The sequence below is a fragment of the Nocardia sp. CC227C genome (genome assembly GCF_030767025.1).
In the GTDB taxonomy this organism is placed as follows: domain Bacteria; phylum Actinomycetota; class Actinomycetes; order Mycobacteriales; family Mycobacteriaceae; genus Nocardia.
On the sequence record NZ_JASITE010000014.1, the window covers coordinates 111845 to 166914 of the forward strand.

Annotated in this window: 61 protein-coding genes (2 of these 61 running past the window's edge); 41 read left to right on the plus strand and 20 right to left on the minus strand. The window is 69.7% G+C overall.

From position 1 onward, the window contains the following. Both QMO76_RS26335 and QMO76_RS26340 read left to right on the plus strand, forming a co-directional pair. Positions 1-463 carry the 3' portion of an ABC transporter ATP-binding protein gene (locus tag QMO76_RS26335; protein ID WP_306364008.1) on the plus strand. Its footprint begins 584 nt before the window's first position, so the window shows 463 of its 1047 coding nt (coding positions 585-1047); the start codon falls outside the window, past its left edge; it ends in the stop codon at positions 461-463. Further along, positions 460-1167, plus strand: coding sequence for an HAD family phosphatase (locus tag QMO76_RS26340; protein ID WP_306364111.1), 708 nt, complete (start codon positions 460-462; stop codon positions 1165-1167). Before QMO76_RS26335 ends, QMO76_RS26340 begins: the two co-directional genes overlap by 4 nt. A 107-nt stretch (positions 1168-1274) precedes the next feature. On the opposite strand, the gene QMO76_RS26345 is transcribed toward QMO76_RS26340, so the two are convergent. Together QMO76_RS26345 and QMO76_RS26350 are read right to left on the minus strand one after the other, a co-directional pair. Next, entirely contained in the window at positions 1275-2516 is a 1242-nt protein-coding gene (locus tag QMO76_RS26345) for an acyl-CoA desaturase (RefSeq protein ID WP_306364009.1), read from the minus strand. Positions 2517-2596: 80 nt separating this feature from the next. Further along, entirely contained in the window at positions 2597-2770 is a 174-nt protein-coding gene (locus QMO76_RS26350) for a hypothetical protein (protein ID WP_306364010.1), read from the minus strand. A gap of 381 nt (positions 2771-3151) precedes the next feature. Between QMO76_RS26350 and QMO76_RS26355 the strand changes: the two genes are divergently transcribed. Beyond that, positions 3152-3604, plus strand: a complete 453-nt coding sequence (locus QMO76_RS26355) for a DUF5994 family protein (protein WP_306364011.1) — start codon at positions 3152-3154, stop codon at positions 3602-3604. Positions 3605-3731: 127 nt separating this feature from the next. Next, complete coding sequence (locus QMO76_RS26360; protein ID WP_306364012.1) at positions 3732-4469, plus strand: TetR/AcrR family transcriptional regulator C-terminal domain-containing protein; 738 nt, start codon at positions 3732-3734, stop codon at positions 4467-4469. Here the strand turns inward: QMO76_RS26360 and QMO76_RS26365 are convergent. The 3 genes from QMO76_RS26365 to QMO76_RS26375 all read right to left on the minus strand — a co-directional run bounded on the left by QMO76_RS26365 (position 4429) and on the right by QMO76_RS26375 (position 6026). Next, a complete protein-coding gene (locus tag QMO76_RS26365) occupies positions 4429-4908 on the minus strand; it encodes a DUF5994 family protein (RefSeq protein ID WP_306364013.1) in 480 nt (159 codons plus the stop codon). The two genes, QMO76_RS26360 and QMO76_RS26365, sit on opposite strands and share 41 nt — an antisense overlap. Before the next feature lie 168 nt (positions 4909-5076). Next, positions 5077-5772: a TetR/AcrR family transcriptional regulator C-terminal domain-containing protein gene (locus tag QMO76_RS26370; RefSeq protein ID WP_306364014.1), complete on the minus strand. Its 696-nt coding sequence runs from the start codon at positions 5770-5772 to the stop codon at positions 5077-5079. Positions 5773-5870: 98 nt separating this feature from the next. Next, entirely contained in the window at positions 5871-6026 is a 156-nt protein-coding gene (locus QMO76_RS26375; RefSeq protein WP_306364015.1) for a DUF6131 family protein, read from the minus strand. Between the two features lie 236 nt (positions 6027-6262). On the opposite strand from QMO76_RS26375, the gene QMO76_RS26380 reads away from it, so the two are divergent. Continuing rightward, on the plus strand, positions 6263-6808 hold the full coding sequence (locus QMO76_RS26380; protein WP_306364016.1) for a sigma factor: 546 nt from the start codon (positions 6263-6265) through the stop codon (positions 6806-6808). A 45-nt stretch (positions 6809-6853) separates the two neighbouring features. Here the strand turns inward: QMO76_RS26380 and QMO76_RS26385 are convergent, their stop codons facing one another. Together QMO76_RS26385 and QMO76_RS26390 are read right to left on the minus strand one after the other, a co-directional pair. Then, complete coding sequence (locus QMO76_RS26385) at positions 6854-7303, minus strand: DUF5994 family protein (protein WP_306364017.1); 450 nt, start codon at positions 7301-7303, stop codon at positions 6854-6856. After that, positions 7300-7710, minus strand: coding sequence for a DUF5994 family protein (locus QMO76_RS26390; RefSeq protein WP_306364018.1), 411 nt, complete (start codon positions 7708-7710; stop codon positions 7300-7302). The genes QMO76_RS26385 and QMO76_RS26390 overlap by 4 nt, the downstream gene beginning before the upstream one ends. A gap of 509 nt (positions 7711-8219) precedes the next feature. Between QMO76_RS26390 and QMO76_RS26395 the strand changes: the two genes are divergently transcribed. The 3 genes from QMO76_RS26395 to QMO76_RS26405 all read left to right on the plus strand — a co-directional run bounded on the left by QMO76_RS26395 (position 8220) and on the right by QMO76_RS26405 (position 10204). Next, a complete protein-coding gene (locus QMO76_RS26395; RefSeq protein WP_306364019.1) occupies positions 8220-8441 on the plus strand; it encodes a hypothetical protein in 222 nt (73 codons plus the stop codon). Between the two features lie 195 nt (positions 8442-8636). Continuing rightward, positions 8637-9416 (plus strand): ANTAR domain-containing protein, encoded by a 780-nt coding sequence (locus QMO76_RS26400; protein WP_306364020.1) that lies wholly within the window; start codon positions 8637-8639, stop codon positions 9414-9416. Positions 9417-9466: 50 nt separating this feature from the next. Further along, positions 9467-10204, plus strand: coding sequence for a GAF and ANTAR domain-containing protein (locus QMO76_RS26405; RefSeq protein WP_306364021.1), 738 nt, complete (start codon positions 9467-9469; stop codon positions 10202-10204). A gap of 66 nt (positions 10205-10270) precedes the next feature. On the opposite strand, the gene QMO76_RS26410 is transcribed toward QMO76_RS26405, so the two are convergent. The 5 genes from QMO76_RS26410 to QMO76_RS26425 all read right to left on the minus strand — a co-directional run bounded on the left by QMO76_RS26410 (position 10271) and on the right by QMO76_RS26425 (position 14962). Further along, on the minus strand, positions 10271-10597 hold the full coding sequence (locus QMO76_RS26410) for a hypothetical protein (RefSeq protein WP_306364022.1): 327 nt from the start codon (positions 10595-10597) through the stop codon (positions 10271-10273). Then, on the minus strand, positions 10594-11175 hold the full coding sequence (locus tag QMO76_RS35425; protein WP_372342087.1) for a DUF5994 family protein: 582 nt from the start codon (positions 11173-11175) through the stop codon (positions 10594-10596). Before QMO76_RS35425 ends, QMO76_RS26410 begins: the two co-directional genes overlap by 4 nt. Before the next feature lie 6 nt (positions 11176-11181). Next, positions 11182-12099, minus strand: coding sequence for a phosphatidylinositol mannoside acyltransferase (locus QMO76_RS26415; RefSeq protein WP_306364023.1), 918 nt, complete (start codon positions 12097-12099; stop codon positions 11182-11184). Between the two features lie 200 nt (positions 12100-12299). Beyond that, positions 12300-13364, minus strand: a complete 1065-nt coding sequence (locus QMO76_RS26420) for a terpene synthase family protein (protein ID WP_306364024.1) — start codon at positions 13362-13364, stop codon at positions 12300-12302. Then, entirely contained in the window at positions 13361-14962 is a 1602-nt protein-coding gene (locus tag QMO76_RS26425) for a cytochrome P450 (protein WP_306364025.1), read from the minus strand. The genes QMO76_RS26420 and QMO76_RS26425 overlap by 4 nt, the downstream gene beginning before the upstream one ends. 147 nt (positions 14963-15109) lie before the next feature. Here QMO76_RS26425 and QMO76_RS26430 point away from each other — a divergent pair, with 147 nt between their 5' ends. Continuing rightward, positions 15110-16264 carry a DUF6236 family protein gene (locus tag QMO76_RS26430; RefSeq protein WP_306364026.1) on the plus strand — a complete coding sequence of 385 codons (1155 nt, stop codon included), beginning with the start codon at positions 15110-15112 and terminating at the stop codon, positions 16262-16264. 13 nt (positions 16265-16277) lie between these two features. Here QMO76_RS26430 and QMO76_RS26435 read toward each other — a convergent pair whose 3' ends face one another. Together QMO76_RS26435 and QMO76_RS26440 are read right to left on the minus strand one after the other, a co-directional pair. After that, the gene (locus tag QMO76_RS26435) at positions 16278-16562 is read right to left on the minus strand and encodes a YciI family protein (RefSeq protein ID WP_306364027.1); all 285 of its coding nucleotides are present in this window, start codon (positions 16560-16562) and stop codon (positions 16278-16280) included. Between the two features lie 73 nt (positions 16563-16635). After that, complete coding sequence (locus tag QMO76_RS26440; protein ID WP_306364028.1) at positions 16636-17178, minus strand: amino-acid N-acetyltransferase; 543 nt, start codon at positions 17176-17178, stop codon at positions 16636-16638. A 119-nt stretch (positions 17179-17297) separates the two neighbouring features. On the opposite strand from QMO76_RS26440, the gene pgsA reads away from it, so the two are divergent. The 14 genes from pgsA (at position 17298) to QMO76_RS26510 (ending at position 30850) form a co-directional block, all read left to right on the plus strand. Beyond that, positions 17298-17963: a CDP-diacylglycerol--glycerol-3-phosphate 3-phosphatidyltransferase gene (gene pgsA / locus QMO76_RS26445; RefSeq protein WP_306364029.1), complete on the plus strand. Its 666-nt coding sequence runs from the start codon at positions 17298-17300 to the stop codon at positions 17961-17963. A gap of 11 nt (positions 17964-17974) precedes the next feature. Next, positions 17975-18484 carry a CinA family protein gene (locus tag QMO76_RS26450; protein WP_372342088.1) on the plus strand — a complete coding sequence of 170 codons (510 nt, stop codon included), beginning with the start codon at positions 17975-17977 and terminating at the stop codon, positions 18482-18484. A 93-nt stretch (positions 18485-18577) separates the two neighbouring features. Continuing rightward, positions 18578-18991: a helix-turn-helix domain-containing protein gene (locus QMO76_RS26455; RefSeq protein WP_306364030.1), complete on the plus strand. Its 414-nt coding sequence runs from the start codon at positions 18578-18580 to the stop codon at positions 18989-18991. Positions 18992-19194: 203 nt separating this feature from the next. Continuing rightward, complete coding sequence (gene pspA / locus QMO76_RS26460) at positions 19195-20025, plus strand: phage shock protein PspA (RefSeq protein ID WP_306364031.1); 831 nt, start codon at positions 19195-19197, stop codon at positions 20023-20025. 217 nt (positions 20026-20242) lie between these two features. Continuing rightward, positions 20243-21877: a hypothetical protein gene (locus QMO76_RS26465; protein ID WP_306364032.1), complete on the plus strand. Its 1635-nt coding sequence runs from the start codon at positions 20243-20245 to the stop codon at positions 21875-21877. A 159-nt stretch (positions 21878-22036) separates the two neighbouring features. Continuing rightward, complete coding sequence (locus tag QMO76_RS26470; protein ID WP_306364033.1) at positions 22037-22213, plus strand: hypothetical protein; 177 nt, start codon at positions 22037-22039, stop codon at positions 22211-22213. 188 nt (positions 22214-22401) lie between these two features. Continuing rightward, positions 22402-23346 (plus strand): NADP-dependent oxidoreductase, encoded by a 945-nt coding sequence (locus tag QMO76_RS26475; protein WP_306364034.1) that lies wholly within the window; start codon positions 22402-22404, stop codon positions 23344-23346. Between the two features lie 107 nt (positions 23347-23453). After that, entirely contained in the window at positions 23454-24611 is a 1158-nt protein-coding gene (locus QMO76_RS26480; RefSeq protein WP_306364035.1) for a sugar ABC transporter substrate-binding protein, read from the plus strand. Positions 24612-24617: 6 nt separating this feature from the next. Next, positions 24618-25391 carry an ATP-binding cassette domain-containing protein gene (locus QMO76_RS26485; protein WP_306364036.1) on the plus strand — a complete coding sequence of 258 codons (774 nt, stop codon included), beginning with the start codon at positions 24618-24620 and terminating at the stop codon, positions 25389-25391. Beyond that, positions 25388-26818 (plus strand): sugar ABC transporter permease, encoded by a 1431-nt coding sequence (locus QMO76_RS26490; RefSeq protein WP_306364037.1) that lies wholly within the window; start codon positions 25388-25390, stop codon positions 26816-26818. The genes QMO76_RS26485 and QMO76_RS26490 overlap by 4 nt, the downstream gene beginning before the upstream one ends. A gap of 25 nt (positions 26819-26843) precedes the next feature. After that, complete coding sequence (locus QMO76_RS26495) at positions 26844-28016, plus strand: ROK family transcriptional regulator (RefSeq protein WP_306364038.1); 1173 nt, start codon at positions 26844-26846, stop codon at positions 28014-28016. 104 nt (positions 28017-28120) lie between these two features. Further along, positions 28121-28831, plus strand: a complete 711-nt coding sequence (locus QMO76_RS26500) for a PIG-L deacetylase family protein (RefSeq protein ID WP_306364039.1) — start codon at positions 28121-28123, stop codon at positions 28829-28831. A gap of 415 nt (positions 28832-29246) precedes the next feature. After that, the gene (locus tag QMO76_RS26505) at positions 29247-30413 is read left to right on the plus strand and encodes a glycosyltransferase (protein WP_306364040.1); all 1167 of its coding nucleotides are present in this window, start codon (positions 29247-29249) and stop codon (positions 30411-30413) included. A 245-nt stretch (positions 30414-30658) separates the two neighbouring features. Continuing rightward, a complete protein-coding gene (locus QMO76_RS26510; protein WP_143981886.1) occupies positions 30659-30850 on the plus strand; it encodes a DUF3046 domain-containing protein in 192 nt (63 codons plus the stop codon). A 102-nt stretch (positions 30851-30952) separates the two neighbouring features. On the opposite strand, the gene QMO76_RS26515 is transcribed toward QMO76_RS26510, so the two are convergent. Next, positions 30953-31468, minus strand: coding sequence for a CGNR zinc finger domain-containing protein (locus QMO76_RS26515; protein WP_306364041.1), 516 nt, complete (start codon positions 31466-31468; stop codon positions 30953-30955). Positions 31469-31621: 153 nt separating this feature from the next. On the opposite strand from QMO76_RS26515, the gene QMO76_RS26520 reads away from it, so the two are divergent. From QMO76_RS26520 to QMO76_RS26570, 11 genes are all read left to right on the plus strand, one after another. After that, positions 31622-32083: a VOC family protein gene (locus QMO76_RS26520; protein WP_306364042.1), complete on the plus strand. Its 462-nt coding sequence runs from the start codon at positions 31622-31624 to the stop codon at positions 32081-32083. A gap of 68 nt (positions 32084-32151) precedes the next feature. Further along, a complete protein-coding gene (locus QMO76_RS26525; protein WP_306364043.1) occupies positions 32152-33039 on the plus strand; it encodes a pyridoxamine 5'-phosphate oxidase family protein in 888 nt (295 codons plus the stop codon). Positions 33040-33061: 22 nt separating this feature from the next. Continuing rightward, entirely contained in the window at positions 33062-33514 is a 453-nt protein-coding gene (locus QMO76_RS26530; RefSeq protein ID WP_306364044.1) for a nuclear transport factor 2 family protein, read from the plus strand. Positions 33515-33665: 151 nt separating this feature from the next. Continuing rightward, positions 33666-34460 carry a tryptophan 2,3-dioxygenase gene (locus QMO76_RS26535; RefSeq protein WP_306364045.1) on the plus strand — a complete coding sequence of 265 codons (795 nt, stop codon included), beginning with the start codon at positions 33666-33668 and terminating at the stop codon, positions 34458-34460. Beyond that, a complete protein-coding gene (locus tag QMO76_RS26540; RefSeq protein ID WP_306364046.1) occupies positions 34457-35701 on the plus strand; it encodes a kynureninase in 1245 nt (414 codons plus the stop codon). The genes QMO76_RS26535 and QMO76_RS26540 overlap by 4 nt, the downstream gene beginning before the upstream one ends. Beyond that, complete coding sequence (locus QMO76_RS26545) at positions 35694-36632, plus strand: PaaX family transcriptional regulator C-terminal domain-containing protein (RefSeq protein WP_306364047.1); 939 nt, start codon at positions 35694-35696, stop codon at positions 36630-36632. The genes QMO76_RS26540 and QMO76_RS26545 overlap by 8 nt, the downstream gene beginning before the upstream one ends. Before the next feature lie 166 nt (positions 36633-36798). Beyond that, on the plus strand, positions 36799-37836 hold the full coding sequence (recA, locus tag QMO76_RS26550; RefSeq protein WP_306364048.1) for a recombinase RecA: 1038 nt from the start codon (positions 36799-36801) through the stop codon (positions 37834-37836). Positions 37837-38467: 631 nt separating this feature from the next. Beyond that, the gene (recX, locus tag QMO76_RS26555) at positions 38468-39172 is read left to right on the plus strand and encodes a recombination regulator RecX (RefSeq protein WP_306364113.1); all 705 of its coding nucleotides are present in this window, start codon (positions 38468-38470) and stop codon (positions 39170-39172) included. Positions 39173-39347: 175 nt separating this feature from the next. Continuing rightward, positions 39348-39560: a hypothetical protein gene (locus QMO76_RS26560; RefSeq protein ID WP_306364049.1), complete on the plus strand. Its 213-nt coding sequence runs from the start codon at positions 39348-39350 to the stop codon at positions 39558-39560. 293 nt (positions 39561-39853) lie between these two features. Then, on the plus strand, positions 39854-41644 hold the full coding sequence (locus QMO76_RS26565; protein WP_306364050.1) for a PP2C family serine/threonine-protein phosphatase: 1791 nt from the start codon (positions 39854-39856) through the stop codon (positions 41642-41644). Between the two features lie 129 nt (positions 41645-41773). Then, entirely contained in the window at positions 41774-43003 is a 1230-nt protein-coding gene (locus tag QMO76_RS26570) for a cytochrome P450 (RefSeq protein WP_306364051.1), read from the plus strand. Between the two features lie 84 nt (positions 43004-43087). On the opposite strand, the gene QMO76_RS26575 is transcribed toward QMO76_RS26570, so the two are convergent. The 4 genes from QMO76_RS26575 to QMO76_RS26590 form a co-directional block, all read right to left on the minus strand. Further along, positions 43088-43987 carry an amino acid ABC transporter permease gene (locus QMO76_RS26575; protein ID WP_306364052.1) on the minus strand — a complete coding sequence of 300 codons (900 nt, stop codon included), beginning with the start codon at positions 43985-43987 and terminating at the stop codon, positions 43088-43090. Continuing rightward, on the minus strand, positions 43984-44664 hold the full coding sequence (locus QMO76_RS26580) for an amino acid ABC transporter permease (protein ID WP_306364053.1): 681 nt from the start codon (positions 44662-44664) through the stop codon (positions 43984-43986). The genes QMO76_RS26575 and QMO76_RS26580 overlap by 4 nt, the downstream gene beginning before the upstream one ends. A 74-nt stretch (positions 44665-44738) precedes the next feature. Beyond that, positions 44739-45572 (minus strand): glutamate ABC transporter substrate-binding protein, encoded by an 834-nt coding sequence (locus QMO76_RS26585; RefSeq protein ID WP_306364054.1) that lies wholly within the window; start codon positions 45570-45572, stop codon positions 44739-44741. Positions 45573-45607: 35 nt separating this feature from the next. Continuing rightward, on the minus strand, positions 45608-46336 hold the full coding sequence (locus QMO76_RS26590; protein ID WP_306364114.1) for an amino acid ABC transporter ATP-binding protein: 729 nt from the start codon (positions 46334-46336) through the stop codon (positions 45608-45610). A 257-nt stretch (positions 46337-46593) separates the two neighbouring features. Between QMO76_RS26590 and miaB the strand changes: the two genes are divergently transcribed. Beyond that, the gene (gene miaB / locus QMO76_RS26595; protein WP_306364115.1) at positions 46594-48123 is read left to right on the plus strand and encodes a tRNA (N6-isopentenyl adenosine(37)-C2)-methylthiotransferase MiaB; all 1530 of its coding nucleotides are present in this window, start codon (positions 46594-46596) and stop codon (positions 48121-48123) included. A gap of 85 nt (positions 48124-48208) precedes the next feature. Continuing rightward, on the plus strand, positions 48209-48796 hold the full coding sequence (locus QMO76_RS26600; protein WP_306364116.1) for a hypothetical protein: 588 nt from the start codon (positions 48209-48211) through the stop codon (positions 48794-48796). Positions 48797-48889: 93 nt separating this feature from the next. On the opposite strand, the gene QMO76_RS26605 is transcribed toward QMO76_RS26600, so the two are convergent. Next, on the minus strand, positions 48890-50329 hold the full coding sequence (locus QMO76_RS26605) for a DUF349 domain-containing protein (protein WP_306364055.1): 1440 nt from the start codon (positions 50327-50329) through the stop codon (positions 48890-48892). Between the two features lie 176 nt (positions 50330-50505). Between QMO76_RS26605 and QMO76_RS26610 the strand changes: the two genes are divergently transcribed. From QMO76_RS26610 to hflX, 5 genes are all read left to right on the plus strand, one after another. Further along, entirely contained in the window at positions 50506-51261 is a 756-nt protein-coding gene (locus tag QMO76_RS26610; protein WP_306364056.1) for a hypothetical protein, read from the plus strand. Continuing rightward, positions 51258-52175 carry a tRNA (adenosine(37)-N6)-dimethylallyltransferase MiaA gene (miaA, locus tag QMO76_RS26615; RefSeq protein ID WP_306364057.1) on the plus strand — a complete coding sequence of 306 codons (918 nt, stop codon included), beginning with the start codon at positions 51258-51260 and terminating at the stop codon, positions 52173-52175. The genes QMO76_RS26610 and miaA overlap by 4 nt, the downstream gene beginning before the upstream one ends. Further along, the gene (locus QMO76_RS26620) at positions 52175-53005 is read left to right on the plus strand and encodes an RNA methyltransferase (protein ID WP_306364058.1); all 831 of its coding nucleotides are present in this window, start codon (positions 52175-52177) and stop codon (positions 53003-53005) included. Before miaA ends, QMO76_RS26620 begins: the two co-directional genes overlap by 1 nt. Positions 53006-53056: 51 nt before the next feature. Beyond that, on the plus strand, positions 53057-53935 hold the full coding sequence (gene dapF, locus QMO76_RS26625; RefSeq protein WP_306364117.1) for a diaminopimelate epimerase: 879 nt from the start codon (positions 53057-53059) through the stop codon (positions 53933-53935). A 236-nt stretch (positions 53936-54171) separates the two neighbouring features. Continuing rightward, positions 54172-55070: the 5' portion of a GTPase HflX gene (gene hflX, locus QMO76_RS26630; protein ID WP_306364118.1), read on the plus strand. The gene runs 559 nt beyond the window's last position; the window shows 899 of its 1458 coding nt (coding positions 1-899); its start codon is at positions 54172-54174; its stop codon lies beyond the right edge, outside the window.

Here is a 55070-nt window from a genome sequence, read left to right on the forward strand (position 1 = left end):
CGTGACGCACGATCAAGAAGAGGCGCTGTCGATGTCGGACCGGGTGGCCGTCATGAAGGACGGTCGCATCGAACAGTGCGCGACACCGGCCGAGCTGTACGACTCGCCCGCCACCTCCTTCGTGGCCGAGTTCGTCGGCACCATGAGCCGCATCCCGGGTCGGCTGGTCGGCGAGAAGGTCGAAGTGCTCGGGCAGCGTCTGCATCTGCGCGGTGACTCACCCGCCGGCCCGGCGGTGGACGTTCTGGTGCGGCCGGAGGAGGTCCTGGTGACCGCCACCGGTGACGCCAAGGTCGTGTCGACCTCGTTCCTGGGCGCGATCACCCGGGTCAATCTGGCGCTTCCGGACGGGACGCTGGTCAAGGCCGACGTCGCCACCCGGGAGGCCGCCGAGCTGGCGGCAGGCGGTGCGGCGTCGGTGCGGCTGCGGGATCGCCCGGTGCTGGTGACCGCGTGCGCATGAACCTGGAGGCCGTGCTGTTCGATATGGACGGCACCCTCGTCGACACCGAAATCCTCTGGTGGGAGACGGTGGAACGGGTCGCCGCGGAGCTGGGCTACCGCCTCGCCCCGGGCGACGCCGGTGACATCACGGGCGCGTCCGTGTGGGACGCCGCCGAATTTCTGGCGTCGAGGACGTCGTCGTCCGCGGTGGTGCTGGCCGATCGCCTGGACGACGCCTTCTGTGCGGCGGTCGCCTCCGGAGTCGTGGTCCGCCCCGGTGTGCTGCGCCTGCTCGATCTGCTCGCGGCGGTCGAGATCCCGGTCGGGTTGGTCAGCGCCTCGCCGCGCCGGGTGGTCTCCCACGTGCTGCCCGCCGTCGGTGCCGACCGGTTCGCCATCACCGTCGCCGCCGAGGACTCGCCCCGCAACAAACCCCACCCCGATCCGTACCTGACCGCCCTGGCCGCTCTCCGGGCGCGAGCTGAATTCTGTGTGGCCGTGGAGGATTCGCCTACCGGCGTGGCGTCGGCGGAAACAGCGGGCTGTCGCGTCCTGGCCGTTCCGTCCGTGCTGCCGATTCCGTCGGGTCCGCGCCGGCTGGTCAGATCGAGCCTGGAGGAGATCGACGTGACCGTTCTCGGCGAGATGATCGGAGGCGAGATGATCGGAGGGGCCGGCACAGTGCCGCTCCGGCAGTCTGCCGCGGAGCGATCCCCGCGGTGATCCGGGAGACCGGTACCGGGAACAGCGGCGGACCCGCACCGCGATGTCGGCGTAGTGGTTGCCGGGCAGGTCGGGAATGTCACATGGGTGCCGTCGCGTCTCTCGCGTCATCCGCGGGCCCACGCGTCGACGACGCGGACGAGTGGCTGTCGAGAGTGCCGAGCCGCAGACTGCGCGGTCCGCAATCCGTGCCGATCCGCGGGGGTGGCGCTTCGCACCGCGGGCACGTCGAACTTGCGTTCCGACGCCGTTTCGGGTGCGTCGTCGGAGGTGGCGCTGAGCATCCGGTCCGGGAGTGCCAGTTTGTGGATGGTGCGCAGGGTCAACAGATATTGCCGCACCAGCGGTCCGGTGGTGTAGGGCAGGTCGTACTTGTCGCACAGGGCGCGGACCCGCGCCGCGATCTCGGCGTAGTGGTTGCTGGGCAGGTCGGGGAACAGGTGGTGTTCGATCTGGTGGGACAGATGCCCGCTCAGGAATGCCAGCACCGGACCGGCCTCGAAGTTCGCGGTGCCCAGCATCTGCCGCAGATACCATTCCGATGTGGTTTCGTGGTCGAGCACGGCGGGGGTGAACTTCTCCGCGCCGTCCGGGAAATGGCCGCAGAAGATCACCAGGTAGGCCCACAGATTGCGGAGGGTGTTGGCGGCGGCGTTCGCTGCGAGGGTCCGCCGCCAGCGCCGACCGCTCAGCGCCGGGAAGAGTACGTAGTCCTTGCCGATCTGCCGCTCGATCTTGCGGATCAGCGCTCGTGTCTGAGCGGCCTTCTGCGATTCGGTCGCCGCGCGATCGTGGTCGGAATACAGGTCGTGCAGGGCGATTCCCCACTCGAAGGTGGCCGCCAGCAACAGGTTTTGCAACGGCTGCAACAGGAGTCGCACGCGCCACGGCTGATCGCGGGTCACCCGCATCACACCGAAGCCCAGGTCGTCGTCGGCACCGAGCACATTGGTGAACACGTGGTGGCGGTAGTTGTGCGAGTATCGCCACTGGGAGGAAACTCCCGCCATATCCCATTCCCAAGTGCTGGAATGGATTTCGGGATCGTTCATCCAATCCCACTGGCCGTGGCTCACATTGTGGCCGATCTCCATGTTCTCGATGCTCTTCGCCGTCGCCAGCGCCGTGGTTCCGAGCAGCCAGCCGAACTTTCCTCTGCTGCAGGCGATTATCAGCCGGGCCGCCACGTCGAGTACGCGCTGCGCCGCGATCGTCCGGCGGATGTACGCGGCGTCCCGCGTGCCGCGCCTGTCCTGGATGTCCTCGCGGATCGCGTCGAGTTCTCGCCCGAGCGCTTCGACGTCCTCGGGGCTCAGGTGTGCGTACGCGGCGACCTTCGTGATTGCCATATGTCGTGTCCTCGAATCTCTTGACTCGCGCCGTGGAGCGGCGGTCGATCCGGGCGACGGTGCCTGGCGTGCGACGCCGGTCAGCGCTGGAGCATCGCTCTCACCTTGTTCACGGTTCGCTGAACGGCGTGACCGGCGGGCCTGCCGCCGTGATCCGCGCGTCGGCGACCGGCGTCGTCGGTTCCGGCGAGCAGCTTGCGCAGCCGCGCTCGCGCCGCCTGTAGCCGGTACGCGGTCCTGTTCTCGTCATTCATCGGGATATCCCGTCTCCGGCCATCAAATCGCGCCCGGGGCCGCCGTAGTGGTGGCCGATCAACCGATGCGAATGCCGGTTCGAACGCCAGCGTAGGCGCGCGAACGTTGTATGTCTACAGCGTAGGCATCCAATGTGGACACCGGGCGGATCCGCGGACGGGTCGCCGACGTGCGACCGGTGCCCGCCGGGGTACTCTCGGGGGTATCGGTGGCACATCGCATCCGGTCTACTCCTGACCGCTTCGTCACGCGATTCTCCAGCAAGCCCGGCCGTTCGCGGTCGAGACAGGAGCGTCTCCATGACGCCGAAGCCGCCCCGTGCCGAGCGACCGGTCCCGCCTGGCGATTTCCCACGCCGGCGTGGAGCGCCCACGCCACGAGTGCTGCTGAAGCCCGTGGCACCTAGGACCGGCTATGTCGACGGAGTGTGGTGGCCCTATACCGACAAGCTCGCGGAGGAGTTGCCGGGCCTGCTCACCCGCCTGTCGGCGCGCCTGCACCCCGTCCTCCGGGTGGGCTATCACCTCGTGGAATGGGCGACCTCGCCGGGTGAAATGGTGGTATCCGGACAGGCGGTCCGGCTCGACTGGCATCACGACATCGCCCATACCGTGATGGTGGCCGGGCCGGGAAATCGGCGACTCGTCCTGTTGGTCGTGCCACCCGACACCGACCCCGGCGACGCGTACACCGCCATGACGGCGGCGGCCGCCGCGAACAATGCCGCGCGACCGGACGATCTGCTGCAGATCGGCATCCGGAAACGGCGAGAGCGCAAACGGCGGGCAGCCGCCGTGCGGCGGTGGGCCGCACGCACGACGTCGATCAACTGACCAGCGTTCCGGCGGTCCGTCACCCGGCGCGCAGCACCGCGCCGCCGTAGGTCATCGTGGGAATGTCAACGCTGTATGTCTACGATTGCCCAATCGGAGATTCCGATGGGAACGGAGGACATCTCGGATGACCGAACGCCCTGCCGATCGGAAGAACTCCCGATCCGTGCGCCGACGGTCCGGCGCGGCCGGTACCGCCGCTCGCGGCGACAGGCCGGTCACCCGCGCCGTGGTGCTGGACGCGGCGCTCGAACTCGTCGACCGCGACGGAGTCGAGGCGTTGTCGATGCGGCGACTGGCGGAGGCGGTCGGACGGGACCCGATGGTGATCTATCGGCATGTGCCCAACAAGGCGGCCGTGCTCGACGGGGTCGCCGAGATCGTGTTCGCGCGGTTGACCGTCGACCCCACCGACACCGACTGGGCCGGTCAGTTGCGGGGGATCGCACGAGATTTCCGCGGCCTCGCACTGGCGCATCCGCGGGTGGTTCCGTTGTTGGTGACCCGGCCGCTGGCCACTCCGTTGGGAATGCGCCCGCCCGCGGTGGTCCGGCCGCTCGAGAACATCCTCGAATTGCTCACCCGCGCCGGGTTTTCCGGTGCGGACGCGTTGCATGTCTACCGAGCGTTGTTCGGGTTCCTCTACGGGCATGTGCTCAACGAGTTGCAGGAGGTCGTGGAACGACCCGAGGAGACCGACGAGGTGCTGCGTCTGGGGCTGTACCGGCTGCCGATCGAGGAGTTTCCCCGGGTGCGCGGGCTCGCGTCGGCACTTGCCGCCTACGACGGCGGCGCGGAACTGGAACGCGGCCTCGACATCCTGCTCACCGGTCTCGCCGCGACCCTGCCGGGTCTCGGGCGCTGACCGTCGCCTCCCGGTCCGCGCCCGCGCCGCCTTCGGAGTCCCAGCGCTGCTGTGCGGCCGTCATATCGGTCGAGTCCACCGTGGAGATGACCCGAAGGACGAGCTTCGCGTCGATGGCCACCCCGAGAATCTCGACGGCGTGCGCGGGCGAATGCCGGTAGCCGTCGAGCCGGACCCGTCGTTCGCCGAAGTCCAGCTTTCTCGGCGCGGATTCCCACTCGTCGAGGTGATAGACGACGCGGTGAATCGGCCCCAGCCGAGGCGTGAGTGCTGCGAGCAGTTCCGGAAGCTCGGCGGTGAGGTCGCGGCTGTAGGGCCGCCAGTTGGCGGCTATGGTCCCGTCGCCGGGCGGGACTGACTCGAGTCGCGGTGGGCGACCGGCGGATGGCGGTCGACGTGCGGTGCTTTCGGTCGGTTGTGGCGTTGGTTGTGACGTCATGGTCAACGCCCCTCTCTTGCCCCCTACTGCGTTCATTCTACGCTGGGGATACGTTTCTCGTCGCTGTGCTCGAACTCGTTGCCTTCGCATCACGGGCGCGAATCACCTTGCGGCTATTGCGGATTCGTCATCGGTGGAGCTTCCGGGTTGCTTTCCGTCAGCGGGCGGTCACGATTCGGCGCACGGTGGCGACAGGGTGGTGGTGAGGCCGGTGAGCAGGATGTCGAGGCCGTGTTCGAGCTCTGCCGCGCCGTCGTAGGTGGTCAGGTCGGAGGCGAGGCCGCGCAGCAGTGGGAACTCGCCGATCGGCAGGCGGTGCAGGCCCAGGCGCAGCAGATCGGTCGACTCCTCCGGGCGTTCCACGAGCTCCTGCAGCTCGGTGAGGACGTGGCCGTAGAGGAAGCCGAACAGGGCGCGGTAGATGTGCAGAGCGTCGGCGCCGGAGAACTCCGCGTCGATGAGCAGGCGCAGGATGTGCTCCACCGGCCGCAGGGTGCCGATCGGGCGCAGCCCCAGCGGGGTGGCCAATGGGCGGGTCACCAGTAGCGGAACCGCCTTGGGATGGGCGAGGGCGGTATGGCGGAAATCCCGTGCGATCAGTCGCAACTGATGACACCAGTCCGGATCCGAGGTGTCGACGGTCAAGTGCTCGAGTACGACCTCGACGACACCATCGAGCACCGCGGCCTTGTTCGAGGTGTGCCGGTAGATGGCCATCGGATCGCGGCCAAGCGCTTCGCCCAAGCGGCGCATGGACAGTTGGTCGACGCCCCGGTCGTCGATGATCTCGAGCGCTGCCGCGAGCACGGCGGCGCGGGTGAGTGGGATGTCGTGAGTGCGCGGGCCGTCGCGCTTTCCGTTCATTGCCAACCTCGCTTCCCGAGTTCTGGGCATCGCTAGGCTTGCGCAGCCCAATCGGAGCCCCGCGTTCAACGCGCGGTGCGCGATGGCCGGGTGTCCGCTCAGTAGTAGTGGCGTCGACCGCCGACGGTATGCCCACGGCGACCCGCGAGCAGGAGTCCGGCTCCGAGAGCGAGGATCAGCACGCCGACGACATCGAAAACGATGTTGTCGACGACGAATCCGACTCCGAGGAGGAGTGCGCCGAGAACGATCATGCGTGGATACCTGATTTCGGGCATATGGTGCCGGACTCGGCCGGCACCCCTCCAGTAGACTCCGCCCCGCCCCCGGTGTCAACGTTGTAGGTCTACGTGATTGAGCTCCATCGGTCGCGAAGACTGTAGCTCTACATCGTTGACTATTCGGTCGGCGCGGCGTTCACTGAAGTGGCCGGTTCCTCCGTAACGGGAACATCCGTCCCGTCGACTTCGGCTGAATTCGAGGCAAACCGATGAACGACCAGTCGGCCCCGATCTTCACAGCATCACATCCACTCGGTGGGAGCGACGATTTCGGTCCACCGTTCGTCCGACCCGCTGGATGGACTTCCCACGACGAGGGCCGACGAGCCGTTCGCGATGAGCTGATCGAGCGATACCAGCCGTTGGCCGAACATATCGCCGGCAGGTTCGCCGTCGGCGGCGCGAACACGGACGCCCTGTTGCCTCACGCCCGGGCGGCGGTCGTGCTGGCTGTCGATCGATTCGATCCCGGCGGCGGATCGTCGTTCCTGTCCTTCGCGGTGCCCACGATCACGGGCGAGGTCCGCCGGAATTCCCGGGACTACGAGGGGGCGGTGTGGATACCGCGGTGGCTCGCGCGGATCCGCCCGCCGATCGGCCCCGCCATCGATGCGCTGTGCCGTCGGCTGGGGCGGATGCCCACCGCCGGAGAGATCGCTGCCGAAGTCGGTGGAGACCGGGTCGAGGTGACCCGGGCCCTGGTCGTTCACAACGCCCGACGTGGATGCTCCGGCAACGGCTCCGCTTCCGAATGATGTCGAGCTCCAACGGAAACCGCACCGTGTTATGCCAGTATTCGGTTATGCCAGTACTTGCCGCATCCGCTCGCCGGCGCGGTGCGGCTCGGTGTCGGAGGGGATGATCAACAGGGTCATCTGGGTGCCGTCGGTTGCGACAGCCTCCATGATGTCGGGCGGCTGATCGGGTTCTGGGCCGTGGGTGTGCACGTCATCGTCGCGATCGATGTGTCGCTGCGCGAGGCTGATCGTGTTCCAGGCGAATCCGATCCGGGCGAGGGGGCCCAGGCGCGGAGTGAGGGCGCTGATGAGGTCGTGCAGTTCCGTGGTGAGGTTCGGCGTCCACGGCCACCAGGCCCCATCGATCGGTGCCGGGGCGGCGTCCCGGTCACGCAGGCGCAGCCGGGGGGTTCGAGTCGGGGCCGGGAAGGGCTGCCGCTCGCGCGAGGACGTCGTCGCGTCGGACATCTCGGAGTGATTGGTGATGGGTCGTTCCCAGGAGAGGTGGTTCATGACAAGGGCTCCGAATTCGGGTCCGATCCGAACGCGTGGCCGGTCGTCGCGAGCATGGCTCGTGCGATGGGCGCGTCGGCATCAGCGGGAATGGTCTGCACGACGATCACCGTGCCGTCGACTCCGCACAGGTAGATCGTGCCGAACAGCTCGAAGGGGTAGGGGTCCAGCCGTATGGTGCGGTTGTCCAGCAGGAGATTCCGTTCGGCTGGAGCCCAGGCGCGCGGGTCGAAGACCGTGCGCCACACCGATCCGGTTCGTGGCCGGAGTGCGGTGATCAGATGCGGGAGTTCGGTGGTGATATCACTCGACCGCGGCCACCAGACCGCGTCGAGGTATCCGCTCGACGCGGAGTCGGGTCGTAGGCTCAACCGTTCCGGATGGGTACTGCTCGATCGTGGCGTCATCAGACGCTCCTGTCATGGCCGGTGAACGGCCAGATTGTCGAATTCGCGGACGGCGCGGCCGCTGTCGGCCGACGCGCGTCGTGTCTCCGGATACTGTCGAGCCTACTCGCATGGTGGCCGCATGCCCGGCTTCCCGGAGGGTGACAGGGCTCATGTGGTTGTCCGTCATTTGTCCGTCAAGTGACGCCGCGACCGGTCGGCTTGAAATTGGTTGTGGTTCAGCGTTTTCCCACGGTATCGGCGATCGGGACTACACTGAGGCCATCCACGAACCGGTGGTCCCGTCGCCCGGTGTGCGATGGCGACCGATCCGGTGTGGTCCGCTCCAGACCCCGGCGGCTTCCAGATCGTCACTCGTGCGTAAGGGGTCACCCATGAATTACGTCGGCAGGTCGGATCCCGGCGGATCGGCGATAGCCGGCCGTGGTTTCGGACCCGGGCCCGGTTGGGCGGTCCAGGCGGTGCCGGTGAACGGCGGGCGCCGCGGTCGGGAGTCGGCGGGAGTAGTGGTGGCCGCTGATCTGGATCTGGCCGCCACCGGTCTGTGCGGCCGGCTCGCCGCACCCGAACATGTCGCTGAGGGCTGGTATCTGGTCGCGGATTATCTTGCGGGCACCGAGTTCAGGCGCGACCGTGCACAGGGCGCCCGTCTGCGTTGGGCCAACCGGCTGCGCTGGGATGGGCACGATTGGACGATGGGCGAGTGGGTCCCCGCCAACGGGCACCCATGATGGTGGCCCCGCCCGCGCCCTCTCGATTCCGAACCGTCTCGGGGCCTGCCCTCGGAAACGGTGTTCCTGGCACTAGGCTGGGCGGTGAGGCAACCCGCCTGGCACCCACGACGGCCGGGTCGTCGTGAGGCGATCGCCGGTCAGACGGGAGCACAGCATGGAACGGGTACCGGACCACGGTTTCGGTGAGTTCGCGTGAGACCCGCGGATTCGGTCGCCGCACGGTTCCTGGCCGAGTTGCGAGGTAGTGCCGACGGACGGCTCGTCGCGCGACCATCGGGAGATCGGCTGTGCCTGGCGTGTACCCGGATCCTGCCGATCTCCGGTGCCGCGGTCACCGCGATCACCGATTCCGGCCGGGGAGAGATCCTCGGTACCGCCGGCACCGATGCGGCCTGGCTGGCCGATGCGCAGGCGGCCACGGGGGAGGGGCCCGGCCAGGACGCCCATCGCAACGGTGCGCCGGTGCGGGTGCCTGACATGTCGGCCATGCTGGGTAGCGGCCGCTGGCCGCTGTTGGCCCAATGGGACGGTACCCCCACCATCGCGGCGGTGTGTTCGATCCCCTTGCAGCTGGGTGCGATTCGCCTCGGCTACCTGGATCTGCTCGATGCCGCGACCGTTGTCGCCGAGCCCGCGGCCTATCGCGACGCGCTGAGCGTGGCCGGCATCGTCACCGCCGTGTTGCTCGCCGCGCTGACCCCACCGCAGGACGGCATCGCATCGGGTGTCGGGTGGGAGCTGTCGACCGCCGCACGTGAGATCCACCAGGCGACCGGGATGGTCGCGGTGCAACTGAACGCCCCGGCTGGGGTCGCCTACGCACGCCTGGTCGGGCATGCCTTCGCCGTTGGGCGTCGCGTGGACGAGGTCGCCGCCGATGTCGTGGCGCGAAACCTCCGGTTCTTCCCGGACGGCGGACCGGATTCCGGCCACGGCTCTCCTGAGGGTCCGATCCCGGCGCCCGAGCATTGAGATACGGCCATGAGTTCCATAGGATTTCTCAGAGAAGAGGTGAGCCGACGATGGCACAGAGGGACCGAGCGCTCACAACGGTGCTCGTGCGGCTGGTCGACACCTTGGTCGCAGACTACGACCCGTTGGAGCTGACGCAGCAGCTGGTCGAAACCAGCGTCGAACTCTTGGCCGCCGACGCGGCGGGCGTCATGCTCGCCGATGCCGACGGGCACCTGCAAGTCTTCGCCTCCACCTCCGAGGAACTGCGACTGCTCGAACTGCTGCAGATCCAGTCCGCAGCGGGACCTTGCCTGCAAGCGTTCCATACCGGCACACCGGTCCGCGTCGGCGACATCACCGAAACCACCGGGTGGCCGGTCTTCGGACAGCGCATGCTCGCGGAAGGATTCCGCGGGGTCTGCGCGTTGCCGTTGCGCCTGCGTGAGGATCGTATCGGCGCGTTGAACCTGTTCACCGCCGAACCGGGCGTACTGGCGGAGGAAGACCTGCGGATCGGACAGGCCCTGGCCGACTTCGCCACGATCGGCATCGTGCATGCCCGTGTCCTCGCCGACTCCCTGATGGTCAACGATCAGCTCGCGCATGCGCTCAACAGCCGCGTCATCATCGAACAGGCCAAAGGCATGCTCGCCGAGCGAGCGGGTGTCGATATGGACACCGCCTTCCACGCCCTGCGCCGTTACGCCCGCGACACGAACCGCCGTCTCGCCGATCTCGCCCACGCCGTTGTCGACCGCGGCGTCGAGTTGGACGCTGTTCTCAGCGGCCACAGACCTCAGCCCTGACAGCCCATAGGTCGCAGATTGTCCGGTCTGGTGTCGGTCGGGCGGCCGCGAGCGAACGGCGCCGGGTCAGCGTCCAGGTTCGGTGGTCGGCCAGGTACTGGTGATGTCGAGCATCGCCGAATTGCTGACGCGGATATGGTTCTCCAGCTCCGCGACCAAGGCGCTGAGGTCGTTGCGGGCGGCGGCTACCTGCGCGCTGGTTGAATCCGACTCGTCGAGCACGCCGCGAATCGTATCGAGGCGCAGCAGCACATCCAGCAGTCGGCGCACGACTCCGTCGCCGAGGGTGAGGAAGTGATCTGATCCGTGGTATCGGCGGGCATTCGCGGATCCGGGGGATGGTATGGGGCGCAGGGCCGACAGGGGGCGTTCCGGGCCGGGCGGGGGTGTCATGATGCGCGCATTCGATAGTTCCGGTTCGAGGCGGGACTGGCGTTCTGCCAATCGAATCCGACGCGCAGCATGCGCCCGAGGGGGCCGCTGACGGCGTCGATCGGTTCGTGCGGTTCGGCGGCGGGGTCACCGGTCCGGGGCCACCGGGCGCCGTCGACCGGAGCGGCGTGACCACCGTGGTCACGCGGTATGAGGAGTAGTGGTCGCGCGTGCGTTGGGTGAGGCAGCGTCATGGTGACGCTCCTGTCTGACCGGAAACCGGCCGCCGGCGGTGCTGATGCCACCTCTATCGGGAGCACTCTCTGATGGTTACCGCAACCACACAGCCTACACGCACCCGGCCGCCGCGGTTCATCGATCGAATCGGCGGAACGAGCTGCTGGGCACCACGGGATTCCGGGGCCGGGCGGGCATCGCTCGCTGGATTGCGGGTCTCCCGCATGCGGGACAACGGAATTGGACGCCGCACCGGAACGTCCGCGCGCCGACGGATGAGTTCGCGGGTTCATCCCCCCGCCTGGCCGGGGCGTTCGTCTCGGTCTCCCGACCGGTTTCGGAATCACGGCGAGGCGGTACATCACGGGTCATCCGACCGACCGCGGCGATCCCGTCCCCGGGGCGGGCCGGGCGGCGGCGAAATCGGCGGTCCACACCGGTTGCAGCATGTGCCAGTCGGCCGGATGCGCGGCGATACCGGCGGCGAAGCGGTCGGCCAGGGCTTGGGTGGCGTGCCGGACGCCGCGCGCGGTATCGATCGGCGCGTCGACGTGGAAACCCCAGCCGTCGGGGGTGAACCAGCAGTGCACCGGGAGCAGAGGCGCGCCGGTGTCGATCGCCAGCCGGGCGGGTCCGGCGGGCATGCGAGCCGGTTCGCCGAAGAAGTCGACCGGTACGCCCGAGCCGGTCAGGTCGCGCTCGCCGAGCAGCCCGACCATGCGACCCTGCCGCAGGCGCGCGGCCAGTTGTTCGAACGGTGGCGTCGCGCCGCCGGTGAGCGGGACGATCTCGAATCCGAGCCCCTCCCGGAACCGGACGAAGCGTTGGTACAGCGCCTCGGGGCGCAGCCGCTCGGCGACCACGGTCGGTGATCCGACCCGCTGCACCAGCCAGACTCCCGCCAGATCCCAATTGCCGCTGTGCGGCAGTGCCAGCACCGCGCCCCGCCCGCCCGCGACGGCATCATGGATGTGGTCGAGCCCGGTTGCCACCGATTCGATGTGGTCGGCCAGACCTACCGGATCCATCGACGGCAGCCGGAACGACTCGCACCAGTACCGGGCGTAGGAGCGCACGCTCGCGCGCACGAGTTCGTCGGGCACCCGCTCCGGAGTCGTGGACAGCACCCGGGCCAGGTTGCGCCGCAACTGAATCGGCCCGCCGTCGCGCGCGGCGCGATCGGCCGCGCGCTCGAACAGACCGAGCGCCCACGGCTGCGGCAGGGCGCGCACCAGCCGCCAGCCCGCCGCGTAGCCCAGATCCGCGGCGCGGGCCCGCGGGTTCACCGCTCGGCCGCCGCGCGGGCGACGTCGCTGCCGCGGCGACCGAACCCGCTCGGCAGCGGCCGATATCGACAGGTCATTCCCGAAGTCTCCTCCGTCCGCGCGGCCGCGCACCGGAAACGGAGCAGGAACATCTCGAGGCAGCCCACCGGATCACGGCCGCGGGCGCCGGGGAGAGCGCTCGGCGGCCGCCGGATGGGCGGTCAATCGCCGAACAGCCGCTCTGCGGTCCAGTCGGGGGCCTCGTCTCGACCGTGCCGCGCGGCCGCCAGATAGTCGGACGCGTTCCGGTATCGCTGTGTACGACCCTCGATGTCGAAACAGGCTCGACAGACCTGCCGGTAGGAATCGAAACACCGGGCGGCATCCGCACGAGCTCGTGGTGACGGCGCCACGGCATCGAATGCCGACAGGCAGTCGCGCTCGCATTCCAGGTACCGCGTCATACAGTGATCCGCCATCTCGGCAACGGCGACGAGCGATTGTTCGAGCGACCGCCGACCTGTCCGGTGGACGATGCACACGGCATTGTGCGCCGGGTCGATCTCGAGGTCCTTGCGCGCCATGTAGATGTCGTTGTGCAATCCGATCCATTCCGCGAGCCACAGCCGAGCCCGCGAATACTCCGGCAGTGCGCGCAGCCGCGGATCCATATCCACTCCGAGGGAGAGTTCCGCGAGATCGAAGAACATCGGCATGCCGGACCCGTAGCGTCGACGCTGTCGGTACTCCGCGATCGTGGGGCGGTGATCATGCCACCGGTCCTCGGCATCGTGGCGCAGCGAGTACAGCCATTGCTCGATGCTGGTTCCGAACTGTTCGATCCAACCCCGAGAACGCTCCGCGACGGCACGCGTCCAGATATCGTGCAGAGCCCGGGCGGGGCGGCTGCCCGCCGGTGCCGGATTCGTTTCCAGCTGCGCCCGCAGCTCGGCCACGGCCGACGTGGCCTGCGCGACATCGCGCCCTACCGGACCGTCGTCGAATTGGTCATCGACGATGAACGCCCAGGCCAAGTGCTGCGTCAGGAGAGGCAGGACGTGACGTGTCGCCCGCGGGTAGAACAGGCTCGCGATCCAGGGGGTTTCGGTGCGCTCCAGATGCCTGCGGCTGCCGGCGGTCGGAGTCAGCTCGAACGAGTCGACCCAAGTCCACAAGCTGGCCTCGGTGGCACTACCGGCGGGATTCGCGGTGCATTCCTCGAACGGCATGACCAGTCGCGGTATGGGCAAGCCGTCATTGATCGACTTTCGGCCGTCCGCGGTCATCGGTCGGCGCTCTCTCCCGCGCGGATGGAGGTCGTATGTCGCGAGTTCGCTGTCATCAGCAGATGCCGGGGCCGTAGCAGTAGCCCCGTCGCCGGTGTGACCTCTTGGGCGGTCGACAGCCGCAAGCGCCATCGGCTCGCGATGGTCGCCAGCGCCAGAGTCGCCTCGGTCATGCCGAATCGGTCGCCGATGCATTTCCGAGCGCCCCCGCCGAACGGAATGAAGTGCTCGAGCGCGGGATGCGCGGTGTCGCGGCCCCACCGGTCCGGATCGAAGGATTCCGGCCGCGCGAAGACATCCGCCCGATGATGGATCAGGTAGGGGCTGTAGGCCACGGTCGTGCCGGCGGGCAGCGTGTACCCGCCCAGCGTGGTGGTGCCGGTGACCACTCGCATGGACAGCCAGGCCGGTGAGTAGACGCGCAGCGCTTCGGTGATCACCCGTTCGGTCAGTATGAGTCGGTGCAGATCGGTGTAGCGCGCGGTCCGGTCCGTCACCACCGCGTCGACTTCGGCATGCAGCCGATGCTCGACCTCCGGATTCCGGGCCAGCAGGTACAGCGCCCATGCCAGCGTCGTCGCGGTGGTCTCGGTACCGGCGAGGAAGAACGCGATGATGGTGTCGGTGATCTCCTCGTCGCTCATCCCGCCGCCGTCGTGCTCGTCATCGCGGGCGGCCATCAGGGCGGACAGCAGGTCGCCGTGATCGTCGGGCGTGCGACGCCGCTCCGCGATGATCTCGTCGACGGTGCGGCGCACGCTCGCGTGCGCGCGACGGTAGGACAGGTTTCCCGGTGTCGGCAGGCGGTCCAGTGGCGGCGGCAGGAAGGTGCGCAGATAGAAGCCGTCGAAAAGGGATTCGACATCGGCCAGCAGTCTGTCGAGCAGTCCGGCGGGGAGCTGGTTCGACAACAGCGTGGCGGCCGTGACGCGCGAGGTGATCGTCATCATCTCGGTCAGCAGGTCCAGCGGCTCGTCGTCCGGCCAGGCGCCGACGACGTCGACAATGCATTCCGTCATCGTTTCCGCGTAGCGCGGCAGCCGGTCGGCGCGGAACGCGGGCTGTGCCAGGCGGCGTTGCCGGCGATGGGCGTCGTAGGGGCAGGAGGCGAGACTGTCCCGTAGCACTTCGCGGATCCGGTCGTAGATGGGTCCGCCCTTGTCGAACGTCCGATCGTCGCGCAGCAGTTGGCGAACCGTCGCGGGATCGCACGCAAGCACGATCCGGGCGGGTCCGATGCGAATCCGGATCAGACTCTCCGCGGTGGGCAGCGAGGTGAGAAAGCGCGTCGGATCTCGGAGCAGCGGAATGGCGTGGCCGACCAGCGGCGCCGCTTTCGGGGCACTGGGAATGGAATGCACGGAACGCATGCGGCACCTCTCGCTCGGTTCGTCGGATCGCCCGGTGTTGCAGGACTTCTCGCCGATACGAACGGAGACGTGAAAAGCAGACGAACGTAAATCAGCCGAATGTGTGCTGTATCCGAGGAATGCCACGAATAAGCTTCGACATTCGTAATGCGGGCACGATACGTCCGGTGGTCGAGCCCATCGGTGTGCGACGGTCGAGTCCGGATGGTTCGAAAACGGAAATCCCACTGACGCTTGTGATTTTAGTCTCAGCGGCGTCTCGTCGCAAGATGTCACCGCGCCAGCCGATGAACAGATCGGCTGTTGCCGAACGCAATTCGGACGTAACAGCGCTACCGCGAGACAGTGTTCCGGCGCTGCTGGCATGCTGGGGCCGTGTCACAGATCGCCCTGTATTACCCGTGGATGCGTTTCCGGAACGAGAATTGGCTGAAGCTGGCCCTGCTGACCTGGGACCATGTCGCGCGGATTCGGCCGCGATCGGCGTCGGACACCGATTCGGACGCGGTGGCGAGGTTGCGTGCGGAGACCGATTTTCTGCACGACGTGGAGCCGGTTCGGGAGGATCTGCGGCGGCTCACCAATATCTTCGGCGACATCATCACCTCGGGGGAGCCGCAGATATTGCAGCGGTACCGGTGGCGGGCGGTGGTGGACTCGGCGGGAGCGGCGGCCACGCCGCGCAAGACCGGTGGGCCGCGCCGGGCGTTTCCGGGCCTGGCGTGGGTCCATGCCGGGACCGACGGGCCGAAGGCGCACCTCGCCCTGTCCCGGCTGCTGGAGGAGGAGGGCTTGGCGGTGACCGTCGAGGAGGCGACCGGTCCGTACCTCGGGATGCATCCTCGCCTCGCCGACCTCTACCTGACCGCCCTCGCCGATGTGGTGGCGGCGCGGCAGCGGGTCTCACCCGTGACCGACGATCCGCGCGCGCACGCCGCCGTCGGCACCCTCGACCGGCTCTACGACCTGCTGGTCGACGACCCGGAGGCCGCGCCGGTGAGCGACGGCGCGCGGCACGCGTACCTGCACTTCGCAGCACATGCCGCCCTGCGGCCCGAGCGGTTGCGTGACGTGCCGTTGCCGACGCTGCTCGCTTTTCGCGAGCGGCATGCGGGGGACCTGCGGGCGTTCCGGGACCACATCGGGTCGCTGTCGAAGGAAATGGCGGGCGTCGCGCCTGCCGAGGGGCCGGAAGCGGCGCGCCGCCTGCTCCGGGACGTCTACCGGTCGACGACGAAACCCCGGGTCGAGGAGCTGTGCCGAGCGCTGGGCGACTTCGGAATCGACGCCGGACCCGGCCTGCTCGGCATCAAGGTCGATCTGCCGGCCGCCGCGATCGCCGGTGCGGCGCTCCCCGAAGCCGACGATTTCGCCGGTACCGGAACGGGTTTCGCCTTCGCGGTCGTCCCGTACGTCGCGGACCGGATGCGCGCCCGCCGCACCACCATCCAGGAAACGCCGGTCTCCTACCTGCTTACGGCCGACCGGAAGCTGACCGGCAAGTCGCTGCTCGCCATGATGCGGCGCTGACCGGCGGTCGGGCTTACTCCGCGAACGCGCCCATCACCGGCAGCCATTCCACATACCGCACCTCTTCGATCAGCCCCAGCTGCGCGAACGGATCCTGTGCCAGCAGCTTCGGCATCTCCTCGGCCTCGGCGACGCGGAAGAGCAGCAGCGCTCCGGACCCGTCCGGATACGGGCCGCTGGTCAGTACGATGCCCTGATCGACCAGGCCGTTGAGGAAGGCCCGGTGTGCGGGGCGGTGCTCGTTGCGGGCCGCGGCGGTGGCGTCGGTGTAGGTGTAGTGGACGGCGAAGATCGGCACGGGTGGGACTTTCTGATCGGGTGGACGGCTCTCGGTGGACGGCCGTCGGCTGACGGAGGCGTTATCGAAAGGCTCAGAGGTTCAACAGCATTCGGGTATTCCCGAGGGTATTGGGTTTGACGTAGCTGAGGTCGAGGAATTCGGCGACGCCGGTGTCGTAGGAGCGGCACATCTCGGCGTACACCTCGGCGGTGACCGGGGTGCCGTCGATTTCGGCGAAACCGTGGCGGCCGAAGAAGTCCACCTCGAAGGTGAGCACGAACAGGCGCTTCAGCTCCAGCTCCCGCGCCACCGTGATGAGCTGCGCGACGAGCAGGTGTCCGACCCCCGAGCCCTTCACGTCCGGGTGCACGGCCACGGTGCGCACCTCGCCGAGGTCGGCCCACAGCACGTGCAGGGCGCCGCAGCCGACCAGCCGGCCGTCGAGTTCGGCCACCCAGAATTCCTGCACCGCCTCGTAGAGGTTCACGAGGTTCTTCTCCAGCAGGATCCGGCCCGCGTACATGTCGACCAGGCCCTTGATCTCGGGCACATCCGAGGCGCGGGCGCGGCGCACGACGGGAGTACCCGCCGCCGCGCCGCCTACCGAACCGCTGTGAGGTGCCCGTGTTGTCATGGGGTGCACAGTAGTCGGCCCCCGTACCGATAGTCTGAAGGTGTGTCGCACATCCAGTCCCCCCGCTGCCCGGTCGTCGCCGGGTCTCTTGGCCGAGTCGGCGGCCGGTGGGGGCGCTGGTGACCGTGCAACGTGAGGAGGGCCGCTGGGCCGGGGCGGGTTCCCCGCATTCCGGATTCGCGCCCGCGCCCCGACCGGAGGTCGGCGCCGTCGAACCGGCCGCCGTGCCGCTGATGAACGTGGCCAATGTGCTGACGGTGCTGCGCATCGCCATCGTCCCGTTGTTCCTGGCGGCCCTGTTCGCGGGCGGCGGCCACGACACCGCGTGGCGGTGGGCCGCGGCGGCGCTGTTCGGCATCGCCGCCATCACCGACCGCATCGACGGGCAGCTGGCCCGGAAATACGGGCTGATCACCGATTTCGGCAAACTCGCCGATCCGATCGCGGACAAGGCGCTGATCGGCGCGGCCCTGGTGGGGCTGTCCATGCTGGGCGATCTGCCGTGGTGGATCACCATCGTCATCGGCGCCCGCGAGATCGGGATCACGCTGCTGCGCCTGGCGGTGGTCCGGCGCGGGGTGATCCCGGCCGGTCGCGGCGGCAAACTCAAGACGCTGGTGCAGTCGGTGGCCATCGCGGTGCTGCTGCTGCCGCTCTCGGACGGCTGGTTCACCGCCGGCATGCTGCTGATGTACGCGGCGGTGGCGCTGACCGTCGCCACCGGCCTCGACTATGTGGTGCAGGCGGCCCGGCTCTGGTTCGGCGCGCCGCGCCGCACGGTCTGACGGGTCCGGCCGTGACCGCCGTGACGCCCTCGACCGATCCCCTGACCGCCGAGGCGCCGGCCGCCGATCTGGTGCGCGCGCTGCGTGCGGCGGGGCGGACGATGGCGACCGCGGAATCGCTCACCGCCGGACTGCTCTCGGCCACCATTGCCGGAGTTCCGGGTGCGAGCACCGTATTGCGCGGGGGACTCGTCGTCTACGCCACCGACCTCAAGGCGACCCTCGCCGGTGTGAGCGCCGACACGCTCGACACCGACGGACCGGTGGCCGCCAGCACTGCCGAACAGCTGGCCGTGGGCGCGCGCATCCGGTGCGGAGCCGACTGGGGCGTCGGATTGACGGGGGTCGCCGGACCCGAACCGCAGGACGGCAGGCCGGTCGGCACGGTATTCCTTGGATTGGCGGGTCCGGAGGGCACCGAGGTGATTCGGTTGAAACTGTCCGGTGACCGGTGGACGATCAGGGTGACCGCGGTTCGCGCCGCGATCACCGAACTGCTCCGCGGCGTGCGGGGTGGTTGAGGCGTTCGGGAACGCGAGGGCGCCGCTGGACGTTGTCCAGTCAGGCTCCGGGATTCGACCCACCCGCCCGGCGACGAGTGTGAGGAGAACGAGATGACGCTGCTGCGAGAAGCCATCGGGGAAAGTCTGCGGCGCGCTCGGGTCGCCCAGAGCCGGACGCTGCGGGAGGTCTCCACCTCCGCACGGGTCAGCCTGGGATACCTGTCGGAGGTCGAGCGCGGCCGCAAGGAAGCGTCCAGTGAGCTGCTGGCGGCCATCTGCCAGGCGCTGGATGTGCCGCTGGCGCAGGTGCTCTTCGATGTGAGCGCGGCCATGGCCGACGCCGACCGCGAGACCGAGCGCGCGGCCGCCGCACCCGTCGGTTCGGGGGCGGCGACGGCGACCGCCGCCACGGCCGGTACCGCTGGTTCCGGCGGGACGCCGCGTGGCGGGGACGGCGCGTTCGGCCCCCGGTTCGTCATCCCGGCGCCCACATCGGATCGGCTGGTGCTGGTCGCGGCCGACTGAACACTGTGCGATGGAGCCGAAAGGGATAAATTCTCGGTAGGCTTCGTGCCGGGAGTGTTGTGCGGGGACGGTCCCCTAGGGGACCGTCCCGGATTTCAACGACTACCGCGCAGTGGAGGATAGGGACACAACGGGGTGCGTGACGGTCGCGCACTATGTCGCGTGGGCTCGCGCGGCACGTCAGATGGAGGCGGGATCAATCGATGGCTAATCCGTTCGTCAAGGCCTGGAAGTACCTGATGGCCCTCTTCGACTCCAAGATCGAGGAGCACGCGGATCCGAAGGTTCAGATCCAGCAGGCTATCGAGGAAGCCCAGCGCCAGCATCAGGCACTGTCGCAGCAGGCCGCTTCGGTCATCGGCAACCAGCGTCAGCTGGAGATGAAGCTCAACCGTCAACTCGACGAGGTGGAGAAGCTCAACGCCAATGCCCGCCAGGCGGTCATGCTCGCCGACCAGGCCACCAATGCCGGGGACACCGAGAAGGCGATCCAGTACACCAACGCCGCCGAGGCTTTCGCGGCGCAGCTGGTGACCGCCGAGCAGTCCGTCGAGGACCTGAAGGTGCTGCACGACCAGTCGCTGCAGGCCGCCGCGCAGGCCAAGAAGGCGGTGGAGCAGAACGCCATGCTGCTGCAGCAGAAGGTCGCCGAGCGCACCAAGCTGCTGTCCCAGCTGGAGCAGGCCAAGATGCAGGAGCAGGTGTCGGCCTCCCTGCAGCGGATGGACTCCACGCTCACCGCCCCCGGCACCACCCCGAGCCTGGACGCGGTGCGCGAGAAGATCGAACGCCGCTACGCCAACGCCCTCGGCGCGGCCGAGCTGGCGCAGAACTCGGTGCAGGGCCGCATGATGGAAGTGCAGCAGGCCAGCGTCCAGATGGCGGGCCACAACCGGCTCGAGCAGATCCGAGCCTCCATGCGCGGCGACGCCCTGCCCTCCAGCGGCGCGGCCCCGCAGCTCGATCAGGGCCAGGCCGCGGCCAATCCGGCCCAGCCGCAGCTGAACAAGGACCGCAGCGCACAGCAGCAGTAGTCTCCGGCGCTCCGGCGGGCCCCGCCGCGAGCGCTGCGCAGCTATCAGGTGAAAGGTTCGACCGATGGGGAGATCGCGGGCAGCGGGTGAGCCCGCGACCCCCCGCGCCCGCTTCCGCCGTAAACCGGTAGCGGAGCGCCCGACCGGATTCCGGTTCCCGATCCCGGGCCTGGGGTCCGCACCCGAACCGGACGTGACGTCACCGTCCACACCGCCCGTGACGAAGGGCTCCTCGCCGCACGGCGAACACGGCCCCGACGCCGGGCGGACCGCATCGCAGTACCCCTCGCCCGCCCGCCCGGACCGGCCGGAACCGCCGGGCCACCTCGGCCATCCGGCTCCGGTGACCGGAACGGCTCCTGAATCCAGCAGCGCCGCAACAGCTTTCGGCGCGGCCGGACTTCCGCGGGAGCCCGGGGTCCAAGACCGCTCCGATCCGTCTGCGACAGGCGCGCCCGCAAGCTCCTCGGGGCGGGCGTGGAACCCCTTGCCGGGCTTCGATATCGGCGTCGTGCACGAGCAGTGGGCGGCCACCACCGATCGGGCCGCGACGCGCGACCAGACCCGATCGCAGCCGCACGGCGGCCATCGGGACTCCGACACCTCGCGGCAGCGAGCCCGCGGAGACGGGCAGTCCGTCGATGACACACGGGATGCCCGATCCGGTGCCGACAGCGCGGGTGGCGCACGGCGGGACAGTGCCGAGCGTGGTGGTTCGCAACACGATGGTTCGCGCGGTGGTGTCGCGGATGCTGGTCCGCGTGACAGTACCGAGCTGCTCGGCCCGCGCGGCAATACGGATCACGATGGTCCGCGCGGTGCGGCCGATCGCGGCGATCCGCGTGATGGTGCCGGGCGCGATCGCTCGCGCGGTGCGGCCGGGCGCGGTGACTCGCATGGGGATCAGCGGGACGGCCGGGCCGGTGACGGGTTCGGTCCGGGCGCAGGCGCGCGTGGGGCGGCCGGTAGCCGCGAATCGACGGTGTTCGGGGTGCGTGAGGCTCGGGAACGGGCTACCGAGACCGTCCGGGAGCTATTGGCTCCGGCCGGGGTGGAGCCGGAGGAGTTGGCGCAGCGGCTGCCCGAGACGCTGCGCGGCATGGGGGAGCAGGCATTCGCCACGGTGCGGCGCTGGGCCGATCCGCGGGAGCGGGAGCTGCGCAAGCGGCGGCGGGTGCGGCGGCGCAGCCTGCGGTTGGGCACCGCGTCGGGGGTGACGACCATCGGCACCATCGGCCTGGTACTGATCTCCGCGCCCGCTTGGGCCGTGGTGGTGGTCGGCGGCGGCGCCGTGGCGCTGGTGACCGGGGCGGCCGTGACCACCAAGCGGTACTTGCAGATTCGCAACGACCCGCTGCCACCGGCAGCGTTCCAGCCCAAACGGCTGCCGCCGATGCGTTCGGCCGCGCGGGCGGCGATCGCACGGCTGGTGCGGGCCGAACGCGCCATGCACGGGCTCGGCAATCAGATCGCCCGCTCGGGACGACTGCCCACCGACGATCTCACCGACACCCTGGAGACCGCCGGTTCGGGGGCGTCCGCCCTGCATGCCCTGGCCGCCGACCTGGTCGCCATGGAACGTGCCGCGAGCGCCCTGTCCCACGCGAAGTCGCCGTTGGCCGAACACATTCGGATCGCCGCCGGACGCCTCGACGCCGGCGTCGCCGAATACGAGCGGATCGTGGCCGCGGCCGCCCAGGTGCTCGCCGTCCCCGAGAGCGCGGCTCTCGCCGACGACCTCGGCTGGGCCATGGTGGACCTGCGCGACGCCGCCGACCGCATGGACGGCTGGGCACAGGCCCTCACCGACCTCGCCGACGGCCGCTACCGCGCCACCCCACCCACGGCCTGACCGCCGATAGTCGCTACCGCGCCGACGCCACCGGCTCAGGGTGAACCCTGAACTTTCCCGGATATTGGTGCTGACCTGGTGTTTTTCACTCGCGGCCCTGCGAGTATGGAGGGTGTCGGATCGCGCGACCGCCGGTTCGGAAGACTTCGGGAGGTACCAATGCTGTGGAAGATCATCGGCGTCGTCGCGGTGGTGTGGATCGCGCTCGCTATTATCGGCGCGCTGATCAAGGGCCTGTTTCCGATCCTCATGATCAGCCTCGTGGTGTTCGGGCTGTACCTGCTGTACAAGGCGGTGTCGGGCTCGGACAACAAGTCGACGATCAGCAAGATGTAGCCGCACCGGCACAGCCGATCGGGCCGCCCGCGACCATTCGCGCGGGCGGCCCGATGCTGTGTCGGGCGCACGTCCGCCCCGCTCCGACGCCCCCGGGCCTCGCTGCGGCCGCCCGGATCACCGGTGCGCGATCCGGCGTCGTGCGTCCCGGGGGGAACAGTCCACTCGATCCAACCGTTGACCGCGCTATGGCTATCGCGATTGTCGCCACCGCCTACGGTGGCCCGGAGGTCCTGACCCCCATCGAGATCGACGTACCCGCTCCCGGTCCGGGTGAGGTGACCATCGAGGTGCGGGCGGCCGGGGTGAACCCCTTCGACTACAAGCGCTACTCCGGAGCTTTCGGCACCGACCCGAAGGCCCTGCCGCTGCGGCTGGGCGGCGAGGTGTCCGGTGTGGTGACGGCCGTGGGACCCGACGCCACCGGCCCGGCCGGGCCGATACAGGTCGGTGACGAGGTGCTGGCCCGGGTGGACGGCGGCTACGCCACCGTCGTCACCGCGCGGGCCGAGCGCGTGGTTCCCAAACCGAAGGCGGTGAGCTGGGAAGTCGCGGGCGGAATCCAGACCGTCGGCGGAACCGCCGTCCATACCTTGGCGGCCACCGACGTGCGCGCCGGCGACACGGTGCTCGTGCACGGTGCCGCGGGCAGTGTCGGCGCGACCGCCGCGCAGCTGGCCGTGGCTCGCGGTGCGCGGGTGATCGGCACCGCGGCCCCCGCCCGCCACGAACGCCTGCGCGGCTACAGGGTCGAACCGGTCGCCTACGGGCCGGGTCTCGCCGATCGCGTGCGCGCCCTCGCCCCCGGTGGGGCGGACGCCGCCATCGACACCGTCGGCACCGACGAGGCCGTCGACGTCTCCTTGGAGTTGGTCGCCGACCGTGCGCGCATCGCCACCATCGCGGCCTTCGACCGAATCGCCGAGACCGGTATCAAGGCGCTGGGCGGCGGTCCGGGTGCGGACCCGGGCACCGAGATCCGGGCGGGGGCGTGGCGGGAACTGCTCGGTCTGCTCGACACGGACGAACTGGAACTCGTCATCGCCGCGACCTATCCGCTCACCGACGTCGCCGCCGCGCACGAGTTCGTCATCGCGGGTCATGCGGGAGGGAAGGTCGTGCTGCTGCCCTGATTCGGGCAATTCGCCTTCGGAGGCGACCGCCGTCGCATATGTTGTTGCCCACAACATTTAGTCGGTGCGCGGTCGCCTATCGTGACCGCCGCTCGAAAGGTCACCCGATGAGGACGAAAACCCCGCTCCCGCCCCGAAACTCCCGGCGCACCCGCCGTCGTCGGGCGTATACGCTGTGCGCCCTGGCCATGTCCGGGCTCATGGCACTCACCGCCTGCGGCTCCAATACGGCCCGCGACGAAGACCCCGACACCGCGGCGGGTGGCGGCAGCGGCACCGTCGGGGTGATCCTTCCGGAGACCGCAACCTCCGCCCGCTGGGAGTCCTTCGACAAGCCCATGCTCGAACAGGCCCTGCGTGCCGAGGGGTTCGACGCCGACGTGCAGAACGCCCAGGGCGACGTGCAGAAGTTCAGCGCCCTGGCCGACGGCATGATCGCCCAGGGCGTGAAGGTGCTCGTCATCGCCGCCATCAACAGCGAGGTGGGCAGCACCGTCGCCGCCAAGGCGCAGCGCGCGGGCATCCCCACCATCGACTACGACCGGCTCAGCCTCGGCGGATCCTCCGACTACTACGTGTCCTTCGACAATGTGCGCGTCGGCGAACTCCAGGGCCAGGCCATGGCCGACGCCCTGAAGGACAAGCCGGGCGCGGAGGTCATCGAGATCGAGGGAGCTCCGACCGACAACAACGCGACCCTCTTCCACCAGGGCCAGACCAATGTCCTGCAGCCGCTCTACGATTCGGGCGCGCTGAAACTGGTGCACAGCCAGCCCATCGACGGCTGGGACAACCAGAAGGGCGGCACCGTCTTCGAACAGCTGCTCACCGGCAACGGCGGCAAGGTCGACGGCGTGGTCGCCGCCAACGACGGCCTGGCGGGCGCCGTGATCACCGTGCTCAAGAAGAACGGCCTCAACGGGCAGGTTCCGGTCACCGGCCAGGACGCCACCGTGGAGGGCCTCAAGGCGGTGCTGCGCGGCGACCAGTACATGACGGTGTTCAAGCCGATCCAGGCCGAGGCCGAGGCCGCCGCCAAACTGGCCGCCGCCCTGGCCAAGGGCGACACGGCGGCCGCGGATGCGTTGGCCCAGGACGTGAGTCAGGACCCCAAGGGCGATCGTGAGGTGAAATCCGTGCTGCTGGAACCGCAGACGATCCTGAAGGATCAGGTGAAGACGGTCATCGACACCGGCTACGTGTCGGCCGCCGACGTCTGCTCCGGTGACCTCAGCGCCACCTGCGCCGAACTCGGCATCGGCTGATCCGCCATGACCGAGCCATTGCTCGACATCACCGGGCTGAACAAGAGTTTCGGCCCGGTGCGGGTACTGCACGAGGTGGACTTCACCGTCCCGGCCGGATCGGTCACCGCCCTGGTGGGCGACAATGGCGCGGGCAAGTCCACGCTGGTGAAATGTATTGCCGGCATCCACCCGGCCGACTCCGGCGCGGTGCGCTTCCGCGGCGAGAACGTGCGCATCCACGGACCGAAAGACGCTGCGGCCCTGGGGATCGAGGTCGTCTACCAGGATCTGGCGCTGGCCGACAATCTCGATATCGTCGCGAACATGTTCCTCGGCCGCGAGCGCGGCCGACCCTGGTTCCTCGACGAGGCGAGTATGGAGGAGGCGGCGCGGCGCACCCTCGCCTCCCTGGGCGTGCGCACCGTGAAATCGGTCCGCACCCCGGTCTCGGCGCTGTCCGGCGGGCAGCGGCAGACGGTCGCCATCGCCAAAGCCGTGCTGTGGAACAGCAATCTGGTGCTGCTGGACGAGCCCACCGCCGCGCTCGGCGTTGCCCAGACCCGCCAGGTGCTCGACCTGGTGCGCAGGCTCGCCGAACAGGGGCTCGGAGTGGTGCTGATCAGCCACAATCTCGCGGACGTGTTCGAGGTGGCCGACCGCGTCGCCGTGCTCTACCTGGGCCGGATGGCGGCGCAGGTGCGGGCGGCCGACGTCACGCACGCCCAGGTGGTGGAACTGATCACCGCGGGCCGGTCCGGTGAACTCGGGCTGGCTCGACCGGAGGCGGTGGCGCTGTGAAGACTTCCGAACCCGCGGCCACACCGGCCGCCGACTCCATCGCGGTCGCCGATTTCGGGATCGACACCACCACCATGTCCACCCGGGACGCGCTGCGCGACTATCTGATTCGCGTACGGTCCGGCGATATCGGCTCCCTGCCGGCGGTATTGGGGCTCATCGCGCTGGTGGTGCTGTTCTCGGTGCTGTCGGACGTCTTCCTCTCGCTCAACAACATCGCCAATCTGCTGGCCCAGGGCGCGGGGCAGACCATCATCGCCATCGGCATCGTGTACGTGCTGCTGATCGGTGAGATCGACCTGTCCGCGGGCACCGCCTCCGGAGTGGCGGGCGCGGTGTTGGCCATGCACTACGTGGAGAACGGGAATCTGCTCTCCGGCATGGGATCCACGGTCTTCATCGTCTTCGTGGCCATGCTGGTGCTGGCCGCCGCGCTGGCGGCGTTCCTGCGCATCTGGCCCGGCGTGTTCATGTCGCTGCTCGGCGTCGCCATCGCCGTCGTCGGCTTCGAGGCGAACCCGTGGGTGGAGATGCTGCTGGCGGTGTGCGTGGGCACCGCCATCGGTTGCATCACCGGCTTCCTGATCGCCAAGATCGGCATGCCCTCCTTCGTGGTGACGCTCGCGCTGTTCCTCGCCTGGCAGGGGGTGATCCTGCAGCTCATCGGTGAGGGCGGTGTCCTGGGTATCAGCTCCTCGCACGTGCTGGACCAGGTCGCCAACGGCAATCTGTCCACGGTCGGCAGCTGGGCGCTGTTCGTCATCGCGGCCGGGGGCTACGCGGCGGTCACGCTGGGCGGCCATCTGCGGCGGCGCAAGCGGGGACTGGTGACCCGGCCGACCCCGCTGGTGGTCACTAAGGTGGTGGCGCTCACCGGATTCGCGGCCGTGGTGACCGCGCTGCTCACCGTGAACCGCTCGCCGAGCGATCTCATCGAGATCTCCGGCGTGCCGTACGTGGTGCCGATCGTGCTGGCGCTGCTGGTGGTCGGCACCTATGTGCTCAACCGCACCACCTACGGCCGCCACATCTACGCGGTGGGCGGCAACCGGGAGGCGGCCCGGCGCGCCGGTATCGACGTAACCCGGTTGCGGGCCAGCGTTTTCGTCATCAGCTCGTCGTGCGCGGCGGTCGGGGCCATCGTCTACTCGTCCAAGGTCGGCTCGGTCGACCCGCAGGCGGGCGGGCTCAATACGCTGCTGTTCGCGGTGGGCGCGGCCGTGATCGGCGGCACCTCGCTGTTCGGCGGCAAGGGCCGGGTGGCCGACGCCGTCATCGGCGGCGCGGTGCTCGCGGTGGTCGCGAACGGTCTGGGCCTGCTGCGCCAGCCCGCCGCGGTGGTCTCCATCGTGACCGGACTGGTGCTGCTGCTGGCCGCCACCGTCGACGCCCTGTCCCGCCGTCGCAGCGCCGCGTCGGGACGGTGAGCGCCGCAATGGTATTCCTGATGCCATGACCGTCGCCCGCCCGGACGAGGTGCGCCGATTCAACCGGTCCAGTCTGCTGCGACTGCTGCACACCGGCGGACCGGCGACCCGGGCGGCCCTGGCCACCGGCCTCGGACTCAACCGGTCCACCATCAAAATGCTGGTGGACGGGTTGGCCGAGGCCGGGATCGTGGCGGAGCGGGTCCCGCGCCAGACGCCCTCGGGCGCGGGGCGCGGGGCCGGACGGCCGTCACTGCTGGTGCTGCCGCAGCCTCAGGCCGCGGTGGTGCTGGCGGTGGACGTACAGGTCGAACGCACCGCCATCGCGCTGGTGGGATTCGGCGGGCAGATCCTCGGGCGCAACAGCTGGAATCTGCACGGGCGGCAGCGCGATCCGATCGAAGTGGTCACCCATATCGCCGAATCCGCCGCCCTGCTGGCGACCGATCTCGGCGTGCACCCGGTGGCGGTCGGCATCTCGGTGCCCGGGGTGGTGCGCCGCACCGACGGCTACGTGCACGCGGCGGCCAACCTGCGGTGGTCGGACGTGGCGCTGGGGGAGCGCATGTCGGCGGTGCTGGGGCTTCCGGTGGCGGTCGGCAACGACGCCGAATTCGGCGCACTCGCCGAACATGTGCGCGGCGCGGGCCGGGGCACGGCCGACGCGGTCTTCGTCTCCGCCGATGTGGGCGTGGGCGGCGGACTCATCGCACAGGGCGGCATTCTGCGCGGCGCGGCCGGATACCTCGGCGAGATCGGCCATATGGCCGTACGCCCCGACGGGCGGGCCTGCCACTGCGGCAATGTGGGCTGCTGGGAGAGCGAGGTCGGCCAGGCCGCGCTGGGCCGGGCGCTCGGCCTGCCCGAACACGGTCCGCGCGGCGGCATCGTCGCCGAATTGCGCGCCCTGGAAAAGGATTCGGACCCGGTGGCGCGGCTGGGGGAGTACCCGGACTGGCTGGTGCTCGGACTGGTGAACGTGGTGAATGTCCTCGGTCCGGAACTGGTGGTGCTCGGCGACCTGTTCACCGCATTGCCCGACCAGGTGATCGCGCGGGTACGCGACCGGGTGCGCGAGCGCAGCATCGTCAGCCGGGCGCTGGGCGGAGTGCGCATCGAGAAGTCCACGCTGGGAGCGGATTTGAAGCTGCTGGGGGCGGCGGAGGCGGCCTTCGAGGGAGTGCTCGGCGCGCTGTGACGGCGGTATCGGGGCGAGCGCGGCGGTGCGTACGCGTAGCGCGGTGGTGCGTGGGCCGAGTGCGCGCGTCGATGGGTGGGATCGGGCGGGTGTTGAATGGTGTCATGGAGCAGCTACCAGAGGACTGGCAGCGCGGCGTGGTCATCGTCGCGCATCCCGATGACATCGAGTACGGTGCGGCCGCCGCCGTGGCGCGCTGGACACGGCAGGGCAAGGATATTCGCTATCTGCTCGTGACCAGCGGTGAGGCCGGAATCGCGGGGCTGCCGCCCGCGGAGTCCGGACCGCTGCGCGAGGCGGAGGAGATCGCCGCCGCCAAGGCCGTCGGGGTCACGGAGGTGGAGTTCCTCGGGTATCCGGACGGGCGGGTCGAGGAATCGCTCGCATTGCGCCGGGACGTGGCCGCCGCCATCCGCCGCCATCGCCCGGAGATGGTGATCCTGTTCAACTTCGGCGATACCTGGGGTCCCGGATATGCCAACAGCGCCGATCACCGGGCGGTGGGCCGAGCCGGTCTGGACGCCGTCTCCGATGCGGGCAACGAGTGGATCTTCCCGGAACTGTCGGGGCTGCCCATCTGGTCGCCGCGCTGGGCGGCGGTCGCCGGGCCGAAAGCCACCCATGCCGTGGATGTGACGGATACCGTCGAGGCCGCCGTGGAATCCCTTGTCGCCCATGGCCGTTACCTCGCCGCACTGAGTTCGGATCCGGTGCTGGAGCAGGCGCGCGCCATCGTCGACATGTCCACCGCGCCGATCGAGGGTTTCCCGGCCGCCCGCGCGACGGGGTTCGAACTCTATTACTTCGGCGGCTGAGCGGACGCCTGCGGCGACCGGACGAGGTGTGGCGGTCGGGCCGAGGTGTTCGGCGACTGGGCCGAGATGTTCGGCGGCGGACCGAGGGTAGCTCGGCCGCGCGAGGTAAGAAGAGGATTCGCGGCGGTGCGGCCGGGCCTGGGAGTTCGGGGGTGGCGACGCTGTAGGCGGTGCGGCCGGGATCGCCTACCGGTCGCACCGAGCGCAATGACCGGTGCGGAGCGTTCTCGCCTCGTCTTCGTCAACGACCTTCGGGAAGGCCGCGGTCGACCGCGGGGTCGCAGGCGGCGACAGAAAATGATACCGACACTGAAATATGCGCATCTGAACATGAGATCTGAGAGTGTTGTCCGCTGATCGGCCCTGCGCAACGGTGTGTGCTGAGTTCCACCGGCGCATGTGGCACGCTGGGCGCGTGCGAGTAGCGGTGGTGGCCGGGCCGGATCCGGGGCATGCGTTCCCCGCGATCGCCCTGTGTCTGCGATTTCTCGAAGCGGGCGACGAACCCGTGCTGTTCACCGGGCCGCGGTGGTTCGACGCCGCCAAGCGGGTCGGTATCGGGGTGCGGCGGCTCAAAGGGCTCGCGCCCCGCGCCGAGGACGACGATGCCGATGCCGGGCAGCGGATCCACGAGCGCGCGGCCTTCATCTCGACCGAGATCCTGCCCGATATGAGCGCCATGCTGCCCGATCTGGTGGTCTCGGACGTGCTCACCGCGGGCGGCGGCATGGCTGCCGAGCGGATGAAGGTGCCGTGGGTGGAGCTCTCCCCGCATCCGCTGTACCTGCCGTCGAAAGGGTTGCCGCCCATCGGAAGTGGTCTCGCGCCGGGGGAGGGGCTGAGCGGTAGGGCTCGCGACGCGGTGCTGCGCGGGATGACCGCGCGCGCCATCCGGCAGGGCGAGGAGCAACGCGAGCGGGCCCGCGCGGGCATCGGCCTGCCGCCCCAGGATCCGGGTCCGGCCGCTCGGCTGATCGCGACCCTGCCCGCGCTGGAGGTGCCGCGCCCGGACTGGCCGGACGACGCCCATCTGGTCGGCCCGCTGCTGTGGGAGCCGACGGAGCATGTCCTCGACCTGCCGCCCGGCGACGACCCGCTGGTCATGGTCGCGCCGTCCACCGCGCACACGGGTGTCAGCGGCATGGTGGACACCGTGCTCGAAGCGCTCGACGGCGCGGGGGTGCGGGTGGCGATCTCCATGCTGGATACGCCGCCCGCCGATCTGCCGCCGTGGGCCACGGCGGGTTTGGGCCGTCAGGACGAGCTGCTGCGGCACGCGGCGGTCGTGATCGGCGGCGGCGGCCACGGACTGCTGGCGAAATCGCTGCTGGCCGGGGTGCCGGTGGTGACCGTCCCCGGTGGTGGCGACCAATGGGAACTGGCCAATCGCGCGGCGCGCCATGGCAGTTCGCTGCTGGTCCGTCCGCTCACCGTCGAGGCGGTCCGCGCGGCGGTGGGCCGGATGCTCGACGAACCGATCTTCGCCGAGCGGGCGCGCAAGGCCGCCGCCGACGCGAGTGTGGTCTCGGACCCCGTGCCGCTGTGCCACGAGGTGGCCGCCGCCGCGCGCACGCACCGGTAGTCGAGGTGGCCGTCGCGGCGCGCACCCGCCGGTAGCCGAGGTGGCTCACGGCGCGAATACGCCCTGGACCGAGGCGGCTTCGGCTGAGGGGCTCGGTGCCCGGCGGACGAGCACCGACCAGCCGTGGCGCTCCGACGAGCGGCGGCAGCCGACGGCCGCGGGCGGTGAGACCACCCGTCCTGCGGCCGAGCGGGCGCGGACCCGGGCTCGTACCGGCGTTCATGTCCTGGCGTAGGCTCGCGGCCGTGCGGTTGACGGAGTTCCAGGAGCTGTTGTACACCGAGTTCGGCACGGCGCGCGGGGATGCGCTACTGAGCGACCACGTGCTGCCGTCCATGGGGAAGACCGGGGCGCAGGCCATCGAGGCGGGGATCGATCCCCGTGATGTCTGGCGCGCATTGTGCGCCGAATTCGATGTGCCCAAGGCACGTTGGTGAGCTCGGCGCGCTGGTGAGCTCGACGCGGCGACGGACTCAGCGCCGCGGCGGACTCAGCGCCGCGACGGACTCAGCGTCGGCTGATCCGCGCCGGTTGTCGAGCTAGGCGTTGCGCGCGTAGTGTCGGGCCGCCTTGGCGCGGTTGCCGCAGGTCGCCATGGAATGCCACCGGCGGGCGCCGTTCTTCGAGGTGTCGTAGAACCAGAGCACGCAGTGCGGATGCGCGCACTGTTTGATGCGGTCGGGGGCGGCCATCAGGGTCAGCAGATTGTCGGCGGCCAGCCAGCCCGGTAGCCATTCGGGGTCGCGAACCTCCACCACGTCCTGGGGACCGTGCGCGGTGAGGGTGCGGCGGATCCGGCCGTGGTCGAGGACGTCGTCGAGCGCCTCGATATCGTCGCCGCGCGCCGCGTGCAGGATGGCCTCGCGCGCCCGTGCGAGCGCGTGCAGGGTCGCCTCGTCGGCCGGGCAGCGCCCGGCGAGGTCGTTGTCGGCCAGCCATTGCCGCAATCCCGCCACGTCGGAGAGCAGGTCCTGCAAACCTTCCCCGCTCATCCAGCGGGTGTTGAGCAGGTCCAGTGCGAGCGGCTCTCCGAGGTGGGGGCGTGGAACGGGCATGCCTGAGGGTAACCAGCTTCCGGTCCGGTTCGGCTGCGGCAGTGCCATTCTAACCACTCAAATCATTTAGGGGGTTGACAGCAGTTCCCTGCCGCCCTTAAATTCTAACCATCAAAACAATGCAAACCAGTTAGAGCTTCCTCGGAGGAAAACATGACCACGATCGCCGCACCCCAGCTCACCACCGGCCACATCGGCTTGAACGTCACCGACCTCACCCGCTCGGTGGACTTCTACCGCCGCGCCTTCGGCTTCGAACAGCTCGGCGCGAACACCGAGGGTGAGCAGCGCTTCGCCTTCCTCGGTGCCGACGGCAAGCTGGTGCTGACCCTGTGGCAGCAGAGCGATGGCGAGTTCTCCGCGAAAACACCCGGCCTGCACCACCTGTCGTTCCAGGTCGAAAGCCTGGAGCAGGTGCGCTCGGTGCAGTCGGTGCTCGAGGATCTGAACGTGAGCTTCGCCCACGACGGCATCGTCGCCCACGGTGAGGGCGCCTCGTCCGGCGGCATCTTCTTCAGCGACCCCGACGGCATTCGCCTCGAGGTGTACGCGCCGAGCGGCGCCGAATCCGCCCCCGCGCCCAGCGGTTCCGCCCCCACCTGCGGATTCTTCTGACCTACGACGTGATTCACCCGGTGCGGGCGCAGCGCCCGCACCGGTGCGGACGAATGCCGGAGAACGAGATGACCACCAGCTATCACCCGGGCGAGGTGGCCGTGCAGCAGCGCATGGGCCAGTCCGATATCGCCCAGCACGTCGGACGCATGATCCGCGCCGAGATACCGCACACCGCGGCGGCCTTTCTCGCCGAACAGCCGCTGGTCGTGATCGCCGCCGCCGATGACGCCGGTCGACCGTGGGCGAGCCAGCTCATCGGCCCGGCCGGATTCGCGCGTGCCACCGACGAGCGCACCATCGTGGTGGACGCACAGCCCACCGCCGCCGATCCGCTCGCCGAGCCCCTGCGTTCCACCCGGCACATCGGCATGATCGCCCTGCAACCGCAGCGCCGACGGCGAATGCGCGTCAACGGCGTCACCGAACCGACCGAGCGCGGGCTGCGCATCACCACCGACCAGGTGTACTCCAACTGCCCGAAGTACATCACCCGTCGCACCATCGACGACTGGAGCGGTGCATCCGCGGTCACCGTGCACCGATCGGCCGAGCTGAACGCCGCGCAGCAACGGGCGATCGCCGCCGCCGACACCTTCTTCGTCGCCTCCGCCGACCCGGACGGCAATGCCGACGCCTCCCACCGCGGCGGCAATCCCGGTTTCCTCCAGGTGCTCTCGCCCACGCGCCTGCGGTGGCCGGACTACCGCGGCAACTCCATGTTCATGACGCTGGGCAATATCGCCGCTGACCCGCGATGTGGGCTGCTGATTCCGGACTGGCGCGGCGGCTCGACCCTGCAGCTGACCGGAACAGCGGAAATAATCTGGGATGACACGACATTCGCGCCCGGCTCGCAGGCCACGGTGGACTTCGCCGTTGCCGAGGTCATCGAGATCGGCGGTGCCAGTCCGCTGCGCTGGGGTGCGTCCGAACTGTCTCCCGTGAACCCCTGAATCCACTCCCGAAAGGATCGCCATGCGACCCCCACTGCCCCCGTTCGATCTGGAATCGGCTCAGACCAAGGTCCGCGCCGCCGAGAATGCCTGGAACACCCGCGATCCGGAAACCGTCGCACAGGCGTACACGGAGGATTCCGTGTGGCGCAATCGCGATGAGTTCATGACCGGCCGCGCCGAGATCGTCGACTTCCTGAAGCGCAAGTGGGCCAAGGAGAACGGCTATGCGCTGCGCAAGGAACTGTGGGGATTCCGGGAGAACCGCATCGCTGTCCGCTTCCAGTACGAATGGCACGACGAGGACGGCCAGTGGTACCGCAGCTACGGCAACGAGCTGTGGGAGTTCTCCCCCGAGGGGCTGATGTCGCGCCGTGAGGCCAGCATCAACGACACGCCGATCGCCGAATCCGACCGCCGCATCTTCGGCCCGCGTGGTCCGGAGGAGGAGAACGCGCTGCTGCCGATCCGGTGACACCCGTCGAGCCCCGCCCCCTCGGGCGGGGCTCGATCATGTGGTCGTGGTCGTGGTCGTGGTCGATGGCAGCATCTATGACGGATTCGTGGCGGACGTCACGGTTATGTACTAACCTGGGATGGTCGGCACCGGATGAGTGGGGACCGCCATGACCTACAGCGCCTATCTGGACCTGGAGACGCTGCTCGGGGCGCAGCATCCGGTCAGCAGGCCGCCGCAGCACGATGAGATGCTGTTCATCATCCAGCACCAGACCACGGAGCTGTGGCTCAAGCTGGTGCTGCACGAAATACGGGCGGCGCGTGCGGCTTTCGACGACGACGAACCCGATATCGCACTGAAGTGCATCGCGCGGGTGAAACACATCCAGAAGACGCTGACCGAGCAGTGGTCGGTACTGGCGACCATGACGCCCACCGAGTACGCGCGGTTTCGCGGGGCGCTCGGAAACTCCTCCGGATTCCAGTCGTATCAGTACCGGGCCGTGGAATTCGTTCTCGGCAACAAGAATCCGGCGATCCTGCCGGTATTCGCCGACGAGCCGCGGGCCGCGGCGGAGTTGGCGGCATTGATCTCCGAACCCACGCTCTACGACGCGTGCTGGCGGCATCTCGCGCGGGCCGGACTGGCGGTGCCGCGGTCGACCCTGGAACGCGACGTCACCGCGCCCTATGCGCTCGATCCCGCGCTGCTTCCGCTGGTGCGGTCGGTATACCGTGCGCCGCAGGACCATTGGGCGGCCTACGAGACCTTCGAGGAACTGGTCGACCTGGAGGAGAACTTCCAGCTGTGGCGGTTCCGGCACCTGCGGACGGTGCTGCGGACCATCGGATCCGCGCGGGGGACCGGGGGAACCGGCGGCGCCGGATTCCTGCGCCGCGCCCTCGAGGTCAGCTTCTTTCCGGAACTGTTCGCCGTCCGCACCGAAACGGGAGCGTCATGACCCGCGGCCACACCGACTTCACCACTCGGGCAACGGCTCTCGATGCCGCCGATCCGCTGGCGGCGTACCCGGGCGAGTTCGTCGGCAGTGACGATCCGGAGATCGTCGCCTATCTCGACGGCAACTCTCTCGGCCGCCCCACCCGCCGGACCGCCGAGCGCCTGTCCGCCTTCGTGACCGAGGCATGGGGCCGCAGACTCATTCGCGGCTGGGACGAGGAGTGGTTCGATCTGCCGCTGACCCTCGGCGATCGGATCGGCGGCGCCCTGCTCGGCGCCGCGCCCGGACAGACCACCATGGGCGACTCCACCAGCGTGCTGCTCTACAAGCTCGCGCGCGGTGCGCTGGCCCTGCGGCCGGGGCGCACCGAGATCGTGCTCGACCGCGACAACTTCCCCACCGACCGCTACCTGATGGAATCCGTCGCCGCCGAATGCGGGATGACCCTGCGCTGGATCGATGCGGACTTCGCAGGGGGCGTCACCGCCGCGGAACTGGCCGCCGTGGTCTCCGAACGCACGGCACTGGTGGTGCTCAGCCACGTCGCCTACCGCTCCGGTTACCTGCTCGACGCGCCCGCCGTCACCGCCGTCACACACGCCGCCGGGGCCATGCTGCTGCTCGACGTCTGTCATTCCGTCGGTGCGGTGGAGATCGAACTCGACGCCTGGGGAGTCGATTTCGCGGCCGGATGCACCTACAAGTACCTCAATGGCGGGCCTGGATCGCCCGCCTTCGCCTACGTGCGCGCCGATCAGCTGGCCGACTTCCGGCAGCCGATCTGGGGCTGGATGGGCCGGGAGGACCCCTTCGGCATGGCACAGGGATACGTGCCCGCATCCGGTATCCGGCGCGTGATCAGCGCCAGCCCCGGCATCGTGGGGATGCTCCCGATCCAGGACATGCTCGATCTCATCGAGGCGGCCGGGCTGCCGCGGGTGCGCGCGAAGTCGTTGGCGCTCACCGAGTTCGCGCTCGAACTCGTGCGGGAGTGGCTGGTGCCCCGCGGCGTGGCGGTATCCTCGCCGAGCGATCCGGCGCGGCGTGGCGGGCACGTCACCATCGACCACCCGCGGTTCCGGGAGATCACCGCGCGGCTGTGGCAGCGTGGCGTCATGCCCGACTTCCGGCAGCCGCACGGTATCCGCCTGGGCCTGAGCCCGCTGAGCACCACCTTCGGTGAGGTGCTCGCCGGGGTGGCCGCCATCCGCGACGAACTCGACGCCGATCCCGATGCCTGAGCTCCGCGACGCCACCGCGAGCGCGATCCTCGACGACATCGATTCCCGGCCCGGCAGTGTCACCTCGCTGGCGCGGACCGTGCTGGGCGCGTACGTGCGCGAACTCGGCGGCTGGATCGCCATCGCCGACTTCGGTGGACTGCTCGCGGCGCTCGGGGTGCCGGAGCAGAGTGCGCGCACGGCGGTCGCCCGGTTGAAGGGCAAGGGTGTGCTCGATGCCGAAACGCGCGGCGGCAGGAGCGGATACCGGCTCACGTCGGCCGCCGAGGCCATGTACGCCCGGGGTGACGCCCGCATCTTCGGCTTCCGGCGGATGGGTGACGACGATCCCTGGCAGCTGATCTGCTTCGGCATCCCGGAATCGGCGCGCGCGGCGCGACATCAGCTGCGCCGCAGGCTGTCCGCCATCGGCTGCGGGACGGTCGCGCCCGGACTGTGGATCTGCCCGCACTATCTCGCCGACGAGGCCGCGGCCATTGTCACGGCGCTCGGACTCGACGAATACGTGACCACCTTTCGCGCCACCGATACCACCGTGCCGACGACGCCGCGCGCCGCGGCGGCGCGGTGGTGGGATCTGGACGACCTCGCCCGGCGGCACCGTGCCTTCCTGGCACGCCACGGCGGGAGCTTCGCCGAGGCCGCCGGTGACGTCGCCGGTGACGTCGCCGATGACGCGGACGCGGTCGACGAGCGTGCCGCCGGCGGGGCGGCGGGCGATCGAGGCGGGGACGACGAGTGGGCGTTCCGGATCTTCGTCCCGTTGCTCGACGAATGGCGGACGATTCCCTACCTCGATCCCGGGCTGCCCGAGCGCATGCTGCCCCCGGACTGGCCCGGCCCGGCCAGCGTGCGGCTGTTCGCCGCCGTCCGCGACCGCTGTCTGGGGCCGAGCCTGCGCTGGGTACGGTCGGTCGTCGACCCCCGGTGACCGGCCGTGCGCGGCGGGTCGTCCGACCGATCCGCGTGTCGAGGGGCGCGTCGCTTGCATCGAACATCTGTTCGTCTAAGCTCGGCGGCGGAACTTGTCGGTGCCGCCCTCTACCGTGGGCGCCAACCACAGATTGAGACTCACCCGTCGAGAAGGGGACCAGACGATGGCACCACAGGCTTTTGACCGCGACAAGGCGCTCGAACTGGCGTTGGCGCAGGTCGAGAAGAGCTTCGGCAAGGGCGCGGTCATGCGCCTGGGCGAAGAGGCGCGCCAGCCCATTGCGGTGATTCCGACGGGGTCCATCGCCCTCGATGTCGCCCTCGGTCTCGGCGGCCTGCCGCGTGGGCGCATCGTCGAGGTCTACGGTCCGGAATCCTCCGGTAAGACCACCGTCGCCCTGCACGCGGTAGCCAACGCGCAGGCACAGGGCGGTGTGGCGGCGTTCATCGACGCCGAGCACGCGCTCGATCCGGACTACGCCCGCAAGCTGGGTGTCGACACCGACGCGCTGCTGGTCTCCCAGCCCGACACCGGTGAGCAGGCCCTGGAGATCGCCGACATGCTGGTGCGCTCCGGCGCCATCGACATCATCGTCATCGACTCGGTGGCCGCCCTGGTGCCGCGCGCCGAGATCGAGGGCGAGATGGGCGACAGCCACGTTGGTCTGCAGGCCCGCCTGATGAGCCAGGCGCTGCGCAAGATGACCTCGGCGCTCAACAACTCCGGCACCACCGCCATCTTCATCAACCAGCTGCGCGAGAAGATCGGCGTCATGTTCGGCTCGCCCGAGACCACCACCGGCGGCAAGGCGCTGAAGTTCTACGCCTCGGTGCGCCTGGACGTGCGCCGTATCGAGACCCTCAAGGACGGCTCCGACGCGGTCGGCAACCGTACCCGCGTGAAGGTCGTCAAGAACAAGGTCAGCCCGCCGTTCAAGCAGGCCGAGTTCGACATTCTCTACGGCGTGGGCATCTCCAAGGAGGGCTCGATCATCGATATGGGTGTCGAGCAGGGCTTCATCCGCAAGTCCGGCTCCTGGTACACCTACGAGGGCGACCAGCTCGGCCAGGGCAAGGAGAACGCCCGCAAGTTCCTGCTGGAGAACACCGACGTGCGCGACGAGATCGAGAAGAAGATCAAGGAGAAGCTCGGCATCGGCGCTGATGTGACCGTGGGCGAAGAGGCCCCGGCCGACTTCTGATCCCTCGATGACCGATCGGGACACCCCCGAGCCCCGGCCCACCTCGCCGGGGCTCGGCAACACCCGCCTGGAAGCGGTGGAACGTCTCCGCCGCCAACTCGACGCCATCGAATCCCGCACCCGCACGGCGGACAGGCCGTCGCACCTCGCCCGCTACGGCACCGGCGTCTACAGCGCCGAAACCTACGGTCGCCGCCCGGACGAGGACGACACTGACGACGGGTACCCGGAGGAACCCACCCCGCACCGCACCCCGGCGCGGCGGCGAGCGGCCGCGCCCGACGCGGGGCACGACGCCGAACCCGATGTGGAGCAGCCGTATTCGGTGACAGCGCGTCCGCGTCGCGCTCCCTCCGGTTCCCGGGCACGGCGCGGGCGGGCCGATGCGGCATCGAAGGTCGTGCCGGAGCGAGCCGCCCACCACGGGGTGGCGGGGGACGAGGACGCCGACGGCGATATCGAAGGCGGCGGCCGTGACCGCCGCGGTCGCCGGGCCGACACATCTGAAGCCTCCGGCACCTCCGATACCCCCGAGGGCTCGCATCGGCGCGGCAGGCGGTATCGGCGCACGGATATCGGTGCGGAGCCCGATTCCGCTGTCTCGGCGGAGGAGCGCGGTGGTTTCGAGGGGATGTCCGGCGGTCGAGGTCGGCGATATCGGCGCACGGGCTTCGGCGGGGAGTCTGATTCCGGTGCGGCGGTCGAGCGGGAACGGGGTCGGGGCGGTTCGGATGTCGCCGGGCCGGGTGGTGAGCCCGAAGAGTCCGATGGGCGGCGTGGTCGGGGCCGTGGGGCGCGTCGGCGGTCGGGCGGTGGGGGCGAGCCGGGGGAGGGGTTGCCCGGGGGCGGGACCGAGGCACAGGCCAAGGATGTGTGTCTGCGGCTGTTGACCGACCGGGCTCGGAGCCGGGCGGAGTTGGCGGATCGGCTGGCGGCGAAGGGGTTCTCCGCCGAGGTGGCGGAGCGGGCGCTGGATCGTTTGGCCGACGTGGGGCTGATCGACGATGCGGCGTTCGCGGAGCAATGGGTGCATTCCCGGCACACTTTTTCCGGTAAAGGGAAGAAAGCGCTGGCGCAGGAATTGCGGCGCAAGGGGGTCGCGCCGGAGGACGCGGAATCGGCGTTGGCCGGGATAAGCGCCGAGGACGAGCACGAGCGCGCCACCGAGCTGGTGCGGCGCAAATTGCGCACCCTGCCGCGAGATCTGGATCGGGAGAAGACCATTCGCCGGTTGGTGGGGATGCTGGCGCGGCGCGGATACAACCAGTCCACCGCCTTCACGGTGGTGAAAGCCGAACTGGCCGACCGGGATCTCGCCGAACCCGACTCCCACTGACCAGCGTCACCGGATTCGCCCCCGGTCGGGCGGCGGATTATTCGAGCGCGCGGTCGGAATGTCTCGTCTACTATCGCGGACGACGGCTGCGGCCGGACGATAGCGGGGGTGGGAAGATATGGGACCTCGTCTACCGGTCGCGAGGTGCGATCGGGATGCCGGGTGGGGGCGACGGGTGGAGAACACGTCGGTGACGATCGGTGCGATGGCCACGAAATCCATTGCGCTGTGCGCGATCGCTGAAATCCGGGGCACGCACCGGCTGGCCGACCCGACCGGCCGCCGGCACCGGGCGCCGTCGCGCGTCGACGCAACGCCGTCCACCCGCCCGCGACCCGCCGCCTGCGGCACGGCCGCCGACGCCATGGCTGCGAGGACCACCCGGTGAGCGGCGAGTCGGCCGCCGAGCCGAGCCCGCCCACTCCCGATCCCGCAACGTCCGGCCGGGCGGCCTCCGATCCGGCGGTGTCCGATCCAGCGGTGTCCGATCCAGCAGTGTCCGATCCAGCGGTGTCTGAGCCTGTCCGGTCCGATCCCGTTCCCCGATCCGCTCCTAGCCTCGGCTCGGCCGGATTCGCAGCCGATACCGCTCGGCCCGATCACCGGGCCGCTGAGCGAGTCTCCGATTCAACCCAGCCCGACCGCGCCGCGGCCGGGCCTGTCCACGAGGAAACCGTGCCTGTGACCGATGCACCCGTACCCGCTGCCGACGTACCCGTCACTCCCGAGGAAGCGGCCACGCCGCCGAGCGACGGCACCGGGGCGGCGGCGACCGCCGATGCCGTGCCCGACCCCGCGACGGTGACCCCGCAGTTCGGGCCCGGTCCCTCGCCCGCGCCGGACCGGTCCGGCGGACCGTCCGGGCCACCGACTCGGATTCGGCGGGTGGCGCTGCCGGAACGGGACCGGCCCGTCGGACCGTGCCCCGGCTGTCGCGGGGAGCACTACGACCGCACCGGGTACTGCGTGGGCTGCGGCATGCCGCGTCCGCAGCAGGATCGGTTCGAGGCGGATCTCGGGACGGTATGCGTCGTCACCGATCGCGGACTTGTGCACGAGCACAATGAGGACTCGGTCGCGGTGGCCGTACTCGACTCGACGCTGCCCGGCCGGCCCGGTGCGACCGTGATCGTGGTGTGTGACGGCGTATCCACCTCAGAGGATCCGCAGGCCGCCTCGGGTGCGGCGGCGCGCGCCGGTGTCGCGGCCAATCTGGCGGCGCTCGGTGCGGGAGCGACGCTCGAACAGGCGACCTTGGCCGGACTGTCGGCGGCGGCCAAAGCGGTGCGCGCGGTCGGAACCCCCGAGGGCCGCGCCCCGTCGTGCACCTACCTCTCGGCCGTGCTGGTTCCGGACAGCCACGGCACCCGCATCACGGTCGCGAGCGTCGGCGACAGCCGGGCCTACTGGCTCACCCCCGCCGCTCCCACCACCCCGGCCGCCGACGCCCCCACCGTGCCAAGCACCCCCACCGTGCCCGCTGCTGATGCCGCTACTGCGGTGCGTGCCGCTGACGTCGCTCCTGCGGTGCCCGCTGCGGATGCCGCTCCTGCCGCGCATGCCGGTGGCGCTGCGCCCAGCACGCCCGCCGTGCCTGGTGCCGCCGCCGTGTCTGGTGGTCCTGCCGTGTCTGGTGGTCCTGCCGTGTCTGGTGGTCCTGCCGTGTCTGGTGGTCCTGCCGTGTCTGGTGGTCCTGCCGTGTCTGGTGGTCCTGCCGTGTCTGGTGGTCCTGCCGTGTCTGGTGCTCCTGCCGTGTCTGGTGGTCCCGCCGTGTCTGGTGCTCCCGCTGTGCCTGGTGGTCCCGCTGTGCCTGGTGGTCCCGCCGTGCCCGGTGCTCCCGCCGCGCCCGGTACTCGTACCGCTCCCGGCGCACCCGCGTCTCCCACCGATCCCGTCGGCGCTGACGCCTCCGGCGTACCTGGTGCCGCGGCCGCCGCCTCCGATACCGCCGCGGAGTCGCGTGCGTCCGCGGAATCCACCGTGCCCCAGGCGACCGCCACTCCCACGGGGCCTCGCCGTCCTGCCGATGCCGAGTTCGCCGCATCCGGTGCGGCGGGCTCGTCGTATGCGGCCGCACCCAGCGATTCGCGCCGCCTCACCGATGACGACTCCCTCGCCCAGGACTTCATCAAAATCAGCGGCGTGGACGAGCGCACCGCCATGAGCATGCGCGGTGCGCACACTCTCACCCGCTGGCTCGGTGCCGATATCGGCACCACCCCCTGGGCGGACGACTGCGTCCGCTCCCTGTACGCCACCGGCCCGGGTGCGCTGCTGCTGTGCAGCGACGGCCTGTGGAACTACCTGCCCGAGGCGGAGGCACTGGGCCACTACACCTTCGGCCCCGCGACCGGCCCGGTCGGACTGTCCGAGGCCCGCGCCCTGGTCGACTTCGCCATCGGCCAGGGCGGCAGTGACAACATCACCGTCGCGCTCGCCCCCGTCCCGGGTATCGCCCAGCCCTCCCGGTGATGCGGGCAGACCCGTTCCCAACAGCGAAAACGGCGTCGCACCAAGCCTTTCGGTAGCGTGGTCGCCGTCGGATCTCGTGTGATGGACAGGTGGGGCGCGGCCGCGAGCCGCGGTGGTCAGGAGGATGACATGGTCGACAGCGGTACCACCGAATCGATCGAGATGGTGGGCGAGGACTTCCATTCCGATCCGCACCGGTACTACGACCGCTGGCGCGCCCACGGTCCGGTGCACCGGGTGCGCCTTCCGGGCGGTGCGCCCTGCTGGGTGGTCATCGGGCATGCCGAGGGGCGCGCGGCCCTGGCCGACCCTCGGTTGCGCAAGAACGCCGACGACCTCTACGCCCTGTTCCGCGCCAAGAATGTGCGGACCCTCTCGGACTCCAATGCCCAGGCGCTGGCCTCGCACATGCTCAACAGCGATCCGCCCGAACACACCCGGCTGCGGAAACTCGTGAACAAGGCGTTCCTGCCGCGCCGCGTCGCCACGCTGCGCCCGCGCATCGAGGCGATCACCGCCGGTCTGCTCGACGAGATGGCCGCACACGACGAGGTCGACCTCATGCGGGTCTTCGCGAATCCGCTGCCGGTCACGGTGATCTGCGAACTGCTGGGCATACCGCTGGACGCCCGCGCCGACTTCCAGGCGTGGACCCGGGTGCTGGTCTCCTCCGGCAACCGGATGGAGGACCGGGAGGCGGCCACCCTGGGCATGTCGCGGTACCTGAGCCAGCTCATGGCCGACAAACGCGCCGATCCGGGTGACGACCTGTTCTCCGATCTGGTGCACGCCGCCGAGGACGGCGACCGTCTCGACGAGCGGGAACTGGTGTCCATGGCGTTCCTGCTGCTGGTCGCCGGGCACGAGACGACGGTCAATCTGATCGGCAACGGCACCTACGCGCTGCTGCGCAACCGATCCCAGTGGGAGACGCTGCGCGAGCAGCCGGAGCGGGTGCCCGCCGCGGTGGAGGAGTTCCTGCGCTACGACGGCCCGGTCGGCTGGTCCACCATCCGCTACACCGCCGAACCCGTCAGCATCGCCGGAATCGACATTCCCGCAGGGGAATTCGTCTACATCGCCCTGGGCGCCGCCAATCGTGACCCGTCCCGCTACGACTCCGGTCCGGAACTCGATATCGCCGGAAACACCTCCGGGCACTTGGCATTCGGCCACGGTATCCATTTCTGTGTCGGTGCGCCGCTGGCCCGGCTGGAGGCCGACATCGCCTTCCGTGGCCTGCTGCGCCGCTTCCCGCACCTGGAGTTGGCCGATACGGCGTTCACACCCGCATGGCAGACCAGCGTGCTGATGCGCGGTATGAACGAGCTTCCGGTGCGGCCCAAGGGAAACGGGTAGGGCCGCCGGACAGCAATGAGCCCCGCTCCGCAGCCGCGAAGCGGGGCTCGTTCGCGCCGAAGGAACGCGGTACCCGAACCGGATTCAGTCTTTCTTGGTCAGGGTGATATCCATTCCGGGTGGCGCGGCGGCGGTGGCGCTGTCCGCGCCGATCGCGGTCCGCCCGCCGCGCTTGCGGGTGCGCAGCCACCGCTCCACCCGGGTCGCCACCACGGTCAGCGTGTAGTTGAGGACGATCATGATGGCCGCGATGACCAGCAGCGCCTGGAAGGTATTGCCCTGTGCCGACCCGAGCTGCTGCCCGGAGCGCACCACCTCGACGTAGCCGATGAGGTAGCCCAGCGCCGAATCCTTCAGCGCCACCACCATTTGCGAGATCAGCGCGGGCAGCATGGCGGTGATCGCCTGCGGCAGCAGGATTGCGGTCATCACCTGCGATTTGCGCATGCCGAGCGCGACGGCCGCCTCGGACTGCCCCTTGGGCAGCGATTTGATGCCGGAGCGCACGATCTCGGCGATGACCGACCCGTTGTAGATGGTCAGCGCCGTCACCACGGCGGCGAGTGCGAGCCGGTCGTTGGGGAAGAGGTTGTACTCGGCGTAGACCGCGAACAGGAAGATCATCAGGATCAGCACCGGAATGGCGCGGGCGATCTCGACCACGGTCCCCGCCACCATGCGCACGGTGCGGTGATCCGACAGCCGCAGAATGCCGAAGACCATGCCGAGCACGAGCGCGAAGAAGATCGACATCGCCGCCGCCACCAGGGTGCCCCGGATACCCGGCAACAAGTACGTTTCCCAGACCTGGATGTCCAGGAAGGGCTCCCACTTGTCGGCCGCCCACTGCCCCTTGGCGTCCAGGCCGCTGTAGACCACCCAGCCGATGGCCGCCACCGCCGCCACGACCACCGCCGTGTACAGCCGGTAGAGCATCCGCGCCTTGGGGCCGGGTGCGTCGTAGAGAACGGATCCGGCGCTCATCGGGCCACCTCGAATCGCTTGGCCAGCCAGCCGAAGAACAGGCCGGTGGGCAGGGTCAGGACCACGAAGCCGAATGCGAAGATGGCACCGACGGCCAGCGGCGCGGCCTCCACCTCGATCATTTCGGACATGAGCAGGGCGGCCTCACCGACGCCGATGGCCGCCGCGACCGTTGAGTTCTTGGTGAGCGCGATGAGCACGCTGCCCAGCGGCGCGATCACCGAGCGAAAAGCCTGCGGCAGCACGATGAGTCGCAGATTCTGCGAGAAGGTGAAGCCCAGTGACCGGCCCGCCTCCGACTGTCCCATGTGCACCGTATTGATGCCCGAACGCAGCGACTCGCAGACGAAAGCCGCCGTGTAGACCCCCAATCCGACGACCGCCCAGCGGAAGTTGTTCTCCGCGAGGTCGTTCGGGCCCGCCGCGGCGAGGGTGATGCCCAGCTGGAAGTACAGGCCCAGCGAGCAGATCACGATGATGAGCGTGAGCGGGGTATTGCGGAAAATGGTCACGTACGCCGTGCCGACCCAGCGTGCCACGGGCACCGGCGCTACCCGCATGGCGGCGATGATCGTGCCGAGGACCAGCGCCAGCGCTCCGGAGAAGACCGTCAGTTTGATGGTCACCCAGAACGCGTCGAGCAACTGGTCGGAATACTCAGAGATCAAATCGAACACGGCGTGCGCATCCCTCCGATCGAAATACGTCGCGTGCCGGGCGGGGACCTCCCCGCCCGGCACGTGCGGTCAACTCAGTACCGGTCCAGCTGCGGCGGCTCGGGGATCTGGATTCCGGTGGAACCGAAATTCTTCTCCAGAGCGGCCTGCCAGGCACCGCTGGAGATCATGTCCTCGATCGCGTCGTTGATCTTCTGGCGGGATTCGGTGTCGCCCTTCTTCACGCCGATGCCGTACCTCTCGACGGTGAAGGTGTCACCGACGACCTTCAGCGCGCCCGGGTTCTGCGCCGCGTAACCGCGCAGGATGATGTCGTCGGTGGTGACAGCGTCGACGGCACCCGCCTTGAGGGCTTCCACGCACAGCGAGTAGGTGTCGTACTCCTGGAGCTGAACGTCCTTGGCGTACTTGTCCTTCACGTTCTGCGCGGGGGTGGAGCCCTTGACCGAGCACAGCTTCTTGTTGTCGCTCAGCGACTCCGCACCGGTGATGTCGGTATTGTCCGAGCGCACCAGCAGCGACTGGCCGGTAATGAAGTACGGCCCGGCGAAGTCGACCTTCTCCTTGCGCTGGTCGGTGATGGAGTAGGTGGCGGCGATGAGGTCCACCTGACCGTTCTGGATCAGCGTCTCGCGCTGCGCCGACGGCGCTTCCTTGAAGGTGATGTTCTCCGGGGACACGCCCAGCTTCTCGGCCACATAGGTGGCGACATCGACATCGAAACCGCTGAAGGAGCCGTCCTTCTCGCGCAGTCCGAGGCCCGGCTGGTCGTACTTGATGCCGATGGTGAGGTTGCCGTCGGCGGCGTTCTCCGTGGCGGTCTTGTCGCTGCCGCCGCCGCAGCCGCTGGCGACGACGGTCAGGGCGACCGCCCCGACGGCTAGCCGCAGCGCTTGGGTGATCCTCATCTGAATCCTTCTCTCTCGTGAAGTGGCGGAGTTGCTCAATGGCTCAGAATCTTGCCGAGAAAATCTTTCGCGCGTTCGGATTTCGGCGCGGTGAAGAAGGTGTCCGGGTCGGTGTCCTCGACGATCTGGCCGTCCGCCATGAACAGCACCCGGTTGCCCGCGCGGCGCGCGAATCCCATTTCGTGGGTGACCACGACCATGGTCATCCCGTCCTTGGCCAGTTGCACCATGACCTCGAGAACCTCGGACACCATCTCCGGGTCGAGCGCGGAGGTGGGCTCGTCGAACAGCATCACCTTCGGGTTCATGGCCAGCGCGCGGGCGATGGCGACACGCTGCTGCTGGCCGCCCGACAGCTGGGCCGGATACTTGTCGGCCTGATTGGCGATGCCGACGCGCTCGAGCAGTTCCATGGCGCGGGCGCGCGCCTTCGCCTTGTCCGTCCGGCGCACCTTCACCGGCGCGAGCATGACGTTCTCGAGAATGGTCTTGTGCGCGAACAGGTTGAAGCTCTGGAACACCATGCCCACGTCGGCGCGCAGCCGCGCCAGGGCCTTGCCCTCGGCGGGCAGTCGCACCCCGTCGATGGCGATGGTGCCGGAGTCGATGGTCTCGAGGCGGTTGATGGTGCGGCACAGCGTGGACTTACCGGAGCCGGACGGTCCCACCACGATGACGACCTGGCCCCGGGGCACCTCGAGGTTGATGTCCTGCAGGACGTGCAGCGCCCCGAAATGCTTGTCCACGGTCTGCATCGAGATCATCGGCGCGTCGGCGGTGACGGGTGTGGCGGCGTCGGTCATGACCAGTGACCTTAGAGGGCCACTGCCCGAAATGCTCGCCTTTGGCCCCCGCGACGCCGCAACCGACCGGACTCGACACCCCGCCGTAACCGAGGATTGACGCCGCGGTGACGGGAGAGAGACGGGTCACGCTGATCCCATGGGGTGGAACGGCCGCATATCGCAGCCCGTACCCTGGACGGGTGAATTCGTTGGGGCTGGTTTCCGCACGTGACTCGGTGGCCGTCGATGCCGTGCGCACCTACGAGGTGCGCACCTACGGCTGCCAGATGAACGTGCACGACTCCGAGCGGCTGTCCGGTCTGCTCGAGGACGCCGGGTACGTCAAGGCCACACCCGGTGACACCGCCGATCTCGTCGTCTTCAACACCTGCGCGGTGCGCGAGAACGCCGACAACAAGCTGTACGGCACCCTCGGCCACCTCGCGCCCATCAAGGCCGAACGTCCGGGTATGCAGATCGCCGTCGGCGGCTGCCTGGCCCAGAAGGACCGCGACACCGTCGTGAAGAAGGCCCCCTGGGTGGACGTGGTGTTCGGCACGCACAACATCGGTTCGCTGCCGGTGCTGCTGGAACGGGCCCGCCACAACAGCGAGGCGCAGGTGGAGATCATGGAGGCGCTCGAGGCGTTCCCGTCCTCGCTGCCCGCCAAGCGCGAATCCGCCTACGCGGGCTGGGTGTCGATCTCGGTGGGCTGCAACAACACCTGCACCTTCTGCATCGTGCCGTCGCTGCGCGGCAAGGAGGTGGACCGGCGTCCCGGCGATGTGCTGGCCGAGGTGCGGGCGCTGGTCGACCAGGGCGTCATGGAGGTGACGCTGCTGGGGCAGAACGTCAACTCCTACGGCGTCTCCTTCGCCGATCCGAGCGAGCCGCGCGATCGCGGCGCCTTCGCCAAACTGCTGCGCGCCTGCGGGTCCATCGACGGCCTGGAGCGGGTGCGTTTCACCTCCCCGCATCCGGCCGAGTTCACCGACGACGTGATCGAGGCGATGGCCGAGACCCCGAACGTGTGCCCGCAGCTGCACATGCCGTTGCAGTCCGGCTCCGACCGCGTGCTCAAGGCCATGCGGCGCTCCTACCGCAAGTCCAAGTACCTCGGCATCATCGAGAAGGTGCGCGCGGCCATGCCGCACGCCGCCATCACCACCGACATCATCGTCGGCTTCCCGGGCGAGACCGAGGAGGATTTCCAGGAGACCCTGGACGTGGTGCGGCAGGCGCGGTTCACCAGCGCCTACACCTTCCAGTACTCCATCCGCCCCGGCACCCCGGCCGCTGAGATGCCCGACCAGCTGCCCAAGGAAGTGGTGCAGGAACGCTACATGCGGCTCATCGAGTTGCAGGAGCGGATCTCCCTGGAGGCCAATCAGGCGCTGGTCGGCACCGAGGTGGAGTTGTTGGTGGCCGAGAGCAGCGCGGGCAAGAAGAACGCCGCCACCGCGCGCATGAGCGGCCGCGCCCGCGACGGCCGCCTGGTGCACTTCCGCCCGCCCGCCGATCCCGCGCCCGGCGCCGAGATCCGCCCCGGCGACCTGGTCACCGTCGATATCACCGGTGCGGCCCCGCACCATCTCATCGCCGACAGCGTGGTGCGCGACCACCGCCGCACCCGCGCGGGCGACGCCCACGAGCGCGGCGTCACCCCCAAGACCGCACCCATCGGCGTCGGCCTGGGACTGCCGCGCATCGGCGCGCCGGAACCGCTGCCCGCCGCGTCGGGCTGCGACAGCGGCTGCGGGCTGTGAGCGCGCCATGAGCGACCGGCAGGGCGACGAGCACGAGAACGACCCATCGGCACAGCGGCCGACCCCCGACCCGAACGAGGAGACGATGAAGTCAGCCGAGCAGGGCAGCCAGGAGTTCGAGCAGTTCCGCGGCGATCTGGAGGCGGTGGAACGCAAGATCGCCGGTGAGATCGACCCGGGGGCGCGCGCCCTGGTGGTCGCCGGTGCGGTGTTCGTGCTGTTGCTCTCGCTGGTGCTGCCGCACGCCGGGGCCGCCCGCGGCTTCGACGTGCTGCTCTACGATTCGGTCGCCCAGGACGAGCACATCGGCCTGCCCTCCCGGATCTTCGTGTGGTTCGTGGTGGTGTTCGGCATCGGCTTCTCCCTGGCCGCCCTGACCACCCGCCGCTGGGTGCTGGCCTGGATCGCCACCGCGGGCACCGCCATCGCCAGCGTCTTCGGCGTCTTCTCCATCTGGCACCGCCAGACCCCCGGCCTGGGCAACTACGACGGCTCGGGTCCGGGCATCGGCCTCATCCTGGCCGCCATCGCCGCGATCGTGCTCACCTTCCACTGGATCCGCGTCGTGTGGAGCCGCACCGTGGTGCAGCTGGAGGCCGAGGAGCGCCGCCGTCAGGCCGCGGCCGCCGCCGAGCAGCAGGACCGCCGCTGGCTCACCGGCGACGAGGAGTGAACTGATATCCCAACCGGAAGGCCCGGTGGTGCGTCCGCACCACCGGGCCTTCCGTTAGGTTGCCGCGTTGGACGGGCTCAGCGTTGGACGGGCTCAGCGCTGGCTGACCGCGCCCTCGGCGGCTTCCGCCCATTCCCGCCACTGCTTGGCCTGTTCCAGTGCCTTCTCCGCGTCGCGGGTCTTACCCGCGGCCTGGGCCTTGGCGGCCTGCTCCTCGAACTGCGCCACGCGTTCGCGGAACTGGGCGGCACGCGCCATGGCCTCCGGGTCGGTGCGCCGCCACTGCGCGTCCGCCGCTTCCCGCACCCGCTTCTCGATGGCGCGCAGGCGGCCCTCGAGTTCGTGGATGCGCTCGCGGGGCACCTTGCCGATGGCGTCCCACTTCTCCTGCAGGTCACGCAGAGCGGCGCGGGCGGCGTCGAGGCCGGACTCCGGATCGATGTGGTCGTACTGCTTCAGCAGTTCTTCCTTGGCGGCGGCATTCTGCTCGAACTCCGCGTCGCGTTCGGAGGCCGCGGCGTTGCGGGCGGCGAAGAAGACGTCCTGGGCGGCCTTGAACCGTCGCCACAGCTGCTCGTCGGCCTCGCGCGGGGCCCGGCCCGCGGCCTTCCACTCGGTGAGCAGGTCACGGAATACCGAGGCGGTGCCCGCCCAGTCGGTCGAGGAGGACAGTTCCTCGGCGCGCACGCACAGCTCCTCCTTGCGGGTCTTGGCGGCGGCCCGCTCCCGATCGAGTTCGGCGAAGTGCGCGCCGCGGCGGCGGTTGAACGCCTCGCGGGCCTTGGAGAAGCGCCGCCACAGCGCGTCGTCGACCTTGCGGTCCACGCCGCGAATGGTCTTCCACTCGTCGAGGATCTCGCGCAGCCGGTCGCCCGCGGCCTTCCACTGGGTGGATTCGGCGGCGATCTGCTCGGCCTCGGCGGCGAGGGCCTCCTTGCGCTCGGTGTGCTCGTGCCGGGTGCGCTCCTTCTCCTCCTTGGCGTGCGCGGCCGCCTCGTCGGAGTGCTCGATGATGGCCTGCAACCGCCGGGCCAGACCGTCGATGTCGCCGATCACGGCGGCGGTCGGCAACGATTCGGCAAGCGCGGCGGCGTCCGCCTTGATCTTGCGGGCGTCGGCGCCGGCGGCCAGCCGCTCCTCGAGCAGCACCACGTCGGTGGCGAGATTGTCGAAGCGGCGGCCGAAGTGGGCCAGACCCTCGGCGGCGTCACCGGCCTGCCAGGAGCCCACCACCCGCTCGCCGTCGGCGGTCTTCACCCAGGCGGTGCCGTCCTCGTCCACGCGGCCCCACTGGCCGGGGTCGCTGACGGTCGGCACCACCACCGCGTGCGGATGGGGGGTGTGCGCCGGGCCGGGCGCGGGTTTGACGGCATGCGGTTTGGGGGTATCAGAGCGGCGGGCACCGGGTTTGCCGGGCCGGTTGCCGGCGGCCTCGGCGGCTGGTGACGGTCGTTCGGCGGCGGCCGCGCCGGGCTGGGGCGTCGAGGTCGACTCCGGGTGGGTAGCTTTGTCGTTTCCGTTGTTGTCGGTCATTGCTCCTCGTCCCTGCCGCGCGTCACGGCTGCCTGGTTACGCCCTGGTCATCCCATCTAGCTTGACCCCATTCAACCAGGCTGAGTGGCGAAATGCTGCGTTTGCGGGCCGCGTCACCGCGCGGCGGCGCGGACGGGGTGGGGCTGGTGTGGCGGGTTGGCGCTACGGTTGACGGCGTGTTCAGTGTTGCGGCCCTGGTCCCCTCGCCGCCCGTGCTCGTACCCGAATTGGGCGGTGCCGCGGGTGTCGCGGACGGTGGCGAGGTGACGGCGCTGCGGGAGGCCGCGCTGGGCGCGGCGGGTGAGCTGGCCCGGTCGGCCGCGCGGTGGATCGTCATCGGAGTTTCGGAAACCGACCGACAAGTAGCCTCGACGGCGGTGGGCACCTTCCGCGGTTTCGGCGTCGACGTCCGGGTGGCCCTCTCGGCCGCCGCGCTGACCGCCGACACGGCCGCCGATCCGGGGTTGCCGCTGCCGGTGCTGATCGGTGGCTGGCTGCGCGCCCGGACCGCCCCGGACACCAGCGCCCAGGCCCGACTGCTGGCCGTCGACGCCCCCGCCGCCCGGGCGCTGCGCGTCGGCCGCGAACTGCGCGCCGAACTCGACGCCGACCCCGAACCCGTCGGCGTGCTGGTCGTCGGCGACGGTGCGGCAACCCTGACCACCGCCGCGCCCCGCTACCTCGATCCGCGCGCCGAAGCCTTCCAGACCGAGCTCGACCGCGCGCTCGCGGCGGGGGACCGGGACGGACTCGCCGCTCTGGACGCGCCGTTGTGCGCCGAGCTGTCGGTGGCGGGCAGGCCGGTGTTCCAGGCCCTCGCGGGTCTGTTCGGCGACGACCCGAGCCGTCCGCGGGTCGAAACCCGTTACCGCGCGGCGCCGTTCGGGGTCGGCTATCACGTCGGCGTGTGGCGGCCCGGGGGTGCGCGGTGATCCGCCCCGTCGCCGTCGTCGGACCCACCGCCACCGGAAAGTCTGATCTGGCACTGGAACTGGCGCTGCGCCTCGGCGGTGAGATCGTGAACATCGACGCCATGCAGCTGTACCGCGGCATGGACATCGGCACCGCCAAGCTGTCCGTCGCGCAGCGGCGCGGCATACCGCACCACCAGCTCGACGTGCTGGAGGTGACCGAGTCCGCCACGGTCGCCGCGTACCAGAGCGCCGCGCGCGCCGACGTGGAGGCGATCATGGCGCGCGGACACGTTCCGGTGATCGTCGGCGGCTCCATGATGTACGTGCAAGCGCTGCTGGACGATTGGGATTTCCCGGCGACCGATCCGGAGGTCCGCGCCAAGTGGGAGCGGGTGCTCGCGGAGCGGGGTCTCGGCGCGGTGCACGAGGCGCTGCGGGCCGCCGACCCGGTGGCGGCGGCCACCATCCTGCCCACCGACGGCCGCCGCATGGTGCGCGCGCTCGAGGTGGTGGAGCTGACCGGGCAGCCCTTCGCCGCCTCCCAGCCGCGAATCGGCGCACCCCGCTGGGGCACCACCATCGTCGGGGTCGACCGGGAGACCGCCGAACTCGACGCCCGCATCGAGCTGCGCACCGCCCGCATGTTCGAGCAGGGCCTCGTGGAGGAGGTGATCGGGCTGCTCGATCGCGGTCTGCGCGAAGGGGTTACGGCGCGGCGCGCCATCGGATACGCACAAGTCCTCGCGTACCTCGACAACGAATACGACCTGAAGCACGCACAGGAGCGCACCTTCATCGGCACCCGGCGCTACGTTCGACGACAGCGCTCGTGGTTCCGGCGAGACCCCCGGGTGCGCTGGGTCGACGGCGCGGATCCGGATCTGGTCGCCACGACGTCGGCCCTCGTCGAGGAACAGGAACGAGTTCGGTAGTGACGCAGCGCGGCAGCACCCGTAACGCCTCGGTTCAGGTCTGGCAGGCATATCTGAACAATCGGACCAAACGGGCGCGCGATGGACGTTTTCTCGTGCTGGGGCAGCGGGCCATCGCGCGCGCACTCGAAACCGATTGGCCCCTGGAAACCCTCGTGTACCGGCTCGGCGCGCCGGAGCCCTCGGCATGGGCGCGGCAGGTGCTCGACACCAGCGGCGTGCCGAGCGTGGGCCTGGTGCCCGAACTCATGGCCGAACTGGCCGAGCCCGCGGAGGCGGTGCCCGAACTGGTGGCGGTCGCGGTGTCGCGGCGCACCGAACTCGAGGACTTCACACCCGGATCGGCCGAAGACCCGCCCGTGGTGGTGGTCGTCGACCGGCCGTCCTCGGCACTGCGCCTGGGTGCCCTGCTGCGGTCCGCCGCCGCTTTCGGAGCCGCCGGGGTGATCGTGACCGGCTCCGGCGCGGACCATTTCGACCCGCAGGCGGTGCGTGCGTCCGACGGGGCGCTGTTCGCGGTGCCGGTCTTCCGGGTGCCCGGCCCCGAGCGGGTGCTCGGCTTCCGGGACGCCCTGGAGGCGCGCGGACTCGACCCCCGTATCGTCGGCACCGACGATCGCGGCGGGATGGCGCTCGACGGGCTCGACTTCGGCGGCGCGACCATCCTGGTGCTCGGCGACGAGCGGGACACCCTCGACCCGGGCTGGGCGTCGGTGTGCGACGAGTTGGTGAGCATCCCGACCCACGGCACGCTCGGCGCGCCGGCGGCCGCGGCGGTGGCCCTGTACGAAATTTCCCGGCAGCGCCGGGCGTTGCGCTCAGGGCTGTGAACGAGAGCGAGGACTATGGACGAGAGCGCCGGGATGATCGAGCAGGCTGAGATCGAATTCAGCAAGGGACACGGCACCCAGAACGACTTCGTGGTGCTGCCCGATCCGGACGCGTGGCTGGAGTTGACCGAAGCCCGTGTGGCGGCGCTGTGCGACCGGCAGCGCGGACTCGGCGCGGACGGGGTGCTGCGGGTGGCGCGCGCGGGCGCGCTCGTCGACACCGGCGTGCTGGCGGCACTGCCCGAGGGCGTCGCCGCCGCCGACTGGTTCATGGACTACCGCAATGCCGACGGCTCCATTGCCGAGATGTGCGGCAACGGGGTCCGCGTCTTCGCCCACTATCTCGCCGCCACCGGTCTGGAGAGCCGCGACGAATTCGTGGTCGGCAGTCGCGCCGGAGCCCGCCCCGTGGTCGTCCACCACGCCGACGCGGTGCACGGCGAGGTCACCGTCGCCATGGGCCGGGTGCGCCGGCTCGGCACCTCCACCGCCACCCTGTCCGGCCGCACCTTCACCGGCCTCGGCGTCGACGTCGGCAACCCCCACCTGGCCTGCGTCGACCCGACGCTCACCGCCGCCACCCTGGCCGCCCTCGATCTCACCGCGGCCCCCGGCTTCGACCGCGCCGTCTTCCCGCACGGGGTCAATGTCGAGATCCTGACCCCGCTGCACGACGGCGCGGTGGATATGCGCGTCTACGAGCGCGGTGTCGGCGAAACCCGTTCCTGCGGCACCGGCACCGTCGCCGCCGCGGCCGCCGCCCTGGTCCGCGCGGGCGTCGACATCGACGCCGAATCCGGCGAGGTGCGCGTCCGCATTCCCGGTGGCGAGGTCACCGTCACCATCGACCACGGCACCGCCACCCTGCGCGGCCCCTCGGTCCTCGTGGCGACCGGTCGTATAGCGGCGAAATGGTGGCAAGACGCCTGACGGTCGCACGTCGCCCGATCCAGGTGAGATACCGCAAGGCGACGTCTGATCTCGTGAGGTCCGGGGTAACTCGTCGGGTACGCCCACAATCGGTTCGGTACGGACCGCAAGCACGCGTGCACGACCGTCGACGGCTCTCAGCTGCGCGCTGAAGACGCGGAGAGGCGGATGAGCAATAACAGAATGCGCCTTCTTGTTCCTTCGTGGGACGATGGAGGTGTATGAGCAAACAAGAAATGTACGAGTTCACTCCCGCCGAGGAGATCGCCGACGAGATCGCCGAGACCACCGGTAACGGTTGGTCCGCCGATCCCACCGTCGGTGAGCTGCAGCTCGAGGACCGCAGCGCCTTGCGCCGCGTGGCCGGGCTGTCCACCGAACTCACCGATATCACCGAGGTCGAGTACCGCCAGCTGCGCCTGGAGCGCGTGGTGTTGGTCGGCGTCTGGACCGAGGGCACGGCGACGCAGGCCGAGGCCAGCATGGCCGAGTTGGCCGCGCTCGCCGAAACCGCCGGTTCCGAGGTGCTCGACGCATTGATCCAGCGCCGCGACAAGCCGGACCCGGCCACCTACATCGGCTCCGGCAAGGCCGAGGAACTGCGCGCCGTCGTGCTCGACACCGGCGCGGACACCGTGATCTGCGACGGTGAACTGACCCCCGCCCAGCTGACCGCACTGGAGAAGGTCGTCAAGGTCAAGGTGATCGATCGGACCGCCCTGATCCTGGACATCTTCGCCCAGCACGCCACCTCACGCGAGGGTAAGGCGCAGGTCTCGCTGGCCCAGATGGAATACATGCTGCCGCGACTGCGCGGCTGGGGTGAGTCCATGTCCCGGCAGGCCGGTGGTCGTGCTGGCAGCAATGGCGGCGTGGGTCTGCGCGGTCCCGGTGAGACGAAGATCGAGACCGACCGTCGCCGGATTCGCGAACGCATGGCCAAGCTGCGCCGCGAGATCCGCGAGATGAAGACCGCCCGCGACACCAAGCGTTCCAAGCGCACCTCGAGCGGTATTCCACAGGTCGCCATCGTCGGCTACACCAATGCCGGCAAGTCGAGCCTGATGAACGCGCTCACCGGCGCCGGAATCCTGGTGCAGGACGCGCTGTTCGCCACCCTGGATCCCACCACCCG

What these genes read in the sequence shown, in the direction of transcription:
- QMO76_RS26340 (WP_306364111.1), top strand. Translation starts at nt 460, where the DNA reads ATGAACCTGGAGGCCGTGCTGTTCGATATGGACGGCACCCTCGTCGAC.
- QMO76_RS26345 (WP_306364009.1), bottom strand. Translation starts at nt 2,516, where the DNA reads ATGGCAATCACGAAGGTCGCCGCGTACGCACACCTGAGCCCCGAGGAC.
- QMO76_RS26350 (WP_306364010.1), bottom strand. Translation starts at nt 2,770, where the DNA reads ATGAATGACGAGAACAGGACCGCGTACCGGCTACAGGCGGCGCGAGCG.
- QMO76_RS26360 (WP_306364012.1), top strand. Translation starts at nt 3,732, where the DNA reads ATGACCGAACGCCCTGCCGATCGGAAGAACTCCCGATCCGTGCGCCGA.
- QMO76_RS26365 (WP_306364013.1), bottom strand. Translation starts at nt 4,908, where the DNA reads ATGACGTCACAACCAACGCCACAACCGACCGAAAGCACCGCACGTCGA.
- QMO76_RS26370 (WP_306364014.1), bottom strand. Translation starts at nt 5,772, where the DNA reads ATGAACGGAAAGCGCGACGGCCCGCGCACTCACGACATCCCACTCACC.
- QMO76_RS26375 (WP_306364015.1), bottom strand. Translation starts at nt 6,026, where the DNA reads ATGATCGTTCTCGGCGCACTCCTCCTCGGAGTCGGATTCGTCGTCGAC.
- QMO76_RS26380 (WP_306364016.1), top strand. Translation starts at nt 6,263, where the DNA reads ATGAACGACCAGTCGGCCCCGATCTTCACAGCATCACATCCACTCGGT.
- QMO76_RS26385 (WP_306364017.1), bottom strand. Translation starts at nt 7,303, where the DNA reads ATGAACCACCTCTCCTGGGAACGACCCATCACCAATCACTCCGAGATG.
- QMO76_RS26390 (WP_306364018.1), bottom strand. Translation starts at nt 7,710, where the DNA reads ATGACGCCACGATCGAGCAGTACCCATCCGGAACGGTTGAGCCTACGA.
- QMO76_RS26405 (WP_306364021.1), top strand. Translation starts at nt 9,467, where the DNA reads ATGGCACAGAGGGACCGAGCGCTCACAACGGTGCTCGTGCGGCTGGTC.
- QMO76_RS26410 (WP_306364022.1), bottom strand. Translation starts at nt 10,597, where the DNA reads ATGACACCCCCGCCCGGCCCGGAACGCCCCCTGTCGGCCCTGCGCCCC.
- QMO76_RS35425 (WP_372342087.1), bottom strand. Translation starts at nt 11,175, where the DNA reads ATGTACCGCCTCGCCGTGATTCCGAAACCGGTCGGGAGACCGAGACGA.
- QMO76_RS26420 (WP_306364024.1), bottom strand. Translation starts at nt 13,364, where the DNA reads ATGACCGCGGACGGCCGAAAGTCGATCAATGACGGCTTGCCCATACCG.
- QMO76_RS26440 (WP_306364028.1), bottom strand. Translation starts at nt 17,178, where the DNA reads ATGACAACACGGGCACCTCACAGCGGTTCGGTAGGCGGCGCGGCGGCG.
- QMO76_RS26455 (WP_306364030.1), top strand. Translation starts at nt 18,578, where the DNA reads ATGACGCTGCTGCGAGAAGCCATCGGGGAAAGTCTGCGGCGCGCTCGG.
- pspA (WP_306364031.1), top strand. Translation starts at nt 19,195, where the DNA reads ATGGCTAATCCGTTCGTCAAGGCCTGGAAGTACCTGATGGCCCTCTTC.
- QMO76_RS26470 (WP_306364033.1), top strand. Translation starts at nt 22,037, where the DNA reads ATGCTGTGGAAGATCATCGGCGTCGTCGCGGTGGTGTGGATCGCGCTC.
- QMO76_RS26475 (WP_306364034.1), top strand. Translation starts at nt 22,402, where the DNA reads ATGGCTATCGCGATTGTCGCCACCGCCTACGGTGGCCCGGAGGTCCTG.
- QMO76_RS26480 (WP_306364035.1), top strand. Translation starts at nt 23,454, where the DNA reads ATGAGGACGAAAACCCCGCTCCCGCCCCGAAACTCCCGGCGCACCCGC.
- QMO76_RS26485 (WP_306364036.1), top strand. Translation starts at nt 24,618, where the DNA reads ATGACCGAGCCATTGCTCGACATCACCGGGCTGAACAAGAGTTTCGGC.
- QMO76_RS26495 (WP_306364038.1), top strand. Translation starts at nt 26,844, where the DNA reads ATGACCGTCGCCCGCCCGGACGAGGTGCGCCGATTCAACCGGTCCAGT.
- QMO76_RS26500 (WP_306364039.1), top strand. Translation starts at nt 28,121, where the DNA reads ATGGAGCAGCTACCAGAGGACTGGCAGCGCGGCGTGGTCATCGTCGCG.
- QMO76_RS26515 (WP_306364041.1), bottom strand. Translation starts at nt 31,468, where the DNA reads ATGCCCGTTCCACGCCCCCACCTCGGAGAGCCGCTCGCACTGGACCTG.
- QMO76_RS26520 (WP_306364042.1), top strand. Translation starts at nt 31,622, where the DNA reads ATGACCACGATCGCCGCACCCCAGCTCACCACCGGCCACATCGGCTTG.
- QMO76_RS26525 (WP_306364043.1), top strand. Translation starts at nt 32,152, where the DNA reads ATGACCACCAGCTATCACCCGGGCGAGGTGGCCGTGCAGCAGCGCATG.
- QMO76_RS26530 (WP_306364044.1), top strand. Translation starts at nt 33,062, where the DNA reads ATGCGACCCCCACTGCCCCCGTTCGATCTGGAATCGGCTCAGACCAAG.
- QMO76_RS26535 (WP_306364045.1), top strand. Translation starts at nt 33,666, where the DNA reads ATGACCTACAGCGCCTATCTGGACCTGGAGACGCTGCTCGGGGCGCAG.
- QMO76_RS26540 (WP_306364046.1), top strand. Translation starts at nt 34,457, where the DNA reads ATGACCCGCGGCCACACCGACTTCACCACTCGGGCAACGGCTCTCGAT.
- QMO76_RS26545 (WP_306364047.1), top strand. Translation starts at nt 35,694, where the DNA reads ATGCCTGAGCTCCGCGACGCCACCGCGAGCGCGATCCTCGACGACATC.
- recA (WP_306364048.1), top strand. Translation starts at nt 36,799, where the DNA reads ATGGCACCACAGGCTTTTGACCGCGACAAGGCGCTCGAACTGGCGTTG.
- recX (WP_306364113.1), top strand. Translation starts at nt 38,468, where the DNA reads ATGTCCGGCGGTCGAGGTCGGCGATATCGGCGCACGGGCTTCGGCGGG.
- QMO76_RS26570 (WP_306364051.1), top strand. Translation starts at nt 41,774, where the DNA reads ATGGTCGACAGCGGTACCACCGAATCGATCGAGATGGTGGGCGAGGAC.
- QMO76_RS26575 (WP_306364052.1), bottom strand. Translation starts at nt 43,987, where the DNA reads ATGAGCGCCGGATCCGTTCTCTACGACGCACCCGGCCCCAAGGCGCGG.
- QMO76_RS26585 (WP_306364054.1), bottom strand. Translation starts at nt 45,572, where the DNA reads ATGAGGATCACCCAAGCGCTGCGGCTAGCCGTCGGGGCGGTCGCCCTG.
- QMO76_RS26590 (WP_306364114.1), bottom strand. Translation starts at nt 46,336, where the DNA reads ATGATCTCGATGCAGACCGTGGACAAGCATTTCGGGGCGCTGCACGTC.
- QMO76_RS26600 (WP_306364116.1), top strand. Translation starts at nt 48,209, where the DNA reads ATGAAGTCAGCCGAGCAGGGCAGCCAGGAGTTCGAGCAGTTCCGCGGC.
- QMO76_RS26605 (WP_306364055.1), bottom strand. Translation starts at nt 50,329, where the DNA reads ATGACCGACAACAACGGAAACGACAAAGCTACCCACCCGGAGTCGACC.